This is a genomic window from Asticcacaulis currens, assembly GCF_028550395.1.
In the GTDB taxonomy this organism is placed as follows: Bacteria; Pseudomonadota; Alphaproteobacteria; order Caulobacterales; family Caulobacteraceae; genus Asticcacaulis; species Asticcacaulis currens.
On the sequence record NZ_JAQQKW010000003.1, the window covers coordinates 1 to 56641 of the forward strand.

The 56641-nt window shown below is 61.3% G+C and carries 52 protein-coding genes, 1 tRNA gene and 1 riboswitch (1 of these 54 cut by a window edge); of the genes, 21 read left to right on the forward strand and 32 right to left on the reverse strand.

Annotated features, from left to right (window positions below):
- Positions 1-5: 5 nt before the first annotated feature.
- The 5 genes from PQU94_RS05380 to PQU94_RS05390 form a co-directional block, all read right to left on the reverse strand.
- On the reverse strand, positions 6-320 hold the full coding sequence (locus tag PQU94_RS05380) for a UxaA family hydrolase (RefSeq protein ID WP_272740469.1): 315 nt from the start codon (positions 318-320) through the stop codon (positions 6-8).
- An 8-nt stretch (positions 321-328) separates the two neighbouring features.
- Positions 329-709 carry a phage integrase central domain-containing protein gene (locus PQU94_RS18280; RefSeq protein WP_438263734.1) on the reverse strand — a complete coding sequence of 127 codons (381 nt, stop codon included), beginning with the start codon at positions 707-709 and terminating at the stop codon, positions 329-331.
- 168 nt (positions 710-877) lie between these two features.
- Positions 878-1180 (reverse strand): Arm DNA-binding domain-containing protein, encoded by a 303-nt coding sequence (locus tag PQU94_RS18160; RefSeq protein WP_368407059.1) that lies wholly within the window; start codon positions 1178-1180, stop codon positions 878-880.
- 47 nt (positions 1181-1227) lie between these two features.
- Positions 1228-1303, reverse strand: a tRNA-Lys gene (locus PQU94_RS05385).
- A 148-nt stretch (positions 1304-1451) separates the two neighbouring features.
- Entirely contained in the window at positions 1452-2990 is a 1539-nt protein-coding gene (locus PQU94_RS05390; protein ID WP_272740470.1) for a PAS domain-containing hybrid sensor histidine kinase/response regulator, read from the reverse strand.
- A 230-nt stretch (positions 2991-3220) separates the two neighbouring features.
- On the opposite strand from PQU94_RS05390, the gene PQU94_RS05395 reads away from it, so the two are divergent.
- Positions 3221-3808, forward strand: a complete 588-nt coding sequence (locus PQU94_RS05395) for a DUF4142 domain-containing protein (protein WP_272740471.1) — start codon at positions 3221-3223, stop codon at positions 3806-3808.
- A 201-nt stretch (positions 3809-4009) separates the two neighbouring features.
- Here PQU94_RS05395 and PQU94_RS05400 read toward each other — a convergent pair whose 3' ends face one another.
- The 5 genes from PQU94_RS05400 to PQU94_RS05420 form a co-directional block, all read right to left on the reverse strand.
- On the reverse strand, positions 4010-4465 hold the full coding sequence (locus PQU94_RS05400; RefSeq protein WP_272740472.1) for a low affinity iron permease family protein: 456 nt from the start codon (positions 4463-4465) through the stop codon (positions 4010-4012).
- Between the two features lie 141 nt (positions 4466-4606).
- A complete protein-coding gene (locus PQU94_RS05405; RefSeq protein ID WP_272740473.1) occupies positions 4607-6058 on the reverse strand; it encodes a bifunctional 2-methylcitrate dehydratase/aconitate hydratase in 1452 nt (483 codons plus the stop codon).
- Positions 6059-6243: 185 nt separating this feature from the next.
- Complete coding sequence (gene prpC, locus PQU94_RS05410; protein WP_272740474.1) at positions 6244-7419, reverse strand: bifunctional 2-methylcitrate synthase/citrate synthase; 1176 nt, start codon at positions 7417-7419, stop codon at positions 6244-6246.
- 15 nt (positions 7420-7434) lie between these two features.
- Positions 7435-8313: a methylisocitrate lyase gene (gene prpB, locus PQU94_RS05415; RefSeq protein WP_272740475.1), complete on the reverse strand. Its 879-nt coding sequence runs from the start codon at positions 8311-8313 to the stop codon at positions 7435-7437.
- Positions 8310-9470: a thiolase domain-containing protein gene (locus PQU94_RS05420; RefSeq protein ID WP_272740476.1), complete on the reverse strand. Its 1161-nt coding sequence runs from the start codon at positions 9468-9470 to the stop codon at positions 8310-8312. Before PQU94_RS05420 ends, prpB begins: the two co-directional genes overlap by 4 nt.
- Positions 9471-9646: 176 nt before the next feature.
- Between PQU94_RS05420 and PQU94_RS05425 the strand changes: the two genes are divergently transcribed.
- Positions 9647-10414, forward strand: coding sequence for a helix-turn-helix transcriptional regulator (locus PQU94_RS05425; protein ID WP_272740477.1), 768 nt, complete (start codon positions 9647-9649; stop codon positions 10412-10414).
- Positions 10415-10437: 23 nt separating this feature from the next.
- Here the strand turns inward: PQU94_RS05425 and PQU94_RS05430 are convergent, their stop codons facing one another.
- The 3 genes from PQU94_RS05430 to PQU94_RS05440 all read right to left on the reverse strand — a co-directional run bounded on the left by PQU94_RS05430 (position 10438) and on the right by PQU94_RS05440 (position 13625).
- A complete protein-coding gene (locus PQU94_RS05430; protein WP_272740478.1) occupies positions 10438-11652 on the reverse strand; it encodes a glycoside hydrolase family 27 protein in 1215 nt (404 codons plus the stop codon).
- A gap of 79 nt (positions 11653-11731) precedes the next feature.
- Positions 11732-12493 carry a TrmH family RNA methyltransferase gene (locus PQU94_RS05435; RefSeq protein WP_272740479.1) on the reverse strand — a complete coding sequence of 254 codons (762 nt, stop codon included), beginning with the start codon at positions 12491-12493 and terminating at the stop codon, positions 11732-11734.
- On the reverse strand, positions 12483-13625 hold the full coding sequence (locus PQU94_RS05440) for a mechanosensitive ion channel family protein (RefSeq protein WP_272740480.1): 1143 nt from the start codon (positions 13623-13625) through the stop codon (positions 12483-12485). Before PQU94_RS05440 ends, PQU94_RS05435 begins: the two co-directional genes overlap by 11 nt.
- Positions 13626-13803: 178 nt before the next feature.
- Here PQU94_RS05440 and PQU94_RS05445 point away from each other — a divergent pair, with 178 nt between their 5' ends.
- From PQU94_RS05445 to PQU94_RS05455, 3 genes are all read left to right on the forward strand, one after another.
- Complete coding sequence (locus PQU94_RS05445) at positions 13804-15204, forward strand: glutamine synthetase family protein (protein WP_272740481.1); 1401 nt, start codon at positions 13804-13806, stop codon at positions 15202-15204.
- Positions 15204-16487, forward strand: a complete 1284-nt coding sequence (locus tag PQU94_RS05450) for an NAD(P)/FAD-dependent oxidoreductase (protein ID WP_272740482.1) — start codon at positions 15204-15206, stop codon at positions 16485-16487. The genes PQU94_RS05445 and PQU94_RS05450 overlap by 1 nt, the downstream gene beginning before the upstream one ends.
- 123 nt (positions 16488-16610) lie before the next feature.
- The gene (locus PQU94_RS05455) at positions 16611-17687 is read left to right on the forward strand and encodes a methyl-accepting chemotaxis protein (RefSeq protein WP_272740483.1); all 1077 of its coding nucleotides are present in this window, start codon (positions 16611-16613) and stop codon (positions 17685-17687) included.
- A 7-nt stretch (positions 17688-17694) separates the two neighbouring features.
- On the opposite strand, the gene PQU94_RS05460 is transcribed toward PQU94_RS05455, so the two are convergent.
- Complete coding sequence (locus PQU94_RS05460; RefSeq protein ID WP_272740484.1) at positions 17695-18453, reverse strand: site-2 protease family protein; 759 nt, start codon at positions 18451-18453, stop codon at positions 17695-17697.
- A 132-nt stretch (positions 18454-18585) separates the two neighbouring features.
- Between PQU94_RS05460 and PQU94_RS05465 the strand changes: the two genes are divergently transcribed.
- On the forward strand, positions 18586-19392 hold the full coding sequence (locus PQU94_RS05465; RefSeq protein WP_272740485.1) for a DUF3313 family protein: 807 nt from the start codon (positions 18586-18588) through the stop codon (positions 19390-19392).
- A 185-nt stretch (positions 19393-19577) separates the two neighbouring features.
- Here the strand turns inward: PQU94_RS05465 and PQU94_RS05470 are convergent, their stop codons facing one another.
- Both PQU94_RS05470 and PQU94_RS05475 read right to left on the reverse strand, forming a co-directional pair.
- Positions 19578-20414 (reverse strand): TIGR00266 family protein, encoded by an 837-nt coding sequence (locus PQU94_RS05470; protein ID WP_272740486.1) that lies wholly within the window; start codon positions 20412-20414, stop codon positions 19578-19580.
- A gap of 116 nt (positions 20415-20530) precedes the next feature.
- The gene (locus tag PQU94_RS05475) at positions 20531-21019 is read right to left on the reverse strand and encodes a hypothetical protein (RefSeq protein ID WP_272740487.1); all 489 of its coding nucleotides are present in this window, start codon (positions 21017-21019) and stop codon (positions 20531-20533) included.
- 138 nt (positions 21020-21157) lie between these two features.
- A riboswitch (TPP riboswitch) is annotated at positions 21158-21270 on the forward strand.
- A 102-nt stretch (positions 21271-21372) separates the two neighbouring features.
- Between PQU94_RS05475 and thiC the strand changes: the two genes are divergently transcribed.
- From thiC to PQU94_RS05500, 5 genes are all read left to right on the forward strand, one after another.
- Entirely contained in the window at positions 21373-23226 is a 1854-nt protein-coding gene (thiC, locus tag PQU94_RS05480) for a phosphomethylpyrimidine synthase ThiC (RefSeq protein ID WP_272740488.1), read from the forward strand.
- Positions 23227-23671: 445 nt separating this feature from the next.
- The gene (locus tag PQU94_RS05485; RefSeq protein WP_272740489.1) at positions 23672-24655 is read left to right on the forward strand and encodes an SDR family oxidoreductase; all 984 of its coding nucleotides are present in this window, start codon (positions 23672-23674) and stop codon (positions 24653-24655) included.
- A 31-nt stretch (positions 24656-24686) separates the two neighbouring features.
- Entirely contained in the window at positions 24687-25211 is a 525-nt protein-coding gene (locus PQU94_RS05490; protein WP_272740490.1) for a helix-turn-helix domain-containing protein, read from the forward strand.
- A 113-nt stretch (positions 25212-25324) separates the two neighbouring features.
- Entirely contained in the window at positions 25325-26524 is a 1200-nt protein-coding gene (locus tag PQU94_RS05495; RefSeq protein ID WP_272740491.1) for an MFS transporter, read from the forward strand.
- A 95-nt stretch (positions 26525-26619) separates the two neighbouring features.
- The gene (locus tag PQU94_RS05500) at positions 26620-27636 is read left to right on the forward strand and encodes a sensor histidine kinase (RefSeq protein WP_272740492.1); all 1017 of its coding nucleotides are present in this window, start codon (positions 26620-26622) and stop codon (positions 27634-27636) included.
- Between the two features lie 163 nt (positions 27637-27799).
- Here PQU94_RS05500 and PQU94_RS05505 read toward each other — a convergent pair whose 3' ends face one another.
- Entirely contained in the window at positions 27800-28030 is a 231-nt protein-coding gene (locus PQU94_RS05505; protein WP_272740493.1) for a CsbD family protein, read from the reverse strand.
- A gap of 669 nt (positions 28031-28699) precedes the next feature.
- Here PQU94_RS05505 and PQU94_RS05510 point away from each other — a divergent pair.
- The 3 genes from PQU94_RS05510 (at position 28700) to PQU94_RS05520 (ending at position 33206) form a co-directional block, all read left to right on the forward strand.
- Positions 28700-29203, forward strand: coding sequence for a hypothetical protein (locus tag PQU94_RS05510; protein ID WP_272740494.1), 504 nt, complete (start codon positions 28700-28702; stop codon positions 29201-29203).
- A gap of 345 nt (positions 29204-29548) precedes the next feature.
- On the forward strand, positions 29549-31360 hold the full coding sequence (locus PQU94_RS05515) for a long-chain-acyl-CoA synthetase (RefSeq protein WP_272740495.1): 1812 nt from the start codon (positions 29549-29551) through the stop codon (positions 31358-31360).
- Between the two features lie 154 nt (positions 31361-31514).
- Entirely contained in the window at positions 31515-33206 is a 1692-nt protein-coding gene (locus tag PQU94_RS05520) for a cellulase family glycosylhydrolase (protein WP_272740496.1), read from the forward strand.
- A gap of 104 nt (positions 33207-33310) precedes the next feature.
- Here PQU94_RS05520 and PQU94_RS05525 read toward each other — a convergent pair whose 3' ends face one another.
- The 3 genes from PQU94_RS05525 to nhaA all read right to left on the reverse strand — a co-directional run bounded on the left by PQU94_RS05525 (position 33311) and on the right by nhaA (position 37812).
- Positions 33311-33595, reverse strand: coding sequence for a glycine zipper domain-containing protein (locus tag PQU94_RS05525; protein WP_272740497.1), 285 nt, complete (start codon positions 33593-33595; stop codon positions 33311-33313).
- Between the two features lie 158 nt (positions 33596-33753).
- The gene (locus PQU94_RS05530; RefSeq protein WP_272740498.1) at positions 33754-36324 is read right to left on the reverse strand and encodes a TonB-dependent receptor; all 2571 of its coding nucleotides are present in this window, start codon (positions 36322-36324) and stop codon (positions 33754-33756) included.
- A gap of 306 nt (positions 36325-36630) precedes the next feature.
- Positions 36631-37812, reverse strand: a complete 1182-nt coding sequence (gene nhaA, locus PQU94_RS05535; RefSeq protein WP_272740499.1) for a Na+/H+ antiporter NhaA — start codon at positions 37810-37812, stop codon at positions 36631-36633.
- Between the two features lie 138 nt (positions 37813-37950).
- Between nhaA and PQU94_RS05540 the strand changes: the two genes are divergently transcribed.
- On the forward strand, positions 37951-39381 hold the full coding sequence (locus PQU94_RS05540) for a protein adenylyltransferase SelO family protein (RefSeq protein ID WP_272740500.1): 1431 nt from the start codon (positions 37951-37953) through the stop codon (positions 39379-39381).
- Here the strand turns inward: PQU94_RS05540 and PQU94_RS05545 are convergent.
- From PQU94_RS05545 to PQU94_RS05575, 7 genes are all read right to left on the reverse strand, one after another.
- A complete protein-coding gene (locus tag PQU94_RS05545; protein ID WP_272740501.1) occupies positions 39367-39660 on the reverse strand; it encodes a type II toxin-antitoxin system RelE/ParE family toxin in 294 nt (97 codons plus the stop codon). The two genes, PQU94_RS05540 and PQU94_RS05545, sit on opposite strands and share 15 nt — an antisense overlap.
- Entirely contained in the window at positions 39657-39947 is a 291-nt protein-coding gene (locus PQU94_RS05550) for a type II toxin-antitoxin system ParD family antitoxin (RefSeq protein WP_272740502.1), read from the reverse strand. Before PQU94_RS05550 ends, PQU94_RS05545 begins: the two co-directional genes overlap by 4 nt.
- 42 nt (positions 39948-39989) lie before the next feature.
- Complete coding sequence (locus PQU94_RS05555) at positions 39990-40913, reverse strand: glutaminase (RefSeq protein ID WP_272740503.1); 924 nt, start codon at positions 40911-40913, stop codon at positions 39990-39992.
- Between the two features lie 26 nt (positions 40914-40939).
- Complete coding sequence (bla, locus tag PQU94_RS05560) at positions 40940-41860, reverse strand: class A beta-lactamase (protein WP_272740504.1); 921 nt, start codon at positions 41858-41860, stop codon at positions 40940-40942.
- Positions 41861-41919: 59 nt separating this feature from the next.
- Entirely contained in the window at positions 41920-43995 is a 2076-nt protein-coding gene (locus tag PQU94_RS05565) for a S9 family peptidase (protein WP_272740505.1), read from the reverse strand.
- A gap of 113 nt (positions 43996-44108) precedes the next feature.
- Positions 44109-45428: a hypothetical protein gene (locus PQU94_RS05570; RefSeq protein ID WP_272740506.1), complete on the reverse strand. Its 1320-nt coding sequence runs from the start codon at positions 45426-45428 to the stop codon at positions 44109-44111.
- Positions 45429-45439: 11 nt separating this feature from the next.
- A complete protein-coding gene (locus tag PQU94_RS05575) occupies positions 45440-47038 on the reverse strand; it encodes a tetratricopeptide repeat protein (protein WP_272740507.1) in 1599 nt (532 codons plus the stop codon).
- A 347-nt stretch (positions 47039-47385) separates the two neighbouring features.
- On the opposite strand from PQU94_RS05575, the gene PQU94_RS05580 reads away from it, so the two are divergent.
- Complete coding sequence (locus PQU94_RS05580) at positions 47386-47874, forward strand: GAF domain-containing protein (RefSeq protein WP_272740508.1); 489 nt, start codon at positions 47386-47388, stop codon at positions 47872-47874.
- 142 nt (positions 47875-48016) lie between these two features.
- Here the strand turns inward: PQU94_RS05580 and PQU94_RS05585 are convergent, their stop codons facing one another.
- Positions 48017-49051, reverse strand: coding sequence for a helix-turn-helix domain-containing protein (locus tag PQU94_RS05585; protein WP_272740509.1), 1035 nt, complete (start codon positions 49049-49051; stop codon positions 48017-48019).
- Positions 49052-49454: 403 nt separating this feature from the next.
- Here PQU94_RS05585 and ettA point away from each other — a divergent pair, with 403 nt between their 5' ends.
- A complete protein-coding gene (gene ettA / locus PQU94_RS05590) occupies positions 49455-51122 on the forward strand; it encodes an energy-dependent translational throttle protein EttA (protein ID WP_272740510.1) in 1668 nt (555 codons plus the stop codon).
- A 342-nt stretch (positions 51123-51464) separates the two neighbouring features.
- Here ettA and PQU94_RS05595 read toward each other — a convergent pair whose 3' ends face one another.
- The 3 genes from PQU94_RS05595 to PQU94_RS05605 form a co-directional block, all read right to left on the reverse strand.
- Positions 51465-52274, reverse strand: a complete 810-nt coding sequence (locus PQU94_RS05595; RefSeq protein WP_272740511.1) for a hypothetical protein — start codon at positions 52272-52274, stop codon at positions 51465-51467.
- Positions 52271-53038, reverse strand: coding sequence for a hypothetical protein (locus tag PQU94_RS05600; protein WP_272740512.1), 768 nt, complete (start codon positions 53036-53038; stop codon positions 52271-52273). Before PQU94_RS05600 ends, PQU94_RS05595 begins: the two co-directional genes overlap by 4 nt.
- Before the next feature lie 166 nt (positions 53039-53204).
- Positions 53205-53669, reverse strand: a complete 465-nt coding sequence (locus PQU94_RS05605) for a MarR family winged helix-turn-helix transcriptional regulator (RefSeq protein WP_272740513.1) — start codon at positions 53667-53669, stop codon at positions 53205-53207.
- A 236-nt stretch (positions 53670-53905) separates the two neighbouring features.
- Between PQU94_RS05605 and PQU94_RS05610 the strand changes: the two genes are divergently transcribed.
- The 4 genes from PQU94_RS05610 to PQU94_RS05625 all read left to right on the forward strand — a co-directional run bounded on the left by PQU94_RS05610 (position 53906) and on the right by PQU94_RS05625 (position 56238).
- Positions 53906-54484, forward strand: a complete 579-nt coding sequence (locus PQU94_RS05610) for a YqaA family protein (RefSeq protein WP_272740514.1) — start codon at positions 53906-53908, stop codon at positions 54482-54484.
- 184 nt (positions 54485-54668) lie between these two features.
- Positions 54669-55211 carry a disulfide bond formation protein B gene (locus PQU94_RS05615; protein ID WP_272740515.1) on the forward strand — a complete coding sequence of 181 codons (543 nt, stop codon included), beginning with the start codon at positions 54669-54671 and terminating at the stop codon, positions 55209-55211.
- A gap of 11 nt (positions 55212-55222) precedes the next feature.
- Positions 55223-55792 carry a demethoxyubiquinone hydroxylase family protein gene (locus PQU94_RS05620; protein ID WP_272740516.1) on the forward strand — a complete coding sequence of 190 codons (570 nt, stop codon included), beginning with the start codon at positions 55223-55225 and terminating at the stop codon, positions 55790-55792.
- The gene (locus tag PQU94_RS05625; protein WP_272740517.1) at positions 55789-56238 is read left to right on the forward strand and encodes a DUF1003 domain-containing protein; all 450 of its coding nucleotides are present in this window, start codon (positions 55789-55791) and stop codon (positions 56236-56238) included. The genes PQU94_RS05620 and PQU94_RS05625 overlap by 4 nt, the downstream gene beginning before the upstream one ends.
- A gap of 34 nt (positions 56239-56272) precedes the next feature.
- On the opposite strand, the gene PQU94_RS05630 is transcribed toward PQU94_RS05625, so the two are convergent.
- A protein-coding gene (locus PQU94_RS05630) for a Do family serine endopeptidase (RefSeq protein WP_272740518.1) crosses the window boundary here: on the reverse strand, positions 56273-56641 show its 3' portion. The gene runs 1047 nt beyond the window's last position; the window shows 369 of its 1416 coding nt (coding positions 1048-1416); the start codon falls outside the window, past its right edge; its stop codon occupies positions 56273-56275.

The window sequence follows — 56641 nt, forward strand, 5'->3', positions numbered from 1 at the left end:
AGCCCTTAAGCATGTGCACCTCCGGAGGCTTCGCGGGTGTGGGACGAGATATAGTCGCTTTTCATATTGTGCATGTGGACGTGGCCACCCTTGGGCGTGTCTTTGGTCATCGAGCCGATGGGCGCGCCGTATTTGAAGATCTTGTCCCCGGCCTTCAGATCGCGCACGGCGACCTTGTGACCCACCTCAATGGCCTCGGTAATCGACAAAGCCTCAGCACCTACCGTCACCACGCTGCCCGCCGCTATCGCCGCGCGGCACACCGCTACATTGTCAGAAGCGTGCAGTAAAATCAGGGGGCCCGCCCGATGTGCGCTCATATCTTGCCTCACCGTAGATGACTGACACTGATATTAATAGATATCTGACATGTCAACGACATATCAGACCAATTCACACTCGTAATCGCCAAACCTCGCTCACTCTCCGAGCGCTTGGGATCGATGATCGCCACCATATGTTTGGTTTTAGGCTTTACCAGCCCCTCGCTAATGTCGGCTGCGGGGTTTACCTTCGCGCGCCCAGTCACGATAGCATACCGAAAGACGCGCGCCGCAAATGCCTTGAGCCGGTTTACGGTCTCGTAAATGCCCCTGCGCTCGAACTTCTTCAGGGTATTGAGGACTTCATAGGGTTCAATCTCCGAAACAGGGTGATTACCCAGATCAGGCTCTAAATGCTTTATGCATCGGTCGTTTCTCACCTTCATCGCCTAGATCACACCCTTGCGCTTGAGCTTGTCACAAAGCTCCAGCGCGACAAATTTGAACGTATTACTGGCCTGAATGGCGGCGGCGACAGCCTTGCGCTTTTTGCTCAAGTAAGGGTCAATGCCTTCAGCTAAGGGGTCCCCTCGTCTCGTCGTTTCCGCGCGTCTTTAAGACCGACGATAGGATACTGCCCGATTAGCCAGCAACCGCTCTTGCCCGGAGAAGCGATATTTCAATCGCCACAGCTTTCCGCCGGAGGTCGTCACCAGCAGAAACATGCCCTCGCCGTCTGAGAGCTTGTAGGGCTTGGCCTTTGGCCTCGCCGAACGGATCGCGGAGTCTGTGAGCGCCATTTGGGGGGTATCGCAAAATTGGAGTTTACCGCGTACCCCCAGAAATACCCCCAATTTGCCCGGATAACGGCGGACACAAGCGGATGATCTCGGATGAGCACACCGATAACATACCATATTTTAAGGATTTTTTCAACTTCGCCGGACGCTGGCGGAAGGAGGAATGGTGGGTGAGCACGGACTCGAACCGTGGACCCGCTGATTAAGAGTCAGCTGCTCTACCAACTGAGCTACACACCCACTTCACACCGCTTTCAAGGTGAGGCTGTTGGAGAGCCCCGACGGTGAGGGGCGGAACATACGAATTTTTTCCGCCCTTGCAAGCGCTAATTTTGCTTTTTGCGCAGAAAGCCTGTGGACGGTCGAAACCGCCTCCTCACAGCATAGGTCAGGCGGCGGCGATGGCGTCGCCCACCACCTGCATAAAGGTCTGCGGTTCGAAGGGTTTGGGGATGAAGCCCGTCATGCCCGCTTCGAAGCAGCGGCGGCGGTCGGAATCGAGCACATGCGCGGTCATGGCCACCACCGGCGTGGCGGGCAGGTCGCGCTGCGTTTCCATCTGCCGGATGCGACGTGTGCTTTCAAAGCCGTCCATGCCGGGCATCTGAATGTCCATCAGGATCAGGTCATAGGCGCTCATTTCGGCGCGGCGCAGGGCTTCGGCGCCGGTGCGCGCCACGTCGTAGTTCAACCCCATCTGCTCCAGCAGCGTGGACACCACCACGATATTGGGTTCGTAGTCTTCGACGATCAGCACCTGACGCCGTTCGGCGGCGTGCTGTTCGGCAACCGCCAGACCCTGCGGACGCGCGGGATCGTACCTCAGCGGCAATTCGGCCGTAAAGATTGCCCCCTGCCCCGGCGTGCTGGTGGCGGTGAGTGTGCCCCCCATGCGCTCGGCCAGCGCGCGTCCGATCGACAGGCCCAGCCCCGTACCGCCATAGCGCCGCGTCATGGAGGCATCGCCCTGGGTAAACTTCTCGAAGATCGTCTCCAGCTTGTCCGGCGTAACCCCGATACCGGTATCCATCACTTCGAACCGCAGGCGCGCCTCGGCCTCATCCACCTCAGCAGCCGACACCCTCAGGTCTATGCGTCCCGTATCGGTAAATTTGACGGCATTGGCCAGCAGATTGGCCAGTATCTGCTGCACCCGCAGGGCATCTCCGCAATAATATTCGCGCAGGTCCGGCCCGAAAATGACCCCGAACGCCACGCCCTTGTCTTCGGCACGGGCGCGCGGCGCAGCTACCGTCTGTTCGATCAGTTCGGGCAGGCTGAAGTCGCGCATCTCCAGCTCTATGGCCCCGGCTTCAATCTTGGAGACATCCAGCAGATTGTTGATCAGATGCAGCAGGTTTTCCCCACTTTGTCTCAGGACGCCGACATAGTGCTGCTCGCGCGCCGACAGGTTGGGGGACAGGCTAAGGATATGGGCCAGCCCGATGACCGCGTTCATCGGGGTGCGCAGTTCGTGGCTCATATTGGCCATGAATTCGTCGCGGCGGCGGTTGGCTTCGGCCAGTTGAGCTTCGATGGCCTTCTGGCGTGTAATGTCGCGGGCGATCTTCGACGCGCCGATGATGCGCCCGCTTTCGTCGCGCACCGGCGACACGGTTAGAGAAATGTTGATCATCTCCCCGGACTTGGTGCGGCGCACGGTTTCAAAATGTTCGACGCGCTGACCGCTGCGCACCTTGCCGATGATGACGTATTCCTCGTCGTGCATGTCCGGCGGGATGATGAGGGTAATGTGCTGCCCCACCGCCTCGGCCGCTGTGTAGCCAAATATCCGCTCGGCCCCGGCATTCCAGGTGGTGATAATGCCGTCCAGCGTCTTGGAGACGATGGCATCGTCCGACGAGGCGACAATCGCCGCCAGAAGCGCGCTTTTGTGCTGCGCCTCGGAGAGGGAGTCGTCCGGCAAAACCGGGCCTCCGGGGGTTAGGCCGCCAGTGTCCATTGAGCGCCTGTGCTGCGGGAATCTGCTATCGCGGCGATGCTAACCATAAAGCCGATAACCGGACAATACGATCTTGGGACCATACGCGCTTTATGGCTTTTTCATGTGTTGTCGTAAAAGCGGCGCATCCTTCTTACATCCGCGCTGATACCGTCCTGACCTATCACGGTTCTGTTATCATATTGGAGAGACTGATGTTTTCTAAGAAAGCCTTTGCCGCCGCCACGCTTGCCGGCGTGCTTGTCCTGCCGCTGGCCGCCTGTGGTTCACCGCAGGAAAACGCCGCCGAAGAGCGCGCCGAAAACGCTTCGGAAAGCTCGTCGAGTGTCTTTGAAAGCGCCTCATCCAGCGCTTCGGAAAATATCGACTTTGCCGGTCGCGCCACCGTCGCCGGTGTGTTTGAGATCGAGTCGAGCAAGTTGGCGATCGAGCGTACCAAGAAGGCCGATCTGAAGGCCTTTGCGCAGAAGATGGTGACCGACCATACCAAGGCCGCCACCGAACTGAAGGCCGCCATCACCGCCGCCGGTCTGACGCCGCCTGCCGAAGGGCTCGATTCCGAGCACCAAGACATGCTGAACGATCTGAAGAACGCCTCGGCTGAGGACTTCGACGCCAAATATATCGACGCCCAGCAAAAGGCGCACGACAAGACAATCGACCTGTTCGAAAAGGAAGCGAAGGACGGTCAGGCCGGCCCGGTCAAGGACTTTGCCGCCAAGACCCTGCCGACGCTCAAGATGCATAAGGCGGATATCGAAAAGCTCGACGAAAAGTATTGATCGGACTTTCACCGGCAATGAAGAACGCCGCCCCTCACGGGGCGGCGTTTTATACCAAGGGTCATTGAAAATGACTCTTGGTATTCCATTCGAGAATGTCTCGTGTCACTGACACATATGAGATAGCCTCGTTTCTTCAACGGCCGGATGCGGTCAGCATCTTCGGCCGTTGGTATTATTTAAACCGCAAAGGGCAGCCCCTCAGCCCAGCACCTGCGCGGCCTTGGCGCCCGCTTCCGAGTGAGCTTCGGCGGCTTTGTGATCGCCCTTATCGCGCGCCTTTTTGGCCAGAGCTTCATAATGCTTCTGAAGCTCGGCCAGTTCCTTTTCGCTCATGTTTTCCATGTCGATGTAGGCGGTATTGGCCTTCGACGCCGCGCGGATCAGTTCGTCCAGCTTGAGTTGCATGATGCGGGCGTCGCGGTTCTGCGTGTTCTGGATCAGAAACACCATCAGAAAAGTGATGATGGTCGTGCCCGTATTGATGACCAGTTGCCAGGTGTCGGAGAATTTGAACAGCGGGCCGGTGACGATCCACAGCCCCACCACCGCAACCGCCAGTCCGAAAGCCCAGGGGCTGCCCGTCGCCACCGCTGCGTTTTGCGCGAAGCAGACGAACCAGCCCTTTTTATGGGCGTTTTCAGCGTCTTGTGACATAGCCTTACCAGCTCTTTGAAAGCGCATTCCGAAAAGTGTGCAGCGGTTTTGGCTTCGCCGAACTCCGTTTCGGGAACAAATGCGCGATAAAAACAAAGACGGACAGGCTGGGCCCAGAGGCATAAAGATACAATTCCCGCGTCAGATCACATACATATCGACGTACTCATGCACCGGCGTGGCTTCCAGCGCCTGCTGATCGAGGCTGAGGTCGAAAATGGCCTTCTGCTGCTTTTTGGGGAAGCGGCGGTTGAGATTGGTGCGGAACTTGGCCTCCAGCAACGGGATGCCTTCCTTGCGACGGCGTTTGTGACCGATCGGGTATTCGACCACGATCTCTTCCCACACCGTGCCGTCGTTAAGCGTGACGGTCACCGCATTGGCGATCGAGCGCTTCTCCGGGTCGTGATAGTCTTTGGTGAACTGCGGGTCTTCGGTGCAGATAATCTTGTCGCGCAGGGCGTCGATGCGCGCATCCTGCGCCACCTCGTCCTCATAATCCGCCGCCGTCAGACGCCCGAACAGGATGGGCACGGCCATCATGTACTGGATGCAGTGGTCGCGGTCAGCCGGGTTATGCAGCGGCCCCTTCTTGTCGATGATGCGCACGCAGGCCTCATGGGTGCGCACGTCGATGCGCGCGATGTCGTCTGGCGACACGCCCTTGGCCCGCAGTTCCTGATGCACGCGCATGGCGGCTTCGACCGCGGTCTGCGAATGGAACTCCGCCGGGTAGCTGATCTTGAACAGCACGTGCTCCATCACATAGCTGCCGTAGGGGCGCTGGAAGCTGAACGGCTTGCCCTTGAAGGAGACGTCGTAGAAGCCCCACACCGGCGCGGTCAGGGCCGAGGGGTAGCCCATCTCACCCTTCTGCACCATCAAAGCCAGCCGCACGGCGCGGCTGGTGGCGTCGCCCGCCGCCCACGATTTGCGCGAGCCGGTATTGGGGGCGTGGCGATAGGTGCGCAAGCTCTGCCCATCGACAAAGGCCAGCGACACGGCGTCGATGATCTCATCGCGCGTCAGGCCGAGCATCCCGGCCACCACCGCCGTCGAGGCGACCTTGACGAGGATGACGTGGTCGAGGCCGACGCTATTGAAGCTGTTGTCCAGCGCCAGCACGCCCTGAATCTCGTGCGCCTTGATCATGGCGGTCAGGACGTCGTGCATGGTCAGCGGTGCCTTGCCCGCCGCCACGCGATTGCGCGATATCCAGTCGGCAACGGCAAGGATGCCGCCCAGATTGTCGGACGGGTGCCCCCATTCCGCTGCCAGCCAGGTGTCGTTGAAATCGAGCCAGCGGATCATCGCGCCGATATTGAAGGCCGCCTGTACGGGATCGAGCTGAAACTGTGTGCCCGGCACCCTGGCGCCATTAGGCACGGTGGTGCCCGGCACGATGGGCCCCAAAAGCTTGGTGCAGGCGGGATAGTCCAGCGCCTCCAGCCCGCAGCCCAGCGTGTCGATCAGGCAGTTGCGCGCCGTCTCATAGGCGAGGTCGGAGTGGATTTTGTAGTTCAGCACGTAGTCGGCGATATCGACAAACACGCTGTCGGGCTCAGGGCGGATATTGGGGATATGTGTGGACATGGTTTCTTCTTTCTTCTCCCTTGTCGCGCCGCGATGGGGAGGGCCGGGTGGCCAGTGCCAGACTACGAAGCGGTGACGGGGGCTGACTGGGAAGATCGAGTGCGCTGGATTTTGGGGTGTTATCCCCCTCCGTCTGCTCACTTCGTTCGCAGTCACCTCCCCATCGCTACGCGACAGGGAGGAGGTTATTGCCGGTCTTCGATCTTCGCGAAGGCGCGGTCTTCGGGGCCGGTGTAGTTGGCGCTGGGGCGGATGATCTTGCCGTCAATGCGCTGCTCAATCACGTGCGCCGACCAGCCGGCGGTGCGCGCAATGGCAAACAGCGGCGTGAACATGGCCGTCGGCACCCCCATGCGGTGGTAGGAGACGGCGGAGAACCAGTCGAGATTGGGGAACATCTTTTTGACCTCCCACATCACGCGCTCCAGCCGCTCGGCGATGGCGTACATTTTCAACGAACCCTGCTCGACGCTAAGGTCGTGGGCGACCTGTTTGATCACCACATTGCGCGGGTCGGAGACCGTATAGACCGGGTGGCCAAAGCCGATCACCACCTCTTTACGTTCGACGCGGGCGCGGATGTCGGCCTCGGCCTCGTCCGGGGTGGCGTAGCGCTTCTGGATTTCAAAGGCCACCTCATTGGCCCCGCCGTGCTTGGGCCCGCGCAGCGCGCCAATGGCCCCGGCAATGCACGAATACATGTCCGAACCCGTCCCGGCGATCACGCGCCCGGCAAAGGTCGAAGCGTTAAATTCGTGCTCGGCATAGAGGATCAGCGAAATATGCATCGCCTTCACCCAGCTCTCGCGCGGCTTTTCACCGTGTAGCAGGTGTAGGAAGTGCCCGCCAATGGAGTCGTCGTCCGTCTCGACCTCAATCCGCTTGCCATTGTGGCTGTAGTGAAACCAGTAGAGCAGCATCGACCCCAGAGACGCCATCAGCTTGTCGGCGATGTCCCGGGCCGAAGGCGCATTGTGGTCGTCCTTTTCCGGAGCGAGGCAACCCAGCAGCGACACGCCGGTGCGCATCACATCCATCGGGTGCGCAGAAGGCGGTATCTGCTCCAGCACCGACTTCAGGCTGACCGGCAGACCGCGCAAGGCGCGCAGCTTGCTCTTATAGGCCGCCAACTCCGAAACGGTCGGCAGGCTGCCGTGCACCAGCAGGTACGCCACCTCCTCGAACTCGCACGTCTGGGCCAGGTCGAGAATATCGTAGCCGCGATAGGCCAGATCATTCCCCGTGCGCCCCACTGTGCACAGGGCGGTATTGCCGGCCGCCATACCCGACAGGGCGACCGACTTTTTGGGTTTGAAGGCGGTCGTCGCCTCACCCCTGGGCAGGTCCGTTACGGCATTCATGGGTGTTCCCTCCGGTTATTTGTTTTTATTGAACATCGCATCGAGGCGGTGTTCGTATTCGTAATAGTCGATGCGCTGATACAGCTCGTCGCGCGTCTGCATCAGGTCGAGCACAGTCTTCTGATGGCCGTCGCGGCGGATGGCCTCATAGACGGTCTCGGCGGCCTTGTTCATGGCGCGGAAGGCCGACAGCGGATAGAGCTGAATGGCCACCCCGGCAGAGGCCAGTTCCTCGCGCGTAAACAGCGGAGTCTTGCCAAACTCGGTGATATTGGCCAGCACCGGCACCTTTACGGCGGCGGTAAAGCGGCGATAGGTGTCGAGGTCATAGGCGGCTTCGGCAAAAATCCCGTCCGCCCCGGCTTCGACGCAGGCCAGCGCCCGCTCAATCGCCGCATCGACCCCGTCCACGGCAATGGCATCGGTGCGGGCAATCAGGAAGAAGTCCGGATCGGTTTTGGCACTGGCGGCGGCCCTGACGCGATCAACCATTTCCGCGACCGACACGATCTCCTTGCCCGGCCGGTGGCCGCAACGCTTCGCCCCTACCTGATCCTCGATATGGCAGGCGGCGGCCCCCGCCTTGATCAGGGCCTTGACCGTGCGCTCAATATTGAAGGCCGAGGGGCCAAAGCCCGTGTCGATATCGACCATCAGCGGCAGGTCGCACACATCGGTGATGCGCCGCACGTCGATCAGCACATCCTCAAGGCCGCTGATCCCCAGATCGGGCACCCCCAGAGACCCCGCTGCCACGCCCCCGCCGCTCAGATAGAGGGCGCGGTAACCGGCGCGTCTGGCCAAAAGCGCGTGGTTGGCATTGATCGCGCCGATGACCTGCAACGGGCTTTCGGCCTTGAGCGCCGCACGAAATCGGGCACCGGGTGAGGTCATGTCAGTCTCTCCAGAATACTCACATAGTTGGCGACCGCACCGCCGCCCATATTGAAGGCCAGACCCAGCTTTGGGTCAGGCAGTTGCATCTCACCCGCCTCACCACACAGTTGCCGCGCGGCCATGACGTGCATGGAAACGCCCGTCGCCCCGACCGGATGGCCCTTGGCCTTCAGACCGCCGGACATGTTGGTGGGGCACCGCCCCTGACGACCGGTGCCTCCGGCGATGATAAAGTCTGCCCCCTGCCCTTTGGGGGCCAGCCCCATGGCCTCGGCGACCAGAAGCTCGGCGATGGTGAAACAGTCGTGGACCTCGGCAAAGCTGAGGTCAGACACCGAGACGCCGGCCTGCGCATAGGCGCGCTCAAAGGCCAGACGCGGGCCGGTAAAGTCGGTCATGTCCTTGGCCGACAAGGGCAGCAGGTCATTGACCTGAACCGACGCGCGGAACCCGACGGCGCGGCGGAAATCACTGGCCCGGTCGGCGCGGGTCAGGACGATGGCCGCCGCCCCGTCCGACACCAGCGAACAATCGGTCATTTTCAGCGGGTCGGAAATCAGCGGGTTCTTTTCGGACACCGTGGCGCAGAACTCGACCGACAGCGGCTTTTTGAGCTGCGCCAGCGGGTTATTCATCGCGGCGGCGTGGTTCTTGGCGGCGATATGCGCCATGGCCAGGGTCGGATCGCCGTAGCGTTCGCCATAGGCGCGGGCAAAGCGGGCAAAGATGTCGGGAAAGGAAAGGCCGGCCTCTTCGGCCTGATAGCTGGCGGCCCCTAGAGCGCGGGTGACGCCCGCCCCGTCGAGCGCCGTCATTTTTTCGGCCCCGACGACCAGCGCCGTGTTTATACGCCCCGAGGCAATGGCGTCCATCGCCGCATAGAGCGCTGCCGATCCCGACGCGCAGGCATTTTCCAGCCGCGTGGCGGGTGTATAGCGCAGGCCCTCATCGGCCCCCAGCACCATGGAGGCGCAAAAACCGTCGGGCGTCAGACCGGCATTGTAGAGGCCCAGAAACACCGCATCGACGTCGGCCCCGCTGATCCCGGCGTCACTGAGCGCCTCACGCGCCGCCGTCTGAATGAGCGCTTCGAGCGACAGGTCCAGCCGTCCGAACGGCGTATGACCCCAGCCGACAATGGCCGCTGCGTGCATGGTGTGGGCTCCCTTTTTAGGTCGCAACCGCTTCTGCGTCGGATGCTGATGCAACAAGGCGTAAACCCTTGCCGCAACGGGAGTCAATGCAGGCGCCGGACACGTTTTCGGGACTGAAACATCACCCGTTCACCGATACATGCTGCAATTTTTTGGCAGTATGTTAGACTCGCCGCATGAAGACCGCCGATCGTCACGCCGCCCTGCTCGAAGCCTTGCGCGAACACAGCGCCCCCATCAGCGGACGCGCCCTGTCCGCTCGGCTGGGGACGTCGCTACGCACGCTGTACCGCGACATCACCGCCTTGCAGGCACAAGGGGCTCCTATCGAAGGCGCGCCGGGCATCGGCTATGTACTGAAACCGGCCTATCGCCTGCCGCCGCTGATGCTGTCGCCGGAAGAGATCGAAGCCCTGATCACCGGGGCCTTGTGGGTCGCCGATCGCGCCGAACCGCGTCTCGGCGAAGCGGCGCAAAGCCTGATTCAGGCCTTAAGCTCGCACCTGCCCGCCGCCATGCGTGACGACCTTACGCAGCGCGGCCTGCTGGTCGGGCGCGGTCTGGCCGTGCCCGAAGCCCATATCGACCCGGCCCTGATCCGAACGGCCATCCGTTCGGAACGCTGTGTGTATATGAGCTATATTGACCTGAAGGGCACGGTCAGCGAACGCACCGTCTGGCCCATAGCGCTCGGCTTCTTCGACCACCTGCGCATACTGGTGGTGTGGTGCGAACTGAAGCAGGCCTTTCGGCACTTCCGCACCGAACGCATACTGAGCTGGAAGCCGCTCGACATCCCCTTCCCGCGCCGCCGCGCCGCGTTGCTTAAGGCGTGGCGCGACACGCTGCGCGAGGGCGAGGTGATGATGCCGGAACAGTCCAATCGCAACATGGTGACAGGTTTTGGCAGCATGTCCGATGAAACCGAGGGCGAAACCGCCTGAACCCGTTATTCACAAACGCGTGATCAAACCATCGGTGTCAGCCGCACCATGATCACGCCGTGCGACGCCACGGTGCCGCCAAAGCGTGCCTTGACGTTCTTCGTGACCTTTTTGGACCACAGGTCCTTGACCTGAACCTTCAGACCGGCCGGCAGGTTGAGCTGTTCCCAGGTGACGCTCATCTCCGCTGGCGCGGCCCCGCGGTTAAACAGCACCACCGCCTGATCGCCGCCTTTCAGCGGACGCGCCCAGATTTCGAGGTCGCCCTCTTTCCAGATGCGATTGGCCTGCTGCCCCAGCGGGTCCTGATCGATAGCGATGACGTCTTTATTGGTCAGGATGCGCAGAGTGTCGGCGTCCATAGCGGACAGGTCGTTACCGGCGATCAGCGGCGCGGCCAGCATGGCCCACAGCGAGAAATGCGATTCGTATTCGGTACTCGTCATGCCGCCATTGCCGACTTCGAGCATGTCGGGATCGTTCCAGCGGTTCGGGCCGGAATAGCGCCACAGGTCCAGCTGCTTGTCGAGGATGTTGACCATGCCGATCGAATAGCCCTTCTTCCCCTCCCAGGCGTCATAGATGTCGCCGGTGGTGCGCCACAGATGGCCGATGGGCGCGGCCCAGCGCTGCGGATAGTTGTCGCCCCACTCGCAGATCGACAGGACGATATCGCGCCCGGATTCACGCAGCGCCTTGGCCATGATCGTATAGGCCGCTTCGGCATCGCGCGTGCCCGTGTAGCACCAGTCGTATTTCAGATAATCGACGCCCCATCGGGCGTATTGGCGGGCGTCCTGAAACTCATGCCCGGCACTACCCGGACGGCCGCCGCAGGTCAGCGAACCCGCGTCGGAATAGAGGCCGAACTTCAGCCCCTTGCTATGGACATAGTCGATCAGGGCCTTCATGCCAGACGGAAAGCGCTCCAGATCGACCTGAATATTGCCGTCGGCATCGCGGCTTTTCTGCCAGCAATCGTCGATGACGATATACTGATAGCCCGCGTCCTTGAGGCCCGACGCCGCCATGGCATCGGCCTGCTTGCGCACGACGTCCTCAGTGATATTGCAGGCGTATTTGTTCCAGGAATTCCACCCCATCGGCGGGGCGGGCAGCAGATTGGGCTTGGGGGCCTCCAGCTTCAGAGTCTCGTGCGCCTGTGCGGTGACCACACCGCCCCCCATACACAGCCCCACACTCAGGCCAGCGGCCAGCAACCAGGCGGTCGTTTTCATTTTCAGCTCCCTCTATTGTTTTTGACCATTAAATATATCAATTTTATTTAATCAAGCGCTTTTGTGTGACAATACCAAATCACAGGCGAAAACGATACAGGACGATGCCGCTGGTGGTCGCCACATTGAGGCTGTCGAAGCCGCCGTGCATGTCGATGCGCACGGTCTGACACGCCGCCATAAGCGCCGCCGGCAGGCCCGGCCCTTCGGCCCCGAACAGCACGGCGGTACGCGGCGCGGGCGTAACCTCTTCCAAAGTCACGGCCCCGGACGGGCTTAGGGCATAGGCCGTCAGGCCCAGCCCCGTCAGCGTGCCCACCATATCGTCCGTGCGATAATGCGGCACCTCCAGCGCGCCGCCGACGCTGACGCGGATCGCCTTGCGGTACAGGGGATCGCAGCAGGTGGTATCGAGCAGCACCCCATCGACGCCAAAGGCCGCCGCGTTGCGCATCAGCCCGCCCATATTGTCGGTATTGGCGATGCCGTGCAGGGCCAGAACGCGCGCCGTAGTGCCACTGACCCGCTCGGCGAGCGATTGTTTCGGGGCATAGCGCCCCAGCGCCAGATAGCCGCGATGGATGGGAAAGCCCGCCACCTGATCCATTACCCCTTGCGGCACCATATAGACCGGCGCGTCGGGCAAGGACGCCAGACCACCCAGTCGCTCCGGCGTCGTCAGGACACTGACCGTTTCGGCCACCGGCGAGGTGAACAGACGCTCCAACACCACCTTGCCCTCGGCCATAAACAGGCCCTGCCGACCCGTCAGATCACGGTCCTTCACATCACGATACAGCTCAAGGCGGGGGTCGTCGGGGTCGGTTATCTCAAACAGCATGGGTCACAGGCGCGGCAGAGTCGGCGGGATGGCGGATATCGGGCTTTAAGACCTTATCCGGCGTCGCGCCACCCTCTTCGATCCGCGCCCGCGTTTTGGGCAGGGCTTCGGGGTAGTGGGTGTTGAGGAAGGCGATCATGTTTTCGCGCACATAGCAGCGCAGGTCGAAGGCGGTCGGAGAATCGGCCGCGCTGACCAGAATGCGGATCTTGACCACCTGCGGATGGGCCTCGGTCAGTTGCACCACCTGCACCTGCCCGTCCCACAGGTCGGTGCGCGCCAGAAGGTCCGTAAGGTGAGCGCGCAAGGCCTCCACCGGCACGCTGTAGTCGGTATAAAGCTCCACCGTGCCGATCAGGCTGGCCGAGGTGCGCGTCCAGTTCTGAAACGGTTTTTCGATGAAATAGCTGATGGGCAGGACCAGCCGCCGCAGGTCCCACAGGCGCACCACCACATAGGTCAGGGTGATTTCCTCGATCCAGCCCCACTCGTTTTCGACCACCACAGCGTCTTCCAGCCGGATGGGCTGGGTCAGGGCGATCTGGATGCCAGCCAGCAGATTGCCCAGTGTCTTCTGCGCCGCAAAGCCGATGACGATACCCGCCACCCCGGCCGAGGCGAGAAGACTGACACCCAGACCACGCAACTCATCGAACAGCAGGAAGATGGCCGCCAGCGTCAGCAGGACCAGCAGAAAGGTCGCCAGCCGCCGCGCCAGAGTGATCTGCGTATGGACGCGCCGCGCCTTGAGATTGTCCTTCACCGTGATGTCGTAGCGCCGCGACACGCTGGCCGTGACGATGTCGATGCCGCACAGGGCCAGCCAGTAGATGAGCAGGATGGTCAGGAATTTGGTGAGCGTTACAAAGGCTTCAACGTGCACCACGTCCGGCCAGACCACGCGCACGGAAATCGCCGCCGCCAGCAAAGGCCACACCGTGTAGAGCGGCTTTTTCAGCCGGTTGACGTCAAAGCGATAGAGCGCCTTCAGATGCCGTCTGGCCCGCCAGCGCGCCACCCCCATGATCACGAAGGCAACGGCCAGCGCCGCGACACAGGCGGCAAGCGCCACACTGACCACCCCGACCCATATGGGCAGGCCCGTGAAGGCTTCCCGGATATCAAAGCGCATAGGGTCATCCTCTGAGGCTCGACAAACGCCCGAAATTGTGATCACAATTTGGGCACGACCGGATGGAGGGTTGCCAAAACCGCGCGACCCGCGCCATCATGATCGCACCCAACCGGGGCCCGGATCAAAAATCCATTCGCCAGTCTCTGCCGTCAGGGCCTCATTCCACAGGTGACCCATGAAATCGAAGTCCAAACGTCCGCAAACCGGCTTTTCCAAGCGCGGGGCCGCCGACGTCTCCGAAGCCGCCGGCTGGCTGGCCGAGCAGAATATCGAAGAGATCGAGTGCATGGTCCCCGACCTGGCCGGGGTGGCGCGCGGCAAGATCATGCCGGTGCGCAAATTCCTGACCACGGCGGCGATGAACCTGCCCCTGTCGATCTTCTATCAGACCATTACCGGTGACTTCCCCGATCTGGAGGGCATTGTCGGCACGGTGCAGTCGGATACCGACATCTTCCTGCGCCCGGATTTTCGCACCCTGGCCGCGGTGCCGTGGGCGACCGATCCGACGGCGCAGATCATCCACGACGCCTTCCATCCTGATGGCCGACCGGTCGAGGAAAGCCCGCGTCAGGTGCTGCGTCGCGTCATTAGCCTCTATCACGAAAAGGGCTGGAAGCCGGTCATCGCGCCGGAACTGGAATTCTACCTCGTCGAAAAGAATATTGACCCGGACTATGCGCTGAAACCGCCGGTGGGCCGCTCAGGCCGCCCGGAAACCGGGCGTCAGGGCTATTCCATCTCGGCGGTCAATGAATTCGACGGCCTGTTCGAGGACATGTACGAATATTCCGAGGCGCAAGGGTTAGAGATCGACACCCTGATCCACGAATCGGGCGTGGCGCAAATGGAGATCAACCTGCGCCACGGCGATCCGCTGGAGCTGGCCGATCAGGTCTTTATGTTCAAGCGCACCATCAAGGAAACAGCGCTGGAGCACGACATCTACGCCACCTTCATGGCCAAGCCGATGGCCATGGAGCCGGGCTCGGCCATGCACATCCACCAGTCGATCGTGGACGGCAGCGGGCGCAACCTGTTTTCTGACCCCAAAACCGGTGAGCCGACCGACCTTTTCTTCAGCTTCATCGCCGGTCAGCAGACCTATATGCCCGCCGCCGTGTCGCTGCTGGCGCCCTATGTCAACTCCTACCGCCGCCTGTCCAAGGGCTCCGGCGCCCCGGTCAATACGCACTGGGGCTTCGATAACCGCACGGCCGGCCTGCGCGTGCCGCCGTCGGACGCCGACAATCGCCGTCTGGAAAACCGCCTGCCCTCGTCGGATGCCAACCCTTATCTGGCCATAGCGGCGGTGCTGGCCTGCGGCTATCTGGGCATGGTCGAAGGCCTGAAACCCTCCGCGCCGGTCGATACAGACGTGTCGAACGACCCGTCGGCCGAACTGCCCTATTCGCTGATTCAGTCGGTGATCAAGCTGGAGCGCTCGGAGGCGCTGAACGCCATTTTGGGCCCGGCCTTTGTGACCGCCTATGCCCGCGTCAAGCACCATGAATATGAGACCTTCATGCGCACCATCAGCCCGTGGGAGCGTGAGTTCCTGCTGCTGAATGTGTGATGGCAACCGCTCGCAACACCGGACACCCCGAAGGCTGCTGGTACGCCGATACGGCGGGCCGGCTGAACCGGCCTGCCTTTGCCGGTGAGGCCGATACGGATGTGGCGATTATCGGCGGCGGCTATACGGGCTCAGGCGCGGCGCTGGAACTGGCCCGCAAAGGCGTCTCCGTGACCCTGCTGGAAGCCGCGGAGATCGGCTCAGGCGCGTCCGGACGCAATGGCGGGCAACTGCACACCGGTCAGCGCGTCGATCCGCAAACGCTCGAAAGCCAACTGGGGGCCGATGCGGCGCGCGAACTGTGGGACATGGCCGAAACCGCCAAGGCGCACCTGAAAGAGTTGATTGCCACGCACGCGATCGACTGCGACCTGCGCCCCGGCCTGATACACGCCTGGCACCGCCCGCGCTTTGCCGACGAAGACCGCGCCTATGCCGACTTCGTGTCGCGCCGCTACGGCTATGATCAGGTACGGTTCATGGATAAGGTTGAGGTCGCCGCCGAACTGGGCACCGAGGTCTATCATGGCGGCACGTTTGACGCGGGCGGCGGGCATCTGCACCCGCTGAAACTGGCGCAGGGGCTGGCGAAAGCTGCCATGTCGGCGGGGGCCCGCCTTTATGAGCACAGCCGCGTCAAACGCTATGAGACGACGGCGGACGGCGTGACGCTGACCCTCAACAACGGACGGCTGCGGGCGCGCAAGCTGCTTATCTGCGGCAATGGCTATATGCCGGGGCTCGATGCCGATATCGACGCGCACGTGCTGCCCATCAATAATTTCATCCTGACCACCGCCCCCCTGCCCGACGATCTGATCCTGCGCAGCAACTACGCCGCGGCGGATTCGCGTTTCGTAGTCAATTACTGGCGCAAGACGCCGGACAACCGCCTGCTGTTTGGTGGCGGCGAAAACTATACGCCGTGGTTCCCCAAGGATATCCGCGCCTTTGTCCGCCGCAACATGCTGAAGGTCTATCCGCAACTGGCGGACATCGAGATCACCCACGGCTGGGGCGGCACTCTCGCTATCACGCTGAGCCGCTCCCCCTATGTGCGCCAGTTGTCACCCCACGTCTGGGTCAGCGCGGGTTACAGCGGTCAGGGGGTGGTTCTGGCCCCCTACTTCGGGACGCTGCTGGCGCGCGCCGTGACGGGTGACGCGCGTGAGGCGGAGCTTTTGATGCAGTTGCGCACGCCGCCCTTTCCCGGCGGAAAGTGCCTGCGCACGCCCGCCATGATTGCAGGCTTAAGCTGGTACGCCTTAAGGGACAGGCTGTAAGGACGTACCCCTGCCCAAAATATCATTTTTGGCCGTAGATTATATACAATTTGCGATGGTTGACCTTGAAACCATTCCCAAACCCTTGTTTTCTTTTGTCCGCACTGGAGACAAGGGTGATTCGTGGACGCATTTTCAACCGCCAGCACGTCCGCCCCTGCGCACGACGCGGGCGAAGCGGTTTCGGTCAATGACATTATCGAACGCACGGCGCGGGCGCGCGACCTGACCCAGCATAAGGTGCGCGACATTCGTCAGGTGACCAACACCCTGCGGATTCTGGCGCTCAATGCCCTCATCGAGGCGCGCCGTGCCGGTGAGATGGGCGCGGGTTTCGGCGTCGTCGCCGATGAGGTACGCAACATCTCCACCCAGGTCGAGGGCCTGTCTTCGTCACTGGCCTCCGAACTGGGCGGTGAGATCGAGGCGCTGGAAAAGCTGACACGTGATATGGCGCGGCAGGCGCAGGGGGCGCGCCTGACCGATCTGGCGCTCAATGCCATCGAGCTGATCGACCGCAACCTCTATGAGCGCACCTGCGATGTGCGCTGGTGGGCCACCGACTCCGCCGTGTGGGAGGCGGCCTCCAACCCGACAAAGGATAGCTGTCATTACGCTTCGTCGCGTCTGGGGGTCATTCTTGACGCCTACACCGTCTATATCGACCTGTGGCTGTGCGATCTGAAGGGTAACATTCTGGCCAATGGTCGCCCGGACCGTTTCCATGCGGCGGGTCAGAACGTTGCCTCGCGCGACTGGTTCCAGAAAGCGCTGAGCCTGCACAGCGGTAATGATTTCGCCGTCGCCGACATCACGACCGAACCCTTGCTGAAGGGGGCGCAGGTCGCGTCTTACGCCACCGGCGTGCGCGTGGGTGGTCAGGCAGACGGCGAACTGATCGGCATTCTAGGCGTGCATTTCGACTGGCAGCCACAGGCGGAAACCATCGTCAAGGGCGTGCGCCTGAGCGAGGCGGAGAAACGCCGCACACGCGTCCTGCTGACGGATGCGCAGGGTCTGATCATCGCCGCTTCGGATGGCCGGGGCACACTAAGCGAACGGGTCAGGCTCGATACACAAGGCCGCGCCTCCGGCCACGCCCTGGACTCTAGCGAGCGACTGGTGGCTTTTCACCGCACGCCCGGTTACGAAACCTATGCCGGGCTGGGCTGGTACGGAGTGATTATTCAGGAGGCTTAGGTCGCGCTCAGCTCCAGAAGCGGAAACGCGCAAAGGCGGGCGACACTGCGCTCAGATCGAGCCCCAGCGTCCCGGCCACTACGGCCATGAGGGCGTGGATCAACGGAAAGCCGAAGAAGAAGATCGCCAGCACGGCCAGCAGGCTGATCCACGGCAGGCGCTCCAGTCGCTCGGCCATGTCACGCAGCGGCTGGGGCAGCAGCGGCGTGATCACACCAAAACCGTCAAAGCCCGGAACGGGCAGCAGGTTGAGCACGAAGGCCATCAGGTTGAAAAAGGTCAGCAGGATCAGGGCCTGTGCGAAGACCTCCGGTGCCGCCTGCGCGAAGGCCACCTGCGCCGCGCCGTAGCTGATGAGGGCGCAGATCAGGCTCATCAACGGACCGGCCAGCGAGATCAGAGACGACTGCCAGCGGTGCCGGATCAGGTCGGGCCGGGTCAGCACCGCCGCCCCCGGCAGGGCAATACCGCCCAGCACCAGGATCAGTACCGGCAGGACGATACTGTTGGGGCCGTTGATATAGACCAGCGGATCAAGCGTCAGATAGCCGCGTGCCTTAACCGAATAGTCGCCAAAGGCCGCAGCCGTCGCGGCGTGGCCGAACTCATGCAGGCACAGACCGATGATCCAGCCCAGCAGCACAAAGCCGAAGGTGGCCAGTCCCGCGACCTCCGGCCGCATCCACAGGACCAGCCCGCTGGCGGCAAAAAGGGCCAGTAAGACGATAAAGTTGAGCGGTGTGGCCGTGCGATTTTCAAGTTCCATGGTGGCTTAATGGCAGACACATCGTTTCAGCGCAATTGGCTGCGGACGACGGGCACACGTCAGCGGATTCCCATTGCAATCCGGGGGCGATCCGTGCGCGTATAAACCAAGTTGAAAACACAGGAAAAAGACATGCGGCTCGCCCTCACCTTTACGGCCCTCGCCCTCAGCCTGACCGCCTGCGCCAGCGCGCCGGATGGCCATGTCTCCAGCCTGTCTTCGACCGAACAACTGACGCCGGGCAAGAGCGGGCGGACCACAACGCGCGAATACCGCGATACGGCGGCGCTCAATCAGGTGAAGCGCGTCTATCTGCACCCCACCCGCTTGGCGACCGGCAAAACCACGCGCTACACGCTGAAAGACAATGAAAAGACGCTGGTGCTGACCGAGGTCGAAGCGCAGCTCTGTTTCGAACTGGCCGAGCGTTATGAGATGGTCAGTGACCGCGCACAAAGCGATGCCGAGGTCCATTCGGCGGTGACGTGGTTTGAGCCGACCGGCACCGCCGGCTCAGGTGCGGCCGCTGTCGCCAACTTCTTCATTCCGGGCCCCTTGGGCGTTCGCCTGCCGGGGACACTGGGTGGTCTGGGGGCCGAGGCGGAAATGACGGTCAAGGACCGTCAGGTCGCCGCTATCGTCTGGGCGCGTCAGGCGCAGGCTCTGGGCACCGACTCCCCGTCCCTGTCGCGGCTGGGTGACGCGCTGCAATTTGCCGAACCGTTCGGTGACGATGCGGCGCGCGTCATGTCGCCGGAGCCCTTGCCGCCCAGCCGCAGCTATACGTCGGCAACCGACCCTTGCGCGGCCTATGGCGGGCGGATCAACGAAACGGGCTTTATTATCGACCGTGTGACCGGCCTGTATGTTCCGGCCACGCGCCCGCAGAAGACGCCTGAAAAAGCCCCCGGCACGACGCCGGAGGCTCAGAAGGATTAGGCTGTGATGAGGAATTAACCTGAGCGTTCTTCCTCCTCCCCATTTTATGGCGAGGTGCCGAGTTTACGAGGCGGAGGGGTATCTTTACACGGGTTTATCCCCCTCCGTCAGCTTCGCTTCGCTCGCTGCCACCTCCCCACTTCGTAGGGAGGAGAAGCCGCGTTAAATCTTAAATCATCACCAGGCTAGTTATTGCCACCGATCAGGTCGCCAAGGCCGCCCAGTACCGAGCCTTCACCGCGGTTCTGACCACCGCCCTGCGCGGCCGCCAGCACGCGACCGGCCAAACGTGAGAAGGGCAGCGACTGTATCCACACCTTGCCCGGCCCGGTCAGTTGCGCAAAGAAGACGCCTTCGCCGCCGAACAGCATCGACTTGACGCCGCCCGCCTGCACCAGGTCGAAATCGACCGTATCGGTAAAGGCCGCCACGCAGCCCGTGTCGATATGAAGCTGCTCACCGGGGGCCAGCGTGCGTTCAATGACCGCGCCGCCAAACTGCACAAAGACCCAGCCATCGCCTTCCAGCTTCTGCATGATGAAGCCTTCGCCACCAAACAGGCCGGTCATCACCTTGCGCTGAAAAGCGATGCCCAGTGACACGCCCTTGGCCGCCGCCAGAAACGAGTCCTTCTGACAGATCAGGCGACCGCCGACGTCCGACAACTTGATAGGGATGATAGAGCCAGGCACCGGGGCGGAAAACGCCACCCGCGCCTTGCCGTGGCCATTGTGGGTGAAGACGGTGGTGAACAGGCTTTCACCGGAAATCAGGCGCTTGCCCGCACCCAGCAGCGCGCCCATAAAGCCCTTCTGCTGACCCGATCCGTCGCCAAACACCGTGGTCATGCCGACGCTGGCATCCTTCCACACCATGCCGCCGGCTTCAGCGATAGCGCTTTCGCCGGGATCGAGTTCGATCTCGACGAATTGCAATTCTTCGCCCTTGATCTCGAAGTCGATGTCGTCGGCCACCCCGGCCTGACGATGGTGGGTGGTGGGAACGGACGCATTGCCGAACATGGGTATCTCCTGTGACTGACCCAGAAGATGTAGCGTGCGCGGGCGCAAAAGGAAGACCGGTTTTCGTTAAAAATCGGACAGGTAGCGCCGCATCCCCAACGCAACCGATTCCACACCTACTGCGCCAGATGTACGCGCACGTCTTTCCAGTGGGTTTTGAAGAACCACACCCGCCCGCCCTGCTTGACGACAGCCAGTTCGCCGTCCGACGTCCAGCGCAGCTTCACTTCGGTCCCGGCTTCAAAGGCCGACACGGCGGGCGCTTCGGCGCTATCGCCCGAATTATGCACCACCAGACGCAGATCGGGCTGACCGCCAAGGCAGGACACCTGCCGCACCTCGGCCACACGACCACCGCTGGGGGAGATGGTCCGGTCCACAAAGCTGGAGCTACAGACCGGGGCCGCCCCGCGCTCGTACAGCGCATAGCCCCAGAAGACGGCCCCCACCAGAGCCAGCGACGCCGCTATACCGGCGAACCAGTACCAATGATGGCGTTCCTTGGCATAAACATATCCGTGGGGGTGGCGCAATTCGTCATAGGCGCCGACCTTCATATGCAGTTCCTGCTCCGATACGGTACGCAGAGGTTCACCTGCGGGCATCGTCATTTCCTCCGGGCGTTAAGCTGCCCCTGTGGATAAGTTTGCGCCCGGAAGTTTACCAATGGGTAAAGAGGGTAAGGCTCTCAGCTATGTGACATTCCCCCTTGCTCCCCTGCGCCCGTTCCTCTAAATTCCGGGCATCGTTCACCGGGGTGTCCGCGCGCAAGCGGGCTGAGAATCGGACCAGCGTCCGTAAACCCGCCGAACCTGATCCGGGTCATGCCGGCGAAGGGAGTGAGTAAGCCTCTGGCGTCCGCGTTCCGCTGACAACCCGCCATCTGGCCAGACACCTGACGCGCATGATCCCTTTATTGACACGCCTGCACACCACAGGCTCAGAAAGGGATTATCAAATGAACAAGCCTATCAAGGACTTACAGCCGATCAAGGTCGAAGCCTCGCCCTTCCCCGGCTCGAAAAAGGTCTATGAACCCGGCGTTCTCTTCCCCGACCTGCGCGTGCCGTTCCGCGAAGTCGCCCTGCAAAAAGAGGCCAATGAGCCGCCGGTCAGCCTGTACGATTCGACAGGTCCCTACACCGAGGAAGGCTTTGTGCCTCAGATCGACAAGGGCCTGCCGCGCGTGCGCGAAAAGCTGGTACTCGATCGCGGCGACGTCGAATTTATCGAGGGCCGCAAGGTCAAGCCGGAAGACAATGGCAATGTCTCGGCCGAGCGTCTGGCGCCGGAATTCCCCAACCTGCCCAAGGTGATGCGCGGCAAGCCCGGCCATAAGGTGACGCAGCTCGAATACGCCCGCGCCGGCATCATCACCGCCGAGATGGAATATATCGCTATCCGCGAAAACATCCGCCGCAAGCAGGACGCCGAAGTCATCCGCGATGGCGAAGACTTCGGGGCCTCCATCCCCGACTTCATCACGCCGGAATTTGTCCGTGACGAAGTGGCCCGCGGCCGCGCCGTCATCCCGGCCAATATCAACCACGCCGAAGTCGAGCCGATGATCATTGGCCGCAACTTTCTGGTGAAGATCAACGCCAATATCGGCAATTCCGCCGTCACCTCCTCGATGGAGGAAGAGGTGGACAAGATGGTGTGGGCGATCCGCTGGGGCGCCGACAACGTCATGGACCTTTCGACCGGCCGCAACATCCACAATATCCGCGAATGGATCCTGCGCAATTCGCCCAACCCTATCGGCACCGTGCCCATCTATCAGGCGCTGGAAAAGGTCAACGGTGTCGCCGAAGACCTGACCTGGGAAGTCTATCGCGACACCCTGATCGAGCAGGCGCAGCAGGGCGTGGACTATTTCACCATCCATGCGGGCGTGCGCCTTGCCTATGTCCACCTGACGGCCAATCGCGTCACCGGCATCGTGTCGCGCGGCGGCTCGATCATGGCCAAGTGGTGTCTGGCCCACCATAAGGAAAACTTCCTCTACACCCACTTTGAGGAAATCTGTGACATCATGCGCGAGTACGATGTCACCTTCTCACTGGGTGACGGCTTGCGTCCCGGCTCGATCGCCGACGCCAATGACCGCGCACAGTTCGCCGAGCTGGAGACGTTGGGCGAACTGACCAAGGTGGCGTGGGCCAAGGGCTGTCAGGTGATGATCGAAGGCCCCGGCCACGTGCCGATGCACAAGATCAAGGCCAATATGGACAAGCAGCTGGCCACCTGCGGCGAAGCGCCCTTCTATACGCTTGGGCCACTAACCACCGACATCGCGCCGGGTTACGATCACATCACCTCCGGCATCGGGGCGGCCATGATCGGCTGGTTCGGCACGGCCATGCTGTGCTACGTCACACCGAAGGAGCATCTGGGCCTGCCCGACCGCAACGACGTGAAAACGGGTGTCATCACCTATAAGATCGCCGCCCACGCCGCCGACCTCGCCAAGGGCCACCCCGCCGCCCGCGCCTGGGACGATGCGCTGAGCCGCGCGCGTTTCGACTTCCGCTGGGAGGATCAGTTCAATCTGGGCCTCGATCCGGATACGGCCCGCGCCTTTCACGATGAGACCCTGCCGAAAGAGGCGCACAAGACGGCGCACTTCTGCTCGATGTGCGGGCCGAAATTCTGCTCGATGAAGATCACGCAGGAGGTCCGCGACTACGCCGCCAACATGACCGACAACGAAAAGGCAGACCTCGAAGCTGCGACGGGCATGGCGGAAATGTCTCAGAAGTTCAAGGATATGGGCTCAGAGGTCTATATCCCGGCCGAACCGGCGGAGTGATCCGAACAACGAAAAGAAAAAGGTCTTGGGGCCGGTTGGCCCCAAACCCCATAACCGGGCGCAGGTGGCAGCATCTGCGCCCTTTTCTTATACGGCCCGAGCCCCCCTCCGTCATCTTCGCTTGCGCTCAGATGCCACCTCCCCCGGCACGCCGGGGGAGTAGGTGTACCGAAGGCGTCGTAGCTGTGGGAGGGTTACCTGCATCAGACACGCCGGGGGAGTAGGTATGAGGAAGGACTTGCCTTAAACCTACTCCCCCAGTTTATTGGGGGAGGTGGACCGGCACCGACAGGTGCCGGGACGGTGGGGGGCTCGCAGCGGAAGGAGCATCAGGGACGGATTTTACGGCTTCAGACTCTTCGCTGACCGAAGCGCCATCGCTTTTTGACGCCCTGACGGGGCATAGGAAGGGCGGGCGGGGTCAGCCTTTAAGAAAGAGCACCGCATGACCCTCGATGACCGCTTTACGCACTTCGCCGCCGAAGCCGAAAAGACCGCCGAACGTCACCGCGCCCTTCAGCACGCCGTGGGTCAGGAACAGACCGCACCGGACGAAGACGCCGTGCCGCAGACCGGGGCGCGGCCCTATCCCGTGCCGCCCCTACCCGATCAGACTCTCGACAAGCCGGGTCAGGAAGCCGATCTTGAGCTGCAACCGATGTATGACGCCCCCTATTACAAGGGCTCGGACAAGCTGAAGGACAAGGTGGCGATCATCACCGGCGGCGATTCCGGTATCGGGCGCGCCGTAGCCGTGCTGTTTGCCCGCGAAGGGGCGGACGTCGCTATCGTCTATCTTAATGAGCACGAGGATGCGGAAAAAACCAAGGCGTTGATCGAGGCCGAAGGGCGCAAGGCCTTGCTGTTTTGCGGTGATGTCACCAATCGCGACTTCTGTTTCGCCGCGGTGGACGCCACCGTCGAAGCGTTTGGCCAACTGGACGTGCTGGTCAATAATGCGGCGTTTCAGATGCACGAGATGCAATTTGAAAAGCTCAGCCCCCAACACCTCGACACCACGCTGAAGACCAATCTCTACGGCTATGTCTATATGACCCAAGCGGCGCTGCGCCACATGCAGGCCGGGGCGGCCATCGTCAATTCCGGCTCGATCACTGGCATAGAGGGTTCAAAATCCATCGTCGATTATTCGATGAGCAAGGGCGGCATCCACGCCTTTACGCGCGCCTTGTCGGGGCAGTTGCTCGCCAAAAGCATCCGCGTCAACGCTGTGGCCCCCGGCCCCGTGTGGACGCCGCTGAACCCGGCGGAAAAGCCGTCGAAAGAGGTCGAACAGTTCGGCGCGCAAACCCCGATGAAGCGCCCGGCCCAGCCGGAGGAACTGGCCCCCGCCTATGTGTTTCTGGCGTCGAACCACTGCTCCAGCTACATTACGGGCGAAGTCCTGCCCGTCATCGGCGGCTATTGATATTGCCCCCCGCCCCTGCCACAGTCGGGCCATGTCCCGCCCCCATTCCCCGCTTCGCCGTCTGCGGCTGCTGAAAGGCCTCAAGCAAAGCCATCTGGCCGAGCTGATGGGCGTAACGCAGACGACGGTGTCGCGCTGGGAAAGCGGGGCTCTGGCCCTGCCGGATGATCAGTGGCAGCGGGCGCAGCGGCTTCTAGCCGACTCGGCGCAGGACGCCATCCTCAAGCGGCTGGTGGAAACGTCGCAGCTCAGCGTGCATCTGATCGACGACCGCACGCACGATCTGCTGGCGGTTTCACCGTCGCGCGAAGGCCTGTGGCGCGCTGAGCCGGGGGCGTTTCTGGGCAAGTCCCTGATCCGCTATGCCTCGGCGGAGATTCTGGCCGCCGAAGCGTCTCTGGAGGACTTGGGCTGGCGCGACGGTCACCTTAGCCGCATCGAGGTCGCTACCGGCCCCAATCACCACCCCATCATCCCCATCGTCCAAAGCCGCCTGATCTGGGAACGGCTTTTGCTGTCGGACGGACGCGCGACGCGGCTGGTGACGACGCTATAGCTCCAAGTCTCAAAAGAGACTTGGCAAGGCCGACCGGCCGCCCGAGTTTGCGAGGAGCCCCATCTTCACTTTCTGCCGGCGTCTGAGCTGAAAAAGACCGCATAAAATATGCGTTGATCGTTCACGTTCACGCCCGTATCGACACAGGCATGATCCGCATCGACTCGCATTGGCGTCCCATCCTGCTCCTGTGGTTTACCGGCGTGCTGGCCGCCGCCGCGCTGGGCAAGTTTGCCTCCCTGAGCCCGGTGATCTCCGCCGACCTTAAGCTGTCGCGCGTCGAAGCCGGCTGGCTGGTGTCGCTGATCGAGACCGGCGGGGCCAGCCTCGGCATCATCGCCGGTTTGCTGATTGCGCGATTAGGCAGTCGCAAGGCGCTGTTGTACGGCATGGGGTTACTGACCGCCGGTGGTCTAATCGGCGCGCTGATCCCCGGCCTGTGGACGCCGTTTGCCGCCCGCCTGATCGAAAGCGCCGGCTATCTTATGGTGGTCATTGCCGCACCGTCCTTGATCGCCACCGTCGCGCGGCCGCAGGATCAGGGGGCGGCGCTCACCCTGTGGAGCACCTTTGTTCCGGCCGGTTTTGCCATCGGCATGGGCCTCAGCGGCGTTCTGCTGCTGTTTACCGGCTGGCGCGCCGTGCTGGTCGTATGGGCGCTGCTGGCCGGGGCCGCCCTGTTCGCCGCTGCCCGCACCCCGGTGGTCGAGACGAAAAGCGACACCCGGCTCGTATGGCCCCCCCTGCCCGTCTGGCTGATGTGCGCCGGGTTTGGCTTCTACACCACCCTCTTTGTCGGCCTGATCGCCATGTTCCCGCTGTTCCTTACCGAACAGGGGCAGTCGCCATCGGTCGCGGCCACCGTTACCGGCCTCGCCTCCGCCGCCACCTTAGGCGGCGCGTGGGGCGCCGCGCAGGCCCTGCACCGCGGGGAGCGGGCGCGCTGGATCGCCTTATGCGCAGGTCTCCTGGTGCCCGCCGCTCTGGCCTGCCTGATCTTTATCGGCGGTCATGCGCTGTGGCTGGCGGGGCTGATTATCGCACTCAACGCTGTATCTGGCATAGGTTCCAGCCTCGTCTTCGCCCGCCTGCCGAATATGAGCCCCGGCTTGAACGCTGCCGCCGCCAATGGCGTGCTGACGCAGTTCGGGGCGGGCGGTTCGCTGATCGGCCCGCCGTTACTCGCAGCTATTGCCGGGCACTGGGGCTGGGCGGCGCTCGGCCCGGCGGTGGCCATAGGTTCTGTGGCCGCGCTAGGCCTGATGACCGCCGCTGAGTTCAGCCGTCGCGGCCAGTTAACCCATCGAGTCTGAAACGCCCCCTGACACACATAAAAATCGCATGAGGGCCTGAGCCTACCGTTCACAAGTGGCTTGACGCCTTCGACAACCGCCGGAATAACGGTCTCATGCACAGGGTCGAGGGCTTCTTCCAAAAGACAACACGCTGGTTCCGCCAACGGGAGGACCAGACGCTGTTTCGCTATGGCGTAGCTGTGGCCTTCTTTTCGGTGGCTCTGGGCCTGCGCTTTATAAGCGACCAGGCCCTGCCCCCCGGCTTTCCTTTCCTGACCTTTTTCCCGGCGGTCATGCTGACCGCGTGGCTGGTCGGCCTGTGGCCCGGCATCCTGTGCGCGCTGCTGAGCACTCTGGCCGCCTGGTTCTTTTTTATTCCTCCGGCCTTCAGCTTCGATCTCAGCCCGCCGGTACTGGTCGCACTGGCCTTCTTTATCGTCGTCTCCGGCGTCGATATTGCCGTGATCCACGGAATGCGGCGGGCTCAGGACAGGCTATCGGACGAGCGCAACACCAATGCCGCCTTGCTGGTGCATCAGAAGACGCTCTATGCCGAACTTCAGCACCGCATTGCCAATAATCTGGCCTTCGTGGCTAGTATGCTGACCCTGCAATCCAAGAAACTGGAAGCCAACCGCGAAGCCACCGACGCCCTGATCGATGCCCGGCTGCGTCTGGAAACCCTGTCGCGGATTCATCGCAAGCTGTATGATCCCGATAATGTCAATGTGCCGCTGCGCACCCTGCTGCGCGATATTGCCGAGGACGTGCTGCATACCCGCGACGGGCGCATCCGGCTGGAGGTCGAGGTCCCCGACATCACCCTGCCCGCCGAACAGGTGATGACCCTGTCGCTGTTTGTGGTGGAGGTGCTGACCAATTCGCTGAAACATGCCTTCAGCGGCGGTCACGGTGCGGTAACCATCCGGCTTGATGACACGAAACCCGACGTCTTTGTGTTGTCGATCCGCGATGACGGTCCGGGCCTGCCCAGCGGTTTCGACCTGTCGGCCTCCAAAAGTTTAGGAATGCGGATATTGCACAGCTTTGCCCGGACGCTGAAAGGCGATGTTGCCTTTACCAGCGACCGCGGCCTGAAGACCTGCCTGACCTTCGCCCGCGTGGCCTGAAAAAAACCCTCCGAAGTCGCTTCGGAGGGCTTTTCAACTAAAGCAGCGGAATGATTTATACAATCATTCCTCTCAAGCCGCCATTGAGACGGCGGCCAAGGTGGCGCAAGCCACCGCCCGGCGAGGGGCTAAACAAAAGCTAGATCATTATGATCATAATGATCTAGCGACGCTCGGGGATGACCGAGTCCACCGTGTCGTCTTCGTCGTTCCAGCGGCGGATCTGAAGCTCCGCCTCGTCCTGAGCGACGCCATAGCGTTCCTGAATTTTACCGGCCAGAAGTTTGCGGTCGCCTTCGATCTGATCGAGATCGTCATTGGTCAGCTTGCCCCAGGCTTTCTGAACGTGACCCTTGAGCTGCTCCCAGCTACCTTCGATACGATTGCGGTTCATGTCGTAACTCCTTTCGTTGAAGTCCGGAGTTTACGAAGGCGTATCTAAGGTTTCGCCGCGCCATGCCGCCCGGCTTATCAAAAGTCCGACAGGACGCTAACCCATACCCCCGTTAAAGCGCCGCACCAGTTCCGCATCCAGCTTCGACACCGCGTATTTTTGCCCCCCCACATTCCGTTTCCAAACCTCGTGGCTAATATGGCTTTCCCATGGCAACTGCACCAATAGCCTCCGGCGGACAGGGGCACAGCCCCTGTACCCGATTTAGGGAGCGCGAAACCTCTATCCTGCCTCCCCAGCTTGCTGGGGATCACGGATGATGGGTGATGTGCGCCGAAGGGCTTTGAACCACAGATTTCACAGGTGGCACAGATTGGCACTGCGCGCCCCTGCGCGACGCAGACACGGATAATCTGTGAGATCTGTGGTTTCTAAAAAATCTCGCGTAGCACTGCGCTGCATTTGATAGGTCAGGCGCGGACCTGCCACAGGCTCCCGTTCGTGATTTTTGTGTTTTTGGTGGCAAAAACCTCCCCCGCCTCACATCCGGGTCCGGGGTCAACTGACCCCGGAATCTTAGCCTTGCCTAAAATCAGTTCCGCCCGTCTTCCCTGCGCCGCAATTCCGGGATTAAACTCAGCGGCAATATGGCTTTGTTAAAGGTATCCCATGCGCGCCCTGCTCGTCTCCGCTGCCCTGCTGCTGACCGCCGCTCCGGTATGGGCCGAAGAAGCCCAACCGGCCTGCCCGTCGGAGCCGGTACTGACCGGGCCTTTCACCCACTGGAGGCACGCCACCCCGGTCAGGGCCACGGCAGAGGCCAGCGATGCCCCGGTTTTGAGCGTAGGCAAGCCGGTCAAGGTAACCCTGCTTGAGGCGACCCGCGTCACCTACAAACGCGCCCGTGCCACGCCGCCGACCGGCCCGACTTTCAGCGGCACACTGAGCCTCAGCGTAACCGAGGCCGGCACCTATGGCATTGCCGCCGGGGCTGGCCTGTGGATCGACGTGGTAAATGACGGCAAAGCGCTGAAATCGAGCAAGCACGGGCACGGACCGGATTGTTCCGGCATCCGTAAGATTGTCGATTTTGACCTTCAGCCGGGCACCTATGAGGTGCGGCTTATCGACAACAAGACGGCCGATGTGACCGTGATGGTACTGAAACGATGACGACAGGCCGCTGAAGTTCAGAATTACCGCCGGATAGACACGGATGACCGTCTTCGTCGGTCGCACAAATGAACTTGGCTTAGGCCCATGATTTTTTGAAGACCATTCGTGTCGCGGCCCGTTTTGCAGGCCGCATCCGTGTTTATCCGGGGTCAAAATCTTGGCTTATCAACGTATTGACACGCTTGAAACCTGAACTGACATAACAACGCCTTCCCTTGCGGTAAGGGAAAATACTTTCCGTTCACGTCAATTTTATGCTGGCGAAACGTATATTCCGGGATATGCTGAATCTTAAGGCGTCACCATAGACGTCATAAGGAACAGGGTATCCGGAGACGTTCCATGAACCTGATCGACAGGGCCAGGCGCGAATTCATTTTTCTGAAGCGGCTGTTGCGGTTGCTGCAAAACATCCGTGAGGTGGACTCCAAGTCCCCTGTGCTGGTTTGCGACGATCTCGAAGCCTCGGTGGATCGCCACGCCGCGCGCATCGCCCTGATGTTCGAGGGCAAGACCCTCACGTATTCCGAAATGGACGTGATGGCCAACCGCGTGGCCAACTGGGGGTTATCGCGCGGTCTGAAGCCCGGCGATACGGTGGCCGTCTTCCTGCCCAACCGGATGGAATACATCCCCATCTGGTACGGGTTGAGCAAGATCGGCGTCATTGCCGCGCTGATCAATAATGCCCTGACCGGACAAGGGCTGGCCCACTGCATCAATATCTCAACGGCCAGCCTGAGCATTGTCGATCCGGCCACCCTGCCCGCCTTCGCGGAGATTGAGGCCAGCCTGACCCGCCGTCAGGAGGTCTTTGTGCTCGATCTGGCGCAGAGCGACGAGACCGATTACCACCACTCCCTTACGCAGGCGCTGAAAGGCGTCAGCACGGTGCGTCCGGACCGCAAGATCCGGCAGGGCATGGTGGCCCACGACGCGGCACTGTACATCTATACCTCGGGCACGACCGGCCTGCCCAAGGCGGCCAAGATCACCCATGCCCGCGCCCAGCTCTATATGAAGGCCTTCCGCGGCGTGTCGCATATGAGCGAGGAAGACCGCCTGTATAACGCCCTGCCGCTATACCATTCGACCGGCGGCCTGTGCGGGGTGGGCGCGGCTCTGCTCAACGGCGGCTCGATGGTCATCAAGCGCAAATTTTCGGCCTCGGCCTTCTGGCCTGATGTGCGCAGCCTCAACTGCACCCACATCGTTTATATTGGGGAACTGTGCCGCTACCTCGTCAACGCGCCGGTGGCGGCCAATCCGGACGATGAGACCAAACACCGGCTGAAGGTCGCCTTCGGCAACGGCATGCGGCCGGAGGTGTGGACCGAGTTCAAGTCGCGCTTCAAGGTGCCGGTGATCATAGAGTTCTACGGTTCGACCGAAGGCAATGTGTCGCTGTTCAATTTTGACGGTCAGCCCGGCGCCATCGGCCGGGCGCCGGCCTACTTGCGCAACGCCTTCAATATCCGTCTGGTGCAGTTCGATGTCGAAAGCGAAACGCCGGTGCGCGGGGCGAACGGTCTGTGCATCGAGTGCAAGCCCGGCGAGGTCGGCGAAGCCATCGGCGCCATCGGCACCGATGCCCGCCACTTCTACACCGGCTATGCCGACAAGGCGGCGTCGGAAAAAAAGGTCATGCGCGACGTTTTCAAAACGGGCGACGCCTGGTTCCGTTCCGGCGACCTGATGAAGATGGACAAGGACGGCTATATCTACTTCGTGGACCGCATCGGCGACACCTTCCGCTTCAAAGGCGAGAACGTCTCGACCTCAGAGGTCAGCGAATGTTGCGCCCGGGCCGAAGGCGTCGATGAGGCCATCGTCTATGGCGTGCCCGTCCCGCACTATGACGGCAAGGCCGGAATGGTGTCGCTGATCACCGGCGAGGGCTTCTCGATCGAGGCCTTTGCGCAGCATGTGAACAGCCACCTGCCCGTCTATGCCCGGCCGCGCTTCGTGCGCCTGCTGCAAAATGCCGAAACCACCGGCACCTTCAAATACAAGAAGATGGACCTTGTGGTTGCCGGCTTCGATCCGGGTAAGGTAAGCGACCCGCTTTATGTGATGAAGACCGACGACAGCGGCTATAAGCCGATGACGGCAGAGTGCCTGAACCTGATTAACAGCGGCCAGTACCGGATGTAGATGTCCGTGTGGCTGACCTTGATCTCCCGCCGGATCAAGTCTAGCCTCCCGGCAAACACAAGACCGGGGCCTGAGACGCGTCCCAAACGAGACCATGCGTGCGTATCGCAGCGCAGACCGCGTCGCAGGTATACCACAGGGACAGGGACTGGCTATGAAGACGCTGATCTGGCTATGCGCGTGTCTGTGCGCGCTCGCCATGCCCGCACAGGCGGAAGGGTTCCTCAGGACCGAGGGTACACGCATCGTGGATGCGAAAGGCCAACCGGTAATTCTGCGCGGTATGGGGCTGGGCGGCTGGATGCTGCAAGAGGGCTATATGCTGGAATTGCCGCAGTTCGGCACCCAGAGCCGCATCCGGGCCGAAATAGAAGCGCTGATCGGGCCGGACAAGACGCAAGCCTTCTACACAGCCTGGCTCGATACTCACACCACCCGGGCCGATATCGACGCCATGAAGCGTTGGGGCTTCAACTCGGTTCGTTTGCCCATGCACTTCGCCCTGTTCACCCTTCCCGTGGACAAGGAGCCGGTGCCGGGTCAGGACACCTGGTTGGAGGACGGCTTTCGCCGCACGGACGCCCTGCTCGACTGGGCGAAGGCAAATGACCTCTATCTGATACTCGATCTGCACGCCGCGCCGGGCGGTCAGGGTAACGACATCAACATTTCCGACCGTGACCCGACCAAACCGTCACTGTGGCAGGACCCGGCGCATCAGGCCAAGATGGTCTCCCTTTGGCGGAAGCTGGCCGATCGTTATAAGGATGAGCCATATATTGCCGGATACGACATTCTGAATGAGCCCAACTGGGGCTTTGCAGACGCGTCGGACCGGAATGGCTGTCAGGAAAAGGGCAACGCGCCTTTGCGTGAGCTGATGGTGCGCACGACAAAGGCCATCCGCGAGGTCGATCAGCGGCACATCATCATTATCGAAGGCAATTGCTGGGGCAACAATTATGCGGGCGTGCTCGATGGCGGCCTGTGGGATCCCAACATGGTGCTGAGCTTCCACAAATACTGGAACTTTACGACGCGCGATACCCTGACGACTATTCTGACCCTGCGCGACAGGTATCAAGTGCCCGTGTGGCTGGGAGAGTCCGGTGAAAACGCCAACACCTGGTTTTCCGAAACCATCCGGCTGGTTGAAAGCGAAGGGATAGGCTGGGCGTGGTGGCCGCTGAAAAAGATCGGCTACAACAACCCCCTGCAAATCAAACCGAACGCCGGCTATCTCAAGTTGCTCGACTACTGGGCGGGTAAGGGGTCAAAGCCTTCCGCCGCAGAGGCGGAGGCCGCGCTGATGCAACTGGCGACACAGGATGTGGCCTACGCCCATAACCTGCACCGTCCGGACGTTGTCGACGCCCTGTTCCGTGCCGCACATTCAGACGAAAGCGTGCCGTTCCGATCGCATTACCTGCTCGCAAAAGGCGGCAGCCTCCCCGCGGCAGATTTCGATATGGGCCGCAACGGCATCGCTTATTGGGACACCACCGCCGCCAACCTGTACGTCTCAACGGGTGGAAAAGGCGTAACTTGGAACCCGCTACAGGCCTATCGCAATGACGGCGTGCAACTGGGGCAGGACAAGACCGGGCTCTATGTCACGCAGATGGTCGCGGGCGAGTGGCTGAAATACAGCTTCGTGGCCCAGCAGAGCGGGCGTTATACCCTTAGCCTTGACGCCGAAGGCGGTGTCTTTGACTTTTCGGTCAATGGCGGCCCGGCGGTTAAGGCCCCGGCCACTGTGCCACTGAAGGCCGGGTCCAACAGCGTGGTGGTGCGCATCGTCAAACCTGGGTCTAGGCTGCGTCGTCTGGTGTTTACAAAACGGTGAGGCTGATGCGGATGGTTGCCCCCCTAGGGCGTCGCCCCCACTTGCACGCAAAACCGCGCCGCTTCGCTTGAAGTGGCGCGGTTTATTTTTGTCTATGGCGTGGTTCAGTCGCGGCGCGACAACAGAAGCCCGATGACCACACCGGCGGCGGCGGCAATGGCCACCGAGGTACCGGGATGACGGCGGATCTGACGCCGCACAACCTTGGTCTTGTCCTCCGCCTCATCACGCGCCTCTTCCAAAATAACCTGAAGGCGGTCGATGCTGCCATTGATCTTGTCGCGGGTGTCCTGTGACACCTTCAGCTTGTCTTCGAGATATTCCAGCGCGTCGGTGATCGAGCGCGTGGTCTTTTCGGCAAGGGCTTCTGCAGGGGCTTTGTCGGCCATGAGCGGTCTCCTGTGGCTGGACTATAGATATAGGCTTTCCGTCGAAATATTGCATCCCACAAGAGGGTGAAAATACGGCAACCAAGATCAGGCTTCGGCAAAAAATAAGGCCCCGGTTTGCCCCGGGACCTTAGTCTTTTCTGATCTGTAAATGGAGATCAGTATTTGACGCGCAGAGTCACGCCGTAGGTACGCGGCTGGCCCATAAAGGCGTCGTAGGTGTTGGAGTCCAGCGCCTGGTTATAATAGGTGCCGTTGGGCTGCACCGTGGACTGGAAGCCGTTGCCTTGCAGCGGGGCGTTGATGACGACCTGCTTATAGGTTTCGTCGGTCAGGTTCTGCGCCCAGAATTCCAGCGTCCAGGCCTGATCCGGTGCCCCGATGCCGAAGCGGGCATTGAGCAGTGTATAGCCGTCCTGCATCTTGTACGGGATCAGGTCAGAGCCAGTATTGTATTCCGAGGAATATTTGGCGGCGATATTACCCGAAGCTCGCAGGTTTTCGGCGATATTGCCCGACCAGGTGACGGCCAGCGAGCCCGTCAATTCCGGGGCGAAGGACATACGCGCCCCCGGCAGAAGCGACAGTTGCGGGAAGCGCGCCGGGTTGGACAGATCGGACGCCTTGAAGCTGCCGTACTTGGTGTCGGCATAGGCGATACCGCCCTGCACCGACAGGCCACGGATCGGCGTGGACCAGTAGATGTCGGCATCGACGCCCTTCGACTTCAGTTCCGGGATCGACTCGACCACGAAGGCCGTACCGAGGAAGGTGTTGAGCTGGAAGTCCTGATAGGTTTGGTCAAAGGCGGTGATGTTGAACAGCAGCTTGTTGTTCATCATCGAGGTCTTCAGACCCAGTTCGTAGGAATCCACCGTCTCCGGCTTGAAGTAGAGCGTGGAATCCGGCGTGATACCGGTCTGGGCGCGGTCGAGGTTGTAGCCGCCGCCCTTATAGCCACGCGCATAAGAGGCGTAGGCCATGACATTTTCGTTGAAGCGATAGGCGCCCTTCAGCGTGCCCGACCACTCCTTCTCGGTCACTTCGTTGGAGACGCGACGGTTATTAAAGGCCGCATTGCCCCAGAAGGTACACATATTGCCGACCACGGTCGGACGGGCGGCCGCCGGGATGGTTGCCCAGGCCCCGACCGGGGCATTCCCCAGCAGGCCCGAGCGGCCCAGAGCCGACGCACAGCCGACGCCGCCATCGGAATTGGTGTAGATCGCCGTCATCTTCTTGGTTTCCTGCGTGTAGCGCAGGCCCAGAGTGACTTCAAACTGATCCGTAAACTTGTAACCATTGTTGGTGAACAGGGCGAGCGACTTCGACTCCTGCGTATAGTAGTCGAGCGCGCCCTGACCCGGCGTGTAGGAGGTGCCCGGCGCACGGCCCGTCAGGACCGAGACGGTCGGCGTCGTGGTGGGCAGGCCCAGCGCCTGAGCCAGCAGGATCGACAGATAGGTTTCGTACTGCGTGCCATAGACGTAGGAGTCGGTACGCTTCAGGTCTTCATCGGCATAGAAGGCCCCGACCAGCCAGTTCAGCTTGTCCGTCGCCCCCGCCAGACGCAGTTCCTGCGAGAAGGTGTCGAAATTGGCTTTGAAGTCGCCATTGTCGCGGCGATAGAGGATGTCGGCACCCGAATAGTCGATGTCCTGACCATTGGTGTTCTTCCACTTGCGCACGCCCGTGACTGAGGTCAGGGTCGAGTCAAGCCAGGCCAGCTTGATATTGGCTTCAACCGAGACACCGCCATCGGTGATCTGCTGCGTCGTCGGGCGGTTGGAATAGGCCAGACGCGCCTCAGGATTGGCGGTCGCCGCCACGCCGTTACCGGCGGCCAGCGTGTTGAGGGCGGCACCGGTCGGACCGGTGCGGGTCTGCACCGTGGCGCAGCAGTTTTCGTCGCGCTTCGAATAGTCGGCGATCACGCGGATCTTGTGGGCGCCCGGCGTGAACAGCAACTGCCCCCGAACTGTGTAGAAGTTCTGATCGGCGTCTTCCTTCAGGGTGCGCGGCCCGATGCCGGTATTGACGTCGTAGAAACCACCGCGCTCGCGCTTGGCCACGAACAGACGACCGGCGACAAGGTCTTCGGACAGCGGGCCGGTGATCGAGGCCGACACGCCCTTACCGTCATAGTTCGACACCGTGGCTTCGCCATCCATGCCGAATACGAAGGCCGGTTCCTTGGTGATGATGTTGATGACCCCGGCGGAGGTGTTCTTGCCAAACAGGGTGCCCTGCGGCCCCTTCAGCACTTCGATACGGCCGATTTCACCCAGATCGCCGAAGCCGACGCCGTTACGCGGGCGATAGACACCGTCGATCACCACGCCGACCGAAGATTCCATGCCGGGGTTGTCACCCACCGTACCGACGCCGCGGATACGGGCGGTGGTCAGGCTTTCGTTCTGGGTCGAGGTGACGGTCAGCCCGGGCGTCAGGACCTGCATGTCCTTGATGTCCTTCACGCCCGCATCCTGCAACAGTTTGGCCGACAGGGTGGTGACGACGATCGGCACGTCCTGCAGCGACTGTTCGCGCTTCTGCGCGGTGACGGTGATGACCTGCGGCTCTTCCTCGGTCTGGGCCTGAGCGTTCTGGGCCTGCGCCGCCGGGGTCAGGGCCGCAGCCGCACCTAACGCCATGACCATACCGGAACAGGTTACCATCAGTGTGCGGTTGAGGGAGAAGCGATTGTGAGTGTGTGCCTTTACGCGCATGTGTTTCCCCTAGGTCAATCAGGCCGCCCCTTCCCTTAAGGAAGGTTATCGCAAGGTAAACGGCGGTCCCTGTATTTGCCGGTTTTGTTTTTGACGTTGTTTTACGCAGACTCGCCCGAAGGTTTACTTCGCACGCACTGCTGCCCGTAATGATATGACACAAGTGTCAACAAAGACAATTTCAATTTCATCTCGCAACCGCACATGAAAAAACCGCGTAAGCCTTGCCATACAAGGCTTACGCGGCGTTAGCACTAGCACCACAGGCGGCAAAAAGGCCTGTAAATATTGACGGTTACGCAAACGTCAACTTGCCACACGCCTGCGTGACAAAACTATTGCGCCTGCACAGGCCGAAAGTAACGATCCCGTAATTACGCCGAGCTTTATGGCATTTTGGGCACTTTCCGCATGGTCAGCAAAGGCAAGAGCCCCCAGAAACAGGCTCATGGTGAAGCCGATTCCGCACAAAAGGCTGACGCCATAGAGCGCGCCCCAGCCGCTGTTTTCCGGCGCACGGGCGATTTTCAGGCGGATCGCCAGCCAGGCCAGACCGAAGACACCGACCTGTTTGCCGACAAACAGACCGAGCGCCACCCCCAGCATCCGCGGGTCACCCAGCGAGGCGAAGCTCATCCCCGCGAACGAAAAGCCCGACGCCACGAAGGCAAAGAAGGGCACGATACCGTAGGAAACCGGCGTATGCAGGTCGTGCATGAGGGTCTTCAAGAGGCTTTCTTCGCCGCGCGCCGGAGCGTCCAGCGTCACCATGAAGGCCGCCGCCACCGCCGTCAGAGATGTGGCCAGACCCGCCTTCAGGCTGAACGCCCAGGTCGCGATAAACAACACCAGATAGACGGCTTTCAGACCGCGCGCCTGATTCCGCAGGGCGTATTTGGCCAGCCCCATGATCACCAACAGACCAGCGATCCACAGGCACAGCAGCAGGTCGATGCCCGATGAATAGAAAAGGCCGATGACCAGCACCGCCCCCAGATCATCGACGATGGCGAGCGTCAGCAGGAAGACGCGCAGGCTGTCCGGCAAGCCCCGCCCCACCACCGCGAACACGGCCAGCGCGAAGGCGATGTCGGTCGCCATCGGCACGGACCAGCCGCGCAGATCGCCGCCGGGCAGGCCCGCATTCAGCGCCACATAGACCAGGGCCGGGGCCGCCATACCGCCGATCGCCCCCAATACCGGCAGGGCCAGCTTCTTCGGGTTCGACAGTTCGCCACGGAAAATCTCGTACTTGATCTCCAGCCCGACCACGAAAAAGAAGATGGCCATCAGGCCTTCCTTGGTCCATTTGAGCACCGACTTGTCTTCGACAAATGTGCCGATCTGCACCGGAATATGGGCGTTGATGAAGTCGAAATAGACCGCCGCCCACGGCGAATTGGCCCAGATGACGGCGATCAGGGCCGACAGCCCCAGAATAAAGCCAGCACCGGCTTCGGTTTTGAGAAATTCGAGGGTGAACTTCATCGGCGGTCTCCTTTTCCGCGGGCATGGTCAAAGGCCATGCGAGGGTTAAGTCCGGTCCGGACGGGTAAAATTGAATCGACTATTGCGAAAAACCGTAGCAAACCGGACGCCCTGTCCCAAGCAAAACCGGTCTGTCTCATGCCGATTTCCGCCCGATATCGCCCCGATCCGCGCCTCGCGGCCTCTGGCCTGCCGCTGGTCGATGCGGTGCGCGCCGCCGACTTTCCGCGGACGGTTTTAAGATACCGCAATGACCGCGCGGCGGCCTCGGTCTGCCTTGAGGGTTTGAGCGACGACGAATGGATCGCGCACTTCGGGCGTTTCACGTCCCTGCCCGACAATCAGGCCGAACCGCTGGCCCTGCGCTATCACGGTCATCAGTTCCGCCACTACAATCCCGACCTCGGTGACGGGCGCGGCTTCCTGTTTGCCCAGATGCGCGATGCGCGCGACCGCCTGCTCGATCTTGGCACCAAGGGCTCCGGTACGACGCCGTGGTCGCGCGGTGGCGACGGCCGCCTGACTCTGAAAGGCGGCGTGCGCGAAGTGCTGGCCACCGCGCTTCTGGAAGCGCTGGGGGTCAACACGTCGAAGAGTTTTTCGCTGATAGAAACGGGCGAATCCCTGCGCCGTTATGATGAACCGTCTCCGACACGGGCGGCGGTTCTGGTGCGCCTGTCGCATTCGCATATCCGCTTCGGCACATTCGAGCGCTTGGCCTATCTCAATGAAACCGAGGCCATGACGGCCTTGGTGCGCTATGTGGCCGACGTCTATTACTCGGACCTCGGCGATCATCAGGGGCAGGACCTGACGCACGCCCTGTTCGATGCCGTGGTGACGAAGACCGCGCACCTGACGACCCAGTGGATGTGCGCGGGCTTTGTGCACGGCGTGCTCAATACCGACAATATGAACATCACGGGAGAGAGTTTCGACTACGGCCCCTATCGCTTCCTGCCGCACTATGAGCCGGGGCTGGTGGCCGCCTATTTCGACGAAGGCGGGCTCTATGCCTATGCGCGGCAACCCGATGCGGTGTTCTGGAACCTGACGCAACTGGCGCGCTGCCTCAGCCTGATCGGCGACAGCCAACCGCTGATCGACAGCCTCAACGCCTTTTCCGAGCGCTATCAGACGGTCATGGCCACGCAGTTCTGCCGCCGACTGAATATCGCCCCGCAAGGCATGGAAACGGAGACGCCTCTGATGCAGGCGGCCTTCCGCATGTTGAGCGCCGCAAAAACGCCGGGCAGTTTTGAAGGGTTCTTCTTCGACTGGTTCGGCGGCTCGCTCAGCGAAGCCCGCGCCCTCAATGGTCCGCGCGCGGAGGTCTATACGCACCCCGACGCCGCCGACTTCAGGAGGCTGATCGGCAGCTATACGCCCGCCGATGCGGCAAAGCTCTCACATCCGCTGTTCGCCCAAGCCACCCCGGCAACCCTGCTTTACGATGAGATCGAAGCCTTGTGGAAACCCATAGTGGAAGACGACGACTGGTCGCTGTTGTATGAAAAGCTGGCGGAAATCGAGCGTTATCGCGAGGGGTTGGGGTTAAACGCCGAATAGATCCGGTCCGATATCGCGGGCCCCGTGAAGTATGCGGTCAATCAGTACATCCTCACCGTCCAGCATGTAAAATATCGAATAGGGTTTATAAACAGCCCTCCGGATATCACCGCCAGGGTGTTCGATCAAAGGGTGACCACGCGGCGCATCGACAAGACGCAAACAGGCCCGATGAATCTCGGTGACAAAGCTGACGGCCCGTCGCGGGTTATCCTGCGCGATGAAATCGGCAATGCCTTCGAGATCGCGCAATGCCTGCTCTGAAAAGCGGACTTTCATATGTTGGCATCAGCCGGAATCATCGCCTGATACTTGGTGATCAATCTTTCAAACGCCTCTTCGGCGTCCACATACCCGCTGTTGCGGCCCTCGTCGATCAGCGCTTTCAACTCGGCGATCTGGCGTTCGCGGGCCTGCTGCTTGTACTTCCAATCGCGCAGGGCGTCGCGCACCACCTCACTGGCCGAGGCGTATTCGCCGCTCTCGACGGCGTCGCGCACCATGGCCGCCATATCGGCAGTCAGGGCAATACTAACCTTTTCCACACGCGGCTTATCATCGGCCATGAGGCACCTCCGGTACGAACGAGTAGTAATTTATACCACCACTCACAGCACCGAACAATTGGTGATCTGGCTGAAGGCCTCCAGCGCGGCAAAGCCCACCACCGACGTGCCGTGACGATCCAGTTCCGGCGACCACACGGCAATGGCGGCCTGTCCCGGCACGATGGCGACGATGCCGCCGCCGACGCCGCTTTTGGCCGGCAAGCCGACGCGATAGGCAAACGACCCCACCGAATCGTACACGCCGCAGGTCAGCAGCAGGGCATTAAGTCGCCGCGCCTGCCGCGTCGGGAACACCGTCTCTTCGATGACCGGCGAAAACCCGCCCGCCGCCAGCGGCAGGGCCGCGCGTGCCAGATCGCGGCACGACAGGGTAATGGCGCATTGGCGGCAATAGGCCGCGATGACGGCTTCGACCTCATGATGCAGCGTGCCCGCCCCCTTCATCAGGTTGGCAATGGCGCGGTTCTTGTGCGCGGTGTCGATTTCCGAACGCGCCACGGCCTCATCTATGGTCAGGGCGCTCTGGCACAGGAAGCCCATATAGTCGCGCACCGTCAGGTCCGGCCGCCGCGTCCCTTTGAGCAGCATATCGACCACCGCCAGCGCCCCGGCATTGATAAACGGATTGCGCGGAAACCCCGCCTCGTGCTCAAGCTGCGACAGGTAGTTGAAGGGCGTCCCCGACGGCTCCTTGCCCACCCGCGTCCACACCTCATCGCCTATGCGATTGAGCGCAATCCCCAGCGCAAACAGCTTGGTGATCGACTGCGCCGAAAAGGGTTCATCGCCGTCGCCGACGACGTATTCCTGGCCATTTACAGTGCGCACCGCCATGCCGAACTTCTTCGGATCGACGCTTGCCAGTTCGGGGATATAGTCGGCCACCTGCCCCTTGCCGAATTGCGGCTTCACCGTCTTTTCGATCTGCGACAGGACTTCGGGCAGGGACAGTTCGTGTTTCATAAGCTCAACTTATGGCGAGTCGTAGGTTAGCCGCCCGTAAACACATAGTCCGCGACGCGACGCATCACTTCGCGCCTCTCGGCGTCCGATAAGCGCCCGCCACTTGTATAGATACAGACAATCTCAGGAGGCTCGTTCTCTGACCAGATAACGGCCACATCGTTGAGGGCCCCATTCGCTCCACGTCCTGTTTTGTCGGCTACGACGGCTTTGCGATTTTCGGGCACCCCGGCCCGAATGAGATCACGTCCGGTGGAAGCCTCAACCATCCAATGCTTGAGAAGCGAAACGGACGGCCCTGACAACACCTTCTCAAAAAAAACCTTTTGAAGCAGCAGAGCCATCGCCTTGGGGGTGGTGGTGTCGCGCAAATCATCCTTTTCATTGCTATTCAACCATGGCTCGTAGCGATCAAAGAGCGTCTCCGTGTCCCCCAAAGTACGGACAAAATCCGTCAACCCTTTTGGCCCGCCGATCAGGGGAAGGAGCAAATTCGCCGCTGAGTTGTCAGAGACAGACACAGCAGCGACGCAAAGCTCTGAGAGGGTCAGTTGCCCCTGCGCGAGATGGGCCTGAACCACGGGCGCATATTCCAGCACATCCTTTTTTGTGAATTTTACCAACTCGTCAAGTCGATGGAACCCACCGTCCACGGCTTTCAGAATGGCCGCCGCCAACACCCACTTAAAGGTCGAGCACATGGCAAAGTGCTCATCCCACCTGTACCCTCTTTCATTTTCAGCGGTATCTCGGTTGAGTTGGTAAACGCCAATGCGCTGTTTCGTCCGGGCCTCTAACTCTGCACACCATTCATCCAATGTTTTGAGACACGCGCACCCTTCGGAGGGAAAACTTACGCCACCGAAAAAGGTGAACCCCGCGCTTGCCGCAACGCCGATACTGCCAACACCGGCTAATCCTGCCAGAAGCTTTCGCCGATCACGCACAGCCCTTCCCCTCCCTAAAGGTTAGCCCCTCTCGGTCATACGAGAGGGGCCAATGAAGCCTATTGACCGGCCTTCGTATGTTCATCCAGCCAGTCAAACACCGTCCTGTGCCACTTCAGGGAGTTCTGCGGCTTCAGCACCCAGTGGTTTTCATCCGGGAAGCGCAGGAACTTTGACTTCACGCCATTCATCTGAAGCGCCGTGAAGGCACCGATCCCCTGTTCCGGGATGACGCGGAAGTCCTGATCGGAGTGGATGACCAGCATCGGCACCGACCAGTCCTTGGCGTGCAAAGCCGGGTTGAACTTGTCGTAGTTTTCTGGGTGATCGTAAACATTGCCGCCGTTTTCCCACTCCGAGAACCACAGTTCCTCAGTGGCGTAGCCCATCGAGCGGTTGTCAAACAGGCCGTCGTGATTGACGAGGCACCTCCACGGGGCCTTCCACTGCGAGGCGATCCAGTTGATCATGAAGCCGCCATAGGAGGCCCCCAGCGCACAGGCGCGATCCTGATCGAGGAAGCTGTATTTCGACAGGGCGTAGGCATAGCCCTTTTGCAGGTCTTCCAGCGGGCGGTCGCCCCAGTGCTGGCTGATGGCATCGGTAAAGGCCTGACCGTAGCCGGTCGAGCCGTGGAAGTCGATCATGATGACCGCATAGCCCGCCCCGGCATAGGCCTGCGGGTTCCAGCGATAGGACCAGCTTTCGCCGAACGAGCCTTGCGGCCCGCCGTGGATCAGAAAGGCCACCGGGTACTTTTTGCCTTCGACATAGTTGGCCGGTTTCAGGACGTACCCATGCACGGTTTCGTCATTCCACCCTTTGAACGCGAACTGTTCAAATGCCCCGAAGGCGCGGTTTTGCAGCACAGGGTCATTGAGGGTGGTCAGCGGGGTGGCCCCGTCATCAATCAGTTTGGCCCTTGGTTTGGAGACAAATAGTTGCGACGGATAATCCATGCCGCTTTTGATAAACACAAAGCGGTCCTTCAGCGGCGCGAAGGCGTCCATATGACCGCCCTTCGACAAGGGCGTCACCTTGCCCGAAGCGATTTCGACGCGGAACAGCGGCGTCTTACCGACATCGCCGGCGACGACGTAGAGGCTCTTGCCATCGGTCGCCCATTTCAGGCTGTCGGCCGAGCGGTCCCAGTCGGCGGCGATCTGTTTCGTTTCGCCGGTCGCCAAATTGCGCAGGAAAATTTCGAACTGATCGGCCTCAAAGCCCGGACGCTTCATGGCGCGATAGGCCAGCCACTTGCCGTCAGGCGACACCTCGGCCCCCGTATCCCAGGCCTTATTGGCCTCGGTCAGGTTGGTTTGTGTGGAAGGGGTGGCGATATCGACCTTATAGATGTCGAAATTGGTCGAACGCGGCTCGTCCTTGCCGGCAATACGCACCGAATAATAGACGGTCTTCCCATCGGGAGAGAAACTATATTCCGCCTCGTCACCGAACGGCTTGGATGGCACGTCACCATCAACGCCGGCGGTCAGCGATACAACAGCCCCGCCGCCCAGCGGCACGTAAAACAGGTGGTTGCGCGTGCCGTCGGCCCAGGTGTCCCAATGGCGCACGAACAGGCGGTCATAAATGACGCCGGTGGATTTGTCGGCCTTCTTTTCGGCCTGCCCCTTCAGCGTGCAGTCGATCTCTTCGGTCTTGCACGCCTCCTCGATGGCCAGCGACAGGACCAGCCCCTTACCGTCCGGTGACAGCTTATACGACCCGACATCGAGCGGCAGCTTGGTCACCTGCACTGCTTCGGCGTCGTTGAGGTCGGTCTTCCACACCTGCATCGAGCCCGAACGCGCCGACAGGAAATAGAGCGCGCCATCGGCGCCCCATTGCGGCGACAAGGCCCCGCCCTTCGACGCGGTGGTCAGTGCCTTTGAGGTGCCGGTCTTGAGGTCGCTCAGCCACAGGGAATTGACCCCCTTGGTCTTTTCGGCGTTCAGCGTGCGCACCTGAAAGGCCGCGTGGGTTTCCGCCTTATTCACCGTCAACCCTGACAGGCGCTGCATAGCCACAAGGTCGTCATAGGTGAAAGGTTGCTTGTCCTGCGCCTGAGCCGAAAGAGCAGGGAAAAGAAGCGCGGCGGCCAGACCAGCCGTGGCGAGAAGACGAGACTTCATAGGAAACCCGTTGGTTACAACAGAAAGGAAGCGTTGTTAGACCGCGCTTTCGCTGACCTGTCGAGTCCGCCCGCCGGAGTCCAGGTTAAAAATCGGTAATATTCCGGTGAGGCCTATTTCGAGGCGACCAGCAGTCGCGGCCAGTAGTCAGCGAACATGTACTGGCGGGTCGCATCGGCCGGAATGTCGAACTCAGACCCCTTGTACCAAGGCGTGCAGGTGCGTTGCGCCGGGTCGAGATTGCCCCATTGCAGCTTCGGGCACGGCTCGGTGGACGGATCGATCAGATTGTCAACCGCACGGATTTCACCGCGCGACGAGGCTAGTATGCCGGCTGTGCGAATCTTGGCGATCTGGTTGCCGCCGACAAAGCCCGTGCCGTCTTGGATATTGATGGCGATTTCGTTCGACAGGATCTTGTTGTCGATGACACGCAGGCGATTAAGGCTGGACGTCACCCCGTGTTCCGAATAGTCGATCAGTGACCGCGACAGCAGGGCCTCACCACCGCCCGACAGGTTCAGGGCCGACGCAAAGAATTCGATCCGCATATCATCCATGGACAGGATGGAGTCACCGGAGTCGAGCTTGACCTCCATGCCCACCGCGCCTTCGCCGCGCTCGAACCCGCGCCAATCCGCCAGTTGCTGTACCGTCACGCCCGACATCTGCGAGTCGCCGCTGAGCACCGCATAGACGCCACCCGCCGTCGAGGTAATCCCCGCCTGTTCGGCATAGAGCTGCGCCGAATTGACCGCCACGGCGACCGTGCGCGTCTTGGCCACCACAAAGGCCGACAAGAGATTGAGACGCCCGCCAGAGATATGCACCGCCGCCGAATCGCCTTCGTAACGCACCGTGGTGTTTTGCAGGGTCACTTCCGATCCGGAGCTGTAAATACAGGCCGACTGGCCCCCGCGGCGCGAGGCGATCAGCATGTTTTTCAGCACGACCTTGCTGGCCTGCGGGTTAATGCGCAGACAGGATTCGCCATCCGGGGCCACCAGCACCGGCATACGCGAGTCGGCGCTTTCGCCGATAATCGTCAGCGACTGATTGATCATCAGGCTGGCGACGCAGGAGCGGTTACGCGCCACAAGCTTCAGCACACCGCCCGGACGCATCCGGCGTACCGTATCTTCGACATAGGCCTGACGGGCCGTATCGCAATTGATGGTCGCGCTCCATTTCGAGCCGTAATAGCCGTACCGGTTGTACGGCTTATAATACTTGCCGTGGCAGGTCTTGAGCTGCGCATCCAGCAGCACGCCGAAACAGGGCCGGGTCAGGGCCTCGGTACGCGCGGCATTATAGCCCGGACCGTAGCTTGCCCCATAGCTGGTCGCCGTCTGCGCCGATGCGGCGGACGCGCCACCAAGCAGGGTCGCCAGAAGGAAGACGATCTGCGCGGTAAAGGTGACAAGAGAGCGCATGGTCATTTCCCTCACCGGCCCGGATTGGTCGAAATCTGGTTGAGAACGGCCTGCAGACGCGAGGCGGACGGACGGAACCCGGCAAGCGCCGAGTCGAGGCGCAGCACAACGGCCTGCGCCTTGTCCTGATCGGCAACGCCGCTCAGGCCCAGGGCGAAATAGGTGGACATGGCAAAACGCGCCTCGGCCGAGCCCTGCTTTTCAGCCTGCTGATACCAGTAGTAGGCGCGGGCGTAATCCGTCGGCACCCCCACCCCTTCGGAATACATGACCGCCAGCACCAGTTGCGCCTGCGATGAGCCATTGGTCGCCGCCAGTTGGATGGCGCGCACCTTATCCAGATTGGTCATACGCGACCCGTCGGGGCGGCCCAGAATGGCCCGCAGAGCCGACAGGGTCTGCGTCGGCACGCGACCCGCCGAATAGACCGCTTCGGTCGGACGTGAGGCACCCGAAACCTGAGCGATATCGGCATCGTTGGGGCCGACCGGATAGCGTTCCTGACCCGGATTGCCGTCACTGTCCGGCCCGGCCGCGACGCGCTGAACCGGGGCCGATCCCTGCGCCAGATCGAGATAGACCAGCGCGCGCCAGACGTGGATGAAGGGCAGTTCATCCATGCGCGACAGGGCGTATTCATAGGTATCGGTGCGCGGACGGCTCTCGTCGGAGTGCGGCACCCCCCCGGCGGGCGCTTCGGGCGGATAGAATTCGAACGGCGACACCCAGCGCTTGGCCTTGGCCTCGACAAAGGCCCCATAGCGGCTGCGTTCGGGCGCGGACTTCTCGAAGTCCTTAAGCATCACATAGGCCCCGACATCACCGGTTTCTGCCGCTTTATAATTATAAAGATAGGCATCGACATCGTTGCGCGGGAACAGGCTGATGACATTCGGACGGCCATCCACCGGATTGTGCATCATGGCGCGGACGGCTTCGCGGTTGTCAACGGGCTCGCCCATGGGGCCGTACTGATCGTCATAAAGACGACCCAGCGTGCGGAAGCCATCAGCCCCGAGTTGCGCCTGTATATAGATGACGCGGTCGCGCACCTTGTCGCGCTCGGAATTGTCCATGCGCGCCAACAGGGTTTCCAGCTTGCGATAGGCGACCGACCGTTCCACCGCCCGGCACTTATCAAAGCGCGAGGCCATCTGACCGTTTTTGAGTGTGCGGTTGATCGGCGCGAAGCCTTCGGGATTGGTCAGGGCCATGACCAGCCACACGGAGGCTTCGATCGGGTCTTCGAGATTCTTATCTGTGGCCCGCTCCGCCATGTAGCGGCTGGAGAGTTCAAGCTGCGAGAAGAAGTCATTGGCAAAGGCGTGCTTGCGGAAATAGCGGACCGCGCGTTCCTGCTCATTGAAACCGGCCCCGCCATTGTCGGCCATGGGCGGACGCGGGCAGCCGCTGATACCGCGCGGCCCTTCGCCACCACCGCCCAGCCAGTCCACGGAGACATCGCAGGCGCTCAGCGGCAGGCTCAGCGCCGCCGTCAGCATCACTGCTGCCGCTGCACGAAACGGCACGCGGTTCATCAGCTTCCGGCCGGTACGACGGGCGGTATGTTCACCGGCGCCGTTGCACCTCATGTCTTCGCTAATCGACATCACGCATCGCCCCGACATAAATGCCGGCAAAATTATGGTTAACAAATCTTGTGTTAGGGATCGTGCGACCTGTCAAGCGCCCCCATCCGGTCCATGTGCGATGCCGGCAAAGCGTTGCCGGATTGTCGCGGACCCTGACGATACCCAGATGGAAAACCCAACGACTGAGTGGTACGTCAACCCCCGTATAACGCCACGATGATAGCGTTAATTTCTACGCCTTGGCCAGAGAAAAGTGCTAAGAGCCGCCCATTCCGGGACACTTTTCCCTGCCCCGGAGACAAATTCCGCATCAGCCCTTTACGATTTCGCCCCTGAGGCGAGATTCAGTCGCTCACAGGTCGTCCATGCTTACCGCGTCACAGAAAAAAGAGATCTATCAGTCCCTTAAAAAAGAAATCCTGTCGGTGCTCGACAATGAGCCCAATCGGGTGGCGCGCATGGCAACCGTCGCCTGTCTGGGCGCTCAGGCCTTCGACACCTGGTTCTGGACCGGCTTCTATGTCGTGGATGAAACGAAGAAGGCGCAAGGCATAGATGAGCTGGTGGTGGGCCCTTATCAGGGCACACTCGGCTGTCTGCGCATTGATTTCAAACGCGGAGTCTGCGGCGCGGCGGCGCGCGAACGGACCACGCAGGTGGTGGCCGACGTGCACGCCTTTCCGGGGCACATCGCCTGCGACTCCCGCTCCAATTCCGAGATCGTCGTACCGGTCTTCGACGCGTCGGGCGCGCTGCTGGCGGTGTTCGATGTCGATTCGGAAAGCTATGGGGCCTTCGACGACACCGACCGCGAACAGCTCGAAGACCTGATGGCCGCCGTATTCGCGGTTTAAGGGACCACGCCAGAGCCTTCATCGGCCAAGTTGAACCCATGAGCCTTGTTTCGGAATGGCTCCGGGTTTTGTTGGGTCGTGCAATTTTCCGAAACGAAGCTCGGCAAAGCCAAAAGCAGTATCCACCTTATCGGATTACGCTTTAGAACCGGTCCATCTGCCTCAGCCAGTCCGGCAACTGAGGGGCGCCGGTCTGCACCCGCCGCGTCACCGCTTCGGGCCCCAGTTCGCGCACCTCGCCCGGCGTCATCTGAAACCGGCTGCGGAACGCGCGGGCAAACACTGCCCAGCCGGTAAAGCCGTTATCCTGTGCCACCTGCCCCATCGTCTTGTGGCGCAGCGCCGGATCGGCCAGTTGCGTGAAGGCCTGCTGCAACCGCCGTTCGCGGATATAGTCGCTGACCCCGCCCAGAGGGGTAAACAGGCGATAGAGCGAAGCGCGCGACAAGCCGAAATCGCGGCACAGGCGCGCCGGCCCCAGGCCGCTATCCCCCAGACGCGCCTCGATATGACGACGCACCCGCATAAGCTGGACACTGTGCAGGTGGCCGTCCGGGCCGCCGGAACCGCGATAGGGCGCACTGAGAGCGGTCAGAAGCTCAAGGGTCGCGCGCGTCACGACCGGAATTTCGTCAGCAGACAAGCCCGACGCCAGCCCCCACAACAGTCGGATGTGCTGCGCCATCATCTGCCCGGCGACGGTGTGGCCGGGAAGCACGACACCATGCAGCCCGTCCAGTTCCTGCGCCGACAGCGGCAGCAGGTTGCGCGGCAGGGCGAGGTTGAGATTGGTGCAGTCCGAGGTCTCCGAACGGAAGGTCCGCATCATATCGACGACACACACATCTCCCGGCCGCCCGGGCACCCCTTCGGCCCCGGCAAAGCGCAGGTCTCCGCCCTTTTCAATTACCTGCACCAGAATGACATCAAGCCCCAGCGCCGCCACCTTGCGCTGATCGCGGCTATAGACGAAATGGCCTCCGGTCATAAAGGCCTGTCCCACCAGCAGGCTGCCGATCTGGTAGGTCTTGATCCAGCCCTGAGTCCCCTCGCCCGCCTGGGTAACGCCTACGTCGAAAATAGGGTCGATCGCCTCGGCATAGGCCTTAAGTCCGTCGTCGCCGGGGATCAGATGGGTCCCGGCTTCGTAATAGGTAACTGAGACAGGTTCGGTCATGGCTAGGTATCGGCAACACTCGGAGGCAGGATATAACTCACTGACTTGGCGTCAGTAAAGTCAGGCAGGCCTATCACCCTCATGTCTCTCATTTATGACCATGCGTCTCAAAAGATGGCACACCTCTTGTCACACGCCGCACGCTGTTCTTTATAAAGCGCGCTGGCGTAGGCTGGCTTAAATCCTTTTTATCGCGCCCGAGACGGGCGTAGCAGACTCATATTTCGAAGGCGGGCGGGGCCAGGCGCAAGTCGGGTCGCCGCCCTATTCTTTTTCTCTTCAACCTATCTCTGAAGCGGGGCACGCGGACCCTTCTGCCCGATTTTCAGGTTGTGATTTTGCCCCCCCTCGGCTAAACCCCCCCGCACCATTCCATACAAGTGACACAAGGGTGCCTCCTCGCATGGCGCAGCAATATATTTTCCAGATGCAGGGCCTGACCAAGCATTACCCCGGCGGTAAGAAGGTCTTTGAAAACATCTGGCTCTCTTTCTATTCGGACGCCAAAATCGGCGTCGTCGGCGTCAACGGTTCGGGTAAGTCCACCCTGCTGAAGATCATGGCCGGCATCGACAAGGAATTTTCGGGCGAGGCGCGCGCCGCCGAAGGCACCAAGATGGGCTATCTGGAGCAGGAGCCCAAGCTGGACGAGACGAAGACCGTCTGGGAAAACGTCATCGACTGGTGCGAAGAAAAGAAGATCGTCGATCGCTTCAACGAAGTCGCGGCCCTGATGGGCGAAGAATATAGCGACGAACTGATGGAGGAGATGAACGCCCTTCAGGAGAAAATCGACGCCGGTGATTTGTGGGATATCGACAGCCGCATCGAAATGGCCATGGACGCCTTGCGCTGCCCGCCAAACGAGTCCGGTGTGACCAAGCTGTCGGGGGGTGAAAAGCGCCGCGTGGCGCTGGCCCGCCTGCTGCTGTCCAAGCCCGACATGCTGCTGCTCGACGAACCGACTAACCACCTTGATGCGGAATCGGTCGCTTGGCTTCAGCACCACCTCGAAAACTTCCCCGGCTGCGTCATCCTCGTCACCCACGACCGTTACTTCCTCGATCAGGTGACCAAGTGGACGCTGGAACTCGACCGCGGCAAGGGCGTGCCCTATGAAGGCAACTACTCCGGCTGGCTGGAGCAGAAGCAAAAGCGTGTCGTGCAGGAGCAGTCCGAATCCGAAGCCCGTCAGCGCGCGCTCACCCGCGAACTGGAATGGGTGCGTTCCGGTGCCAAGGCCCGTCAGGCCAAGTCGAAAGCCCGCCTCGCCGCCTATGAGCGCATGGTCGAGGAACAGGAACACGCCACCAAGGCCCAGACCTACGCCACCATCCAGATCCCGCCCGGCCCGCGCCTCGGCAACGTCGTCATCGAGGTCAACGGCCTCGAAAAGGAATTTGGCGACAAGGTGCTGTTCAAGGATTTGTCGTTCAAACTGCCGCCCAACGGCATTGTCGGCGTTATCGGCCCGAACGGTGCCGGTAAGTCCACCCTGTTCAAGCTGATCACCGGTCAGGAAAAGCCCGACGCCGGCACGATCAAGCTGGGTGAAACCGTCAAGCTGGCCTATGTCGATCAGTCGCGCGACGACCTCGACCCCGATCACAATGTCTGGCAGGCCATTTCCGGCGGCACCGACGTGATGATCGTCGGCAAGCGCGAAATCAATTCGCGCGCCTATGTCGGCGGCTTCAACTTCAAGGGCGGCGATCAGCAAAAGAAGGTCGGCCTGCTGTCCGGTGGTGAGCGCAACCGCGTCCACCTCGCCAAGACGCTGGCGTCCGGCGGTAACGTCATCCTGCTCGACGAACCGACCAACGATCTCGACATCGAAACGCTTCAAGCCCTCGAAGAAGCCCTCGAAGACTTCGCGGGCTGCGCCGTGGTCATCAGCCACGACCGCTGGTTCCTCGACCGCCTGGCCACCCACATCCTCGCCTTCGAAGGCGACAGCCACGTGGAATGGTTCGAAGGCAACTTCGAAATGTACGAAGAAGACAAGAAGCGCCGCCTGGGCACCGACAGCCTGATCCCCAAGCGCATCAAGTTCCAGAAGTTCGCGCGGTAGGGCCACAGGCCCGACACCCGTTCGTTGGAACAGATTAAACCGCCGGAGTTTCACGCTCCGGCGGTTTTGCTTTTACATATCGTCCCGGCTTGCTGGGGCATAGCAGAGCGAAAGTATAGCTTCGCCAGCGTTCGGGCTGTCTCTCTCTTATACCTCCCCAGCTTGCTGGGGAGGGGTACCGCACGAGCCATGAAAGGGCGAGATGCGGTGGTGGGGGCTTACAACTTAGCTCACAAAGCCCTGTGGTCTTTGAAAGTTCGCAGCCCCCCCATCCGGCTCTGCCTTCGGCAGACCGGTTTCCCCCCGCCACAGGCAGGGGGATAGGCTTTTTCGCCAAGGCGTCTATGCCAGCATATTGCGCTTGTGCTTGGCCAGCTTACCCTTTGGGCGCGGTGCGGGCGGCGGCAGGTCGTCCGGGCCTATGGGTGTCGTTTCCGCCACTGTGAGCACAACCAGTTCGTCAGACTGGCGCGTCTTGGCCTTTATCTTTTCCGGCTTGGGCGTTTTTGGCGCAGGTGCGGGCGCGCCACCCCACGGATGGCGCGGGTCGATCAGACCACGGCTGAAGAAGAAGGCTGAGGTGACGCCCCGGCGACTCAACTCATCCTGCGCCCCTTCGAGCAGGTTGAGGATATGCGCCTCATCCTTCCACGCCTCGTGAAAGTCCTGCAAGGCGCGCCACACGGCCACCCGATGCTCGTCCGTGGTCATATCGACCTTGATCTTGGCCGGCGGGTCTTTTTTGGGATTTTCCGGATCGGGCTCCGGCTCAGACAGGGCTTTTTTGAGGTCGTCGAACGGCTTTCCCGTCTTGTCTTTGAGCGCCAGCAACGTTCCCAGCTTCGCCTCGATCACCGCCGACAATTCGCGCGCTCGCTCAAGCTGCAAAGCACCGGATGTGCTGACCGCCTGATGCAGGCTGAAACGGATGCTGTCATAAATGGCGCGGGCCGACGCGCGGTGCCGCGCCAGTTGCCCGGCCTTCGACAACTGGGCCGACAGCCACACGGTCAGGGCAAACAGTAGGACACCGGCAATCAGAAAACCCAGTATCAGGATCAGCGTATGACCATCCAGAACGATGGTCGCCACGGCACGCGGCCCCTCCCCGAACGGATCGCCGAAATCTTCGGGTGCGTCTGCGTATCTCATCGCCGCCACCTCGGACGCGCCGTTTCGGCACCGGGTTCCCCAGCCCCATAAAGCGTGCGCGGATCGCGCCATTCCGCCGTCGTCAACTGCCGGAAGACCGCTACATAGTGTTCGCGCATCAGCCCCAGATCACGCCACGGGGCGGCCAGTTTTTGCAGGGCCAGCCACACCTTGGTGGTGGTGTCAAAGCCCGGCTTGCCGCCCTTCTTGTCCTCGCCCTTGGGCAGGCCCACCACCTCGCCACCGACAGCCGCCACCGCGCCCGGTGCCGCCCCCGGCTCCGCCAGACCCGGCTGACCATTATTGACGGCGATATTGATGACCGTCCCACCGGACATGCCGTTCAATCCCTTGGCCCCTTCCGGCTTCTTTTCCGGTTCGACCTCCTTAACGGCGCTGTTGGCCTTATTCAGCGCGGCGTGGTGTTTGCCGACCAGAGACATCAACTCGGTCGTATGGCCGAAAACTTCCTGATTGGCGTCAATCGCCGCCTGGGATTTGTCGCGCACATCGGCCGCAGAGCCGCGCACGGCGTCACCGATCACCGCACCCAGGGCATCGACATTGCGATTGAGTACGCCCGGGACGCCGCTGCGCCGCCTTGCCCCGACGATCAGCCCGGCAATAACCATCAGTATGCAAAAGGCGATACCGACCATCCACAAGAGACCGCCGCTGTACCACAGACGGACCAGCGTGTCCCACAGGCTGGGGTCATAAAAGCCGTCCGGCGGCGTGGTATAATCGTCCCCGGTGTAGCGCATGAACCCTGAAAACCTCCCCCAAAGTGGTTAACCTGCCAAAGGGTTAACAGATTGCCACGCTTTGCACCAGCGGGGTAGATCGAATTCAGGCGGTCGCTGCAAAAAGGGCGCAACAAAAAGGCCCACCCTGACGGATGAGCCTTTGGTATGCACGCTGTGGCAGTTATCAGCGCGAGCCGCTGCGACCCTGTGTCTTCAAAGCGGCGTCTTCGATGCGGCGCAGCAGGTCCTTCATCAGTTCGATCTCCTCGGCGCTAAGATTGGCCAGCACTTCCTTTTCGAACTCGACCGCCGACGGGGCGACATCGTTGAACAGGCGCTGACCTTCCGGGGTCAGGATGAGGTGGTGGGAACGGCCATCGTGCTCATGCGGGGCGCGGGTGATCAGGCGACGCTTGGCCAGTGCCTGAGCGGCGCGCGAAATCGTCACCTTGTCCATGCCGGTCCGCTTGACGAGGGCCTGCTGGGTCGAAGGGCCGTCTTCGTTCAGCACCCAGATCAATCGCCATTCCGGGATCTTCAGACCATAAAGGCTGTCATAGGCCGTCGAAATGAGCCCGGAAACCGCGTTCGAGGCAACAGACAGACGATAGGGCAGGTAATTGTCCAGCGACAGCTTGCTATAGGGCATAGGGTGTCCTCACAAAAGGTAACTCTGCTATTGCCGCCATAATGTCATAAATACAAATGAGATTTTTTTAATTCGTCATAAACCCGGACTAATGCGCCCTTGCCTTGATTTCGACACGCTGGCGGCGCAGGTACCACACCTCGTCATTTATTTCGCACCGCAACAGGGTGTGAGGCGACAAGCGTCCCTCAAGCTGTTATGGCGAAAGAAATATCTTTAAGTCATGGATTTATACCTTGCTGCGCCCCTTATATGACTGGACCCTGAAACAGGCGGCCCGTCCCAATGCTGAAAAAGTTCTGGCAGCCATTTCTTTCGCCGAAAGCTCGTTCTTTCCGATTCCGCCGGACGTGATGCTGGCCCCCATGGCGCTGGCCAAACCGGAAAAGGCCTATCGACTGGCCTTCATCTGCACGGTGGCCTCGGTCATCGGCGGCCTGTTTGGCTACGCGATCGGTTATTATCTGGCCGATATCGGTCTGAAAATCCTCGGCCTGTTCGGGTATTCGGGCAATCTCGACAGCTTCCACGCCATCATTCAGGAATGGGGCGCCTGGGCTATCCTGATCAAGGGTCTGACGCCGATTCCGTTCAAGCTGGTGACCATTGCCTCAGGCATGGGCCAGCTCAATCTGGCTATCTTCTTTATCTGCTGCGTGATCACCCGTGGCGCGCGCTTCTATCTGACGGCCTTCCTGCTCAAGCGCTTCGGCCCGCAGGCACGCGAACTGATCGAAAAGCGCATCAATCTGGTGGCCATCGCCGGCGTCGCTGTGATCGTTCTGGGCATCGTGGCCGTAAAATTCATGCACTGAAGCGCGTTCCGAAACGTGCGGAGCGGTTTTCGAACCCAAATAGGCGACCAGGCGAGGTTTCAAGAGTAAGTTTCGATCGAATTTGAACGAAACACACTTTGAACCCCTCACACAGCCGATTGCCCCTGTGGCGAGAAGTCTCTAAACTGATGTGGCTTTGCGTAAACAGGGACGACCGATTGTGATGAAAGCTGTGCTGTTCTTTAGTCGCTGGTGGTCGGTCATTGCCCTGATCAGCGCCCTGAGTCTTTTGGGGGCGGCACACGCCCTTCAGACCTTTGCGCATCTCAATCCCTGCCATCTGTGCTTGAAACAGCGCGACATCTACTGGATTGCGGTCGGGGTTTCGCTGGCGGGAACGGTCTGGGCGCTATTTACCGGGGCCAAGGGCCCGCCGCGTGTCTTTTCCTTCGTCCTGTTTGCCATCTTCGCTACGGGCTGCGCCATTGCCATCTTCCACATGGGCGGCGAAGAAAAGTGGTGGGCGCTGCCCGCCACCTGCACCGGGGTGTCGGACGAGGTGTCGATTGATTCGATTGCCGCCATGCTGTCCGGCGGCAAGTTCAAGGCCCCGCAGTGCGACATTGTGGCGTGGCGCTTTCTGGGCCTGAGTATGGCAGGCTGGAACGCCATCATCTCCGGCGCACTGGCAATCCTAAGCCTGATCGCCTCCCTGCGCCTTCAACTCTATTACCGCCTGTCCCAGCGGCAGGCACGTCACGCCTGAGAGGCCTGAACATGACGGAAGCCGCCCTGCGATTAACGCCTCCCAAGCCCGGTGCGGGCGAGCGTCAGCGCCGCCTGCACGAAATCCTGCGCGTCGATCACGCCGGCGAACTGGCGGCTGTGCATATCTATCGCGCGCAAGCGGCTGTGTTTGCCGCGACGCCGCACGCCACCCTGAGCGATGACCTCAAACGCATGGAGGGCGAGGAGCAGGTGCATCTGGACCGCTTCGAAACCCTGATGCGCGACCATCAGGTCCGACCGACCGTGATGACGCCGGTGTGGCGTATGGCGGCGCTGGGTCTGGGTGCGGCGACGGCGCTTCTGGGCGAAAAGGCCGCTCACGCCTGCACCGAAGCGGTCGAAAGCGTTATCTCCGAACATTACCAAGGTCAGATTGCCGAGACGCAGGCGCGCGACCCGGAACTGGCGGCCGAGCTTAAGCAGTTTCGCGACGATGAATTGCGCCACCACGATCACGCCATCGAAGAAGGGGCGCACGAGGCCCCCTTCTATCCGTTGCTGTCGGCGGTAATCAAAGGCGGCTGCAAGCTGGCCATCAAGATCAGCGAGAAGATATGAGCCCCGTCCCGCTGCCGCCGCACCGCGCCGAAGACCTGCGCAATCTGGGGGCCAAGGCAGCCGACGGTATCGCCGCCATCGTCGGGTCGTGGCGCTTTATCATCATTCAGTCGATCCTGCTGTTCGGCTGGATCGCGGTCAACAGCGTGGCGTGGATTCGCGGCTGGGACCCCTACCCGTTCATCCTCCTCAATCTGGTCCTGTCGTTTCAGGCGGCCTTCACCGCGCCCATCATCATGATGTCGCAAAACCGGCAGGCCGAAGTGGATCGTCAGAAGGCAGAGGCCGATTACCACGTTAATATCAAGGCCGAAGAAGATATCTGCGGCCTGCACGAAAAGATGGACCTGCTGCGCGAACAGGACGTGGCGCGGCTGATTGGGCTGGTCGAAGCGCTGATCGAGGATAACCGCGCGCTGCGGGCCGAACTGGCGAAACGGGACTGATCGCCGCCCTCGCTATTGCAAGGGAGGCGGTTCATCAAAATTGCGCCGTGATGTTCTGACCGCCACGGCTGATGGTAATGGTGAAGCGGCGCTCCGACTTCATTACCGACTCCAGTTGCGCCGTCGAGGTGATGGCCTGTCCATTGACGTCCTTGACGATGTCACCCGGTCGGAAGCCGGCTGCCGCCGCGTAGGAACGCCCGGACAGCGAATAAATCATCACGCCCTTCGATGCGGCAAACGGATCAAGCCCGATCTCATCGGCGACAGCCGGCGACAGGTTGACGACGGTGGCCCCATTCAGCGGGAAGTTGCCGTTGAGGGCGCGCTGGTCCTTGGGTGCGCCGCTAGGCGGAGAGACGCGGGCCGTCAGGCTTAATTCCTTGCCCGCGCGCAACACCTT

Bases quoted from the DNA above. Each gene is read 5' to 3' on its own strand.
- PQU94_RS05585 (WP_272740509.1), bottom strand. From the start codon at position 49,051: ATGACCGAACCTGTCTCAGTTACCTATTACGAAGCCGGGACCCATCTG.
- PQU94_RS05530 (WP_272740498.1), bottom strand. From the start codon at position 36,324: ATGCGCGTAAAGGCACACACTCACAATCGCTTCTCCCTCAACCGCACA.
- PQU94_RS05520 (WP_272740496.1), top strand. From the start codon at position 31,515: ATGAAGACGCTGATCTGGCTATGCGCGTGTCTGTGCGCGCTCGCCATG.
- PQU94_RS05380 (WP_272740469.1), bottom strand. From the start codon at position 320: ATGAGCGCACATCGGGCGGGCCCCCTGATTTTACTGCACGCTTCTGAC.
- PQU94_RS05505 (WP_272740493.1), bottom strand. From the start codon at position 28,030: ATGAACCGCAATCGTATCGAAGGTAGCTGGGAGCAGCTCAAGGGTCAC.
- PQU94_RS05545 (WP_272740501.1), bottom strand. From the start codon at position 39,660: ATGAAAGTCCGCTTTTCAGAGCAGGCATTGCGCGATCTCGAAGGCATT.
- PQU94_RS05565 (WP_272740505.1), bottom strand. From the start codon at position 43,995: ATGAAGTCTCGTCTTCTCGCCACGGCTGGTCTGGCCGCCGCGCTTCTT.
- PQU94_RS05540 (WP_272740500.1), top strand. From the start codon at position 37,951: ATGCCGATTTCCGCCCGATATCGCCCCGATCCGCGCCTCGCGGCCTCT.
- PQU94_RS05435 (WP_272740479.1), bottom strand. From the start codon at position 12,493: ATGCTGTTTGAGATAACCGACCCCGACGACCCCCGCCTTGAGCTGTAT.
- PQU94_RS05500 (WP_272740492.1), top strand. From the start codon at position 26,620: ATGCACAGGGTCGAGGGCTTCTTCCAAAAGACAACACGCTGGTTCCGC.
- PQU94_RS05620 (WP_272740516.1), top strand. From the start codon at position 55,223: ATGACGGAAGCCGCCCTGCGATTAACGCCTCCCAAGCCCGGTGCGGGC.
- PQU94_RS05510 (WP_272740494.1), top strand. From the start codon at position 28,700: ATGCGCGCCCTGCTCGTCTCCGCTGCCCTGCTGCTGACCGCCGCTCCG.
- PQU94_RS05425 (WP_272740477.1), top strand. From the start codon at position 9,647: ATGAAGACCGCCGATCGTCACGCCGCCCTGCTCGAAGCCTTGCGCGAA.
- PQU94_RS05395 (WP_272740471.1), top strand. From the start codon at position 3,221: ATGTTTTCTAAGAAAGCCTTTGCCGCCGCCACGCTTGCCGGCGTGCTT.
- PQU94_RS05420 (WP_272740476.1), bottom strand. From the start codon at position 9,470: ATGCACGCAGCGGCCATTGTCGGCTGGGGTCATACGCCGTTCGGACGG.
- PQU94_RS05465 (WP_272740485.1), top strand. From the start codon at position 18,586: ATGCGGCTCGCCCTCACCTTTACGGCCCTCGCCCTCAGCCTGACCGCC.
- PQU94_RS05605 (WP_272740513.1), bottom strand. From the start codon at position 53,669: ATGCCCTATAGCAAGCTGTCGCTGGACAATTACCTGCCCTATCGTCTG.
- PQU94_RS05525 (WP_272740497.1), bottom strand. From the start codon at position 33,595: ATGGCCGACAAAGCCCCTGCAGAAGCCCTTGCCGAAAAGACCACGCGC.
- PQU94_RS05450 (WP_272740482.1), top strand. From the start codon at position 15,204: ATGGCAACCGCTCGCAACACCGGACACCCCGAAGGCTGCTGGTACGCC.
- PQU94_RS05550 (WP_272740502.1), bottom strand. From the start codon at position 39,947: ATGGCCGATGATAAGCCGCGTGTGGAAAAGGTTAGTATTGCCCTGACT.
- PQU94_RS05400 (WP_272740472.1), bottom strand. From the start codon at position 4,465: ATGTCACAAGACGCTGAAAACGCCCATAAAAAGGGCTGGTTCGTCTGC.
- PQU94_RS05515 (WP_272740495.1), top strand. From the start codon at position 29,549: ATGAACCTGATCGACAGGGCCAGGCGCGAATTCATTTTTCTGAAGCGG.
- PQU94_RS05595 (WP_272740511.1), bottom strand. From the start codon at position 52,274: ATGAGATACGCAGACGCACCCGAAGATTTCGGCGATCCGTTCGGGGAG.
- PQU94_RS05405 (WP_272740473.1), bottom strand. From the start codon at position 6,058: ATGTCCACACATATCCCCAATATCCGCCCTGAGCCCGACAGCGTGTTT.
- PQU94_RS05440 (WP_272740480.1), bottom strand. From the start codon at position 13,625: ATGCGCTTTGATATCCGGGAAGCCTTCACGGGCCTGCCCATATGGGTC.
- PQU94_RS05625 (WP_272740517.1), top strand. From the start codon at position 55,789: ATGAGCCCCGTCCCGCTGCCGCCGCACCGCGCCGAAGACCTGCGCAAT.
- PQU94_RS05555 (WP_272740503.1), bottom strand. From the start codon at position 40,913: ATGAAACACGAACTGTCCCTGCCCGAAGTCCTGTCGCAGATCGAAAAG.
- thiC (WP_272740488.1), top strand. From the start codon at position 21,373: ATGAACAAGCCTATCAAGGACTTACAGCCGATCAAGGTCGAAGCCTCG.
- nhaA (WP_272740499.1), bottom strand. From the start codon at position 37,812: ATGAAGTTCACCCTCGAATTTCTCAAAACCGAAGCCGGTGCTGGCTTT.
- PQU94_RS05575 (WP_272740507.1), bottom strand. From the start codon at position 47,038: ATGTCGATTAGCGAAGACATGAGGTGCAACGGCGCCGGTGAACATACC.
- PQU94_RS05470 (WP_272740486.1), bottom strand. From the start codon at position 20,414: ATGTTCGGCAATGCGTCCGTTCCCACCACCCACCATCGTCAGGCCGGG.
- prpB (WP_272740475.1), bottom strand. From the start codon at position 8,313: ATGACCTCACCCGGTGCCCGATTTCGTGCGGCGCTCAAGGCCGAAAGC.
- PQU94_RS05490 (WP_272740490.1), top strand. From the start codon at position 24,687: ATGTCCCGCCCCCATTCCCCGCTTCGCCGTCTGCGGCTGCTGAAAGGC.
- PQU94_RS05445 (WP_272740481.1), top strand. From the start codon at position 13,804: ATGAAATCGAAGTCCAAACGTCCGCAAACCGGCTTTTCCAAGCGCGGG.
- ettA (WP_272740510.1), top strand. From the start codon at position 49,455: ATGGCGCAGCAATATATTTTCCAGATGCAGGGCCTGACCAAGCATTAC.
- PQU94_RS05570 (WP_272740506.1), bottom strand. From the start codon at position 45,428: ATGCGCTCTCTTGTCACCTTTACCGCGCAGATCGTCTTCCTTCTGGCG.
- prpC (WP_272740474.1), bottom strand. From the start codon at position 7,419: ATGAATGCCGTAACGGACCTGCCCAGGGGTGAGGCGACGACCGCCTTC.
- PQU94_RS05485 (WP_272740489.1), top strand. From the start codon at position 23,672: ATGACCCTCGATGACCGCTTTACGCACTTCGCCGCCGAAGCCGAAAAG.
- PQU94_RS05615 (WP_272740515.1), top strand. From the start codon at position 54,669: ATGAAAGCTGTGCTGTTCTTTAGTCGCTGGTGGTCGGTCATTGCCCTG.
- PQU94_RS05460 (WP_272740484.1), bottom strand. From the start codon at position 18,453: ATGGAACTTGAAAATCGCACGGCCACACCGCTCAACTTTATCGTCTTA.
- PQU94_RS18280 (WP_438263734.1), bottom strand. From the start codon at position 709: ATGAAGGTGAGAAACGACCGATGCATAAAGCATTTAGAGCCTGATCTG.
- PQU94_RS05475 (WP_272740487.1), bottom strand. From the start codon at position 21,019: ATGCCCGCAGGTGAACCTCTGCGTACCGTATCGGAGCAGGAACTGCAT.
- PQU94_RS05600 (WP_272740512.1), bottom strand. From the start codon at position 53,038: ATGCGCTACACCGGGGACGATTATACCACGCCGCCGGACGGCTTTTAT.
- PQU94_RS05430 (WP_272740478.1), bottom strand. From the start codon at position 11,652: ATGAAAACGACCGCCTGGTTGCTGGCCGCTGGCCTGAGTGTGGGGCTG.
- PQU94_RS05580 (WP_272740508.1), top strand. From the start codon at position 47,386: ATGCTTACCGCGTCACAGAAAAAAGAGATCTATCAGTCCCTTAAAAAA.
- PQU94_RS18160 (WP_368407059.1), bottom strand. From the start codon at position 1,180: ATGGTATGTTATCGGTGTGCTCATCCGAGATCATCCGCTTGTGTCCGC.